The organism is Alteromonas lipotrueae, from assembly GCF_019249215.1.
Taxonomy (GTDB): Bacteria; Pseudomonadota; Gammaproteobacteria; order Enterobacterales; family Alteromonadaceae; genus Alteromonas; species Alteromonas lipotrueae.
In genome coordinates, this window is sequence record NZ_JAESDI010000004.1 from 288,357 (window position 1) to 346,027 (window position 57,671).

The following is a 57,671-nucleotide window of genomic DNA, read 5'->3' on the forward strand; positions in this document are numbered from 1 at the left end:
TATCACTCCCTGAGTAAACTGGGCTTAGGGCGGGTTTACATGAAGGCTTAGAATACAGGCGGAATACAGGCGGAAATACAGGTGGGAATAGAGATATAAAAAAGCCCCAACCGAGGTTGAGGCTCTATATGCTAATTGCTATTTAACGTAAGGTTAAATGGCGTTTTAGCTAACTGTTTTAACAGCAACGCTTGGCTCGAACTTAGCTTTAACGCTTAAGTCTTCTGCAGGCGGCGCGAAGTCAGTAAGGTTAATACCCTCAACCGCAGCTTTGTACTCTTCCATAGTAGGGAAGCGACCTAGCACAGCAGACAGCACTACTAATGGTGTTGAACCAAGAAGTGACTCACCTTTCTTCTCGTTAGAATCGGCAACAACACGACCTTGGAACAAGCGCGTAGAGGTAGCAATTACGGTATCACCAGGTTCTGCTTTTTCTTGGTTACCCATACAAAGGTTACATCCTGGACGCTCTAGGTACATGATGTTGTCGTACTTGGTACGCGCAGATTCTTTTGGCTTGTCGTCGTTAAACTCGAAACCTGCGTACTTAGTAAGAATGTCCCAATCGCCTTCCGCTTTTAGTTCATCAACAATGTTGTATGTTGGTGGTGCAACAACAAGTGGTACGTTAAACGACACGCTGCCATTTTGCTTTTCTAAATTACGAAGCATTTGAGCGATAATCTGCATGTCACCTTTGTGAACCATACAAGAACCAACAAAGGCTAAATCAACGGTTTTGCCGTCGTAGAAAGAAACTGGACGAATAACGTCATGGGTATAACGCTTAGAAACGTCATCGTTATTTACGTCTGGGTCAGCTATCATTGGCTCGTCGATTTGGTCTAAATCAACAACCACTTCTGCGTAGTATTTTGCGCTGTCATCTGGTGCAAGCGCTGGCTCTTCGCCAGACTCGATTTCAGCAATACGCTTATCAGCAAGGTCAATCAAACCTTGAAGCATGTTGGCATCGTTTTCCATGCCCTTGTCGATCATTATCTGAATGCGGCTCTTCGCCACTTCTAGCGACTTGATCATAGTCTCGTCGTTAGAAATACAGATTGAGGCTTTCGCCTTCATTTCTGCTGTCCAGTCGGTAAAGGTAAACGCTTGGTCAGCAAGCAAAGTACCGATTTGCACTTCAATAACACGACCTTGGAACACATTCTCACCGCCAAATTGCTTCAGCATTTGAGCTTGAGTAGCATGAACAACGTCACGGAAGTCCATGTGGCTCTTCATGTGGCCTTTAAAGGTCACTTTCACCGACTCTGGAATTGGCATCGCCGCTTCACCTGTCGCAAGCGCTACCGCTACCGTACCCGAGTCAGCACCGAACGCGACGCCTTTAGACATACGAGTATGTGAGTCACCACCAATGATAATAGCGCGATCGTCAACGGTAATATCGTTCAGTACTTTGTGAATAACGTCAGTCATTGCATGGTAAACCCCTTTAGGGTCACGTGCCGTGATTACGCCAAAGTTATTCATGAAAGACATAAGCTTAGGAATATTAGCTTGGGCTTTCTTATCCCATACCGACGCTGTGTGACAGCCCGACTGGTATGCACCGTCAACAAGCGGAGAAATAGTTGATGCTGCCATCGACTCTAGCTCTTGGCATGTCATCGGGCCGGTTGTATCTTGTGAGCCTACAATGTTTACTTTAACGCGAACGTCTGAGCCAGCGTGAAGCGGAGTCTCAGACTTAACGCCTACCGCATTGCGGTTAAAGATTTTTTCAACAGCTGTTAGACCTTGGTTCGCTACAGATACTTCTTTCGAACGTGCATAAACTTCAGGTACGTCTGTACCTAACACTTTTGCAGCAAAAGTTTGTAACTGCTTACCAAACGTTACCGCGTAAGAACCACCCGCTTTCATAAACTCCATTTTTTGCGGAGTGAAAGCGCTTGATATATCTGCAAGTTCTTCTGAGCCGTTAAACAGTTTCTTCGCTTTAGTGTCGATGGTAAGCACGGTGCCTGTAGCAACAGAATATGCTTCTTCTAACACTGGGTCGCCGTTAGCATCGCGAACCACTTCACCGTTGGCATCCGTCTTTTTAACCCAGTTTTTAAGGTCTAAACCAATACCGCCAGTAACGTCTACGGTCGTTAAGAAGATAGGTGCGATACCGTTAGTACCTGCAACCACTGGCGCTTTGTTCACAAATGGAATGTAAGGGCTTGCTGCCTCACCGGCCCAAAGTGCAACGTTATTCACACCAGACATGCGCGAAGAACCTACGCCCATGGTGCCTTTTTCAGCAATAAGCATTACTTTAGCGTTAGGGTGCTTTTTACCTAGCTCAACAATTTCTTGCTGTGCTTCAGGCGTGATCATGCACTGACCGTGTAGCTCGCGATCTGCACGAGAGTGAGCTTGGTTACCAGGAGAAAGTAAATCAGTAGAGATATCACCTTCTGCAGCAATATAAGTTACTACATCAATTTTTTCTGGTACGTCAGGCAATTTAGTAAAGAACTCTGCTTTTGCGTAGCTCTCAAGAATGTCTTTTGCTATCACATTACCTGCGTTGTACGACGCTTCTAAACGCTCTGTATCAGCCTCGTATAAGTAAACCTGTGTTTTTACTACTTCAGCAGCTGTCTTAGCGACCGCTTCATTGTCTGAAAGTGCCAAATCTAGAAGCACTTCAACAGACGGGCCACCTTTCATGTGTGAAAGCAGTTCTAACGCAAACTCAGGTGTGATTTCAGCAACAACTGACTCACCTAGTACGATTTCTTTAAGGAATGCAGCTTTTACACCTGCCGCACTTGTTGTACCTGGCAGTGTGTTGTAGATGAAGAAGTTAAGAGAATCTTCACGGTGCTCGTTATTCGTATCTTTAATTTGAGCAATAATTTCTGACAGCAAATCGGCACTGTCGATAGGCTTAGGGTGTAAACCAAGTTCCGCTTTACGGGTCTCGATTTCGGCCATGTATTCTGAATACAAACTCATATAATTCTCTCGGTCTTGGTTATACGTAGGTATTTTTTATACGCAGGGGTTAATTATACGTCGGTCTTAGCTATACGCATGAAATTATAGTGGTTATTTTAACTGATTTTTACGCATCAGGTAATCATTAGAAAATGGCAGAATGGCGCAAAGCCCCATTTACACTTTTCATTAACTTCTGCATATTTATATTTTGCTTATTAGGCAGATAAAAACCAATTTATTAAAATAAAAAATAATCACTAATTATCATTGAGTTAGAAAAAACGTCTAGCATTAAGCTCATTCTATACTGCATTTTGAGGCAATATTAAAAGCAAGCTATACAAAGTACGACTTATCTTAGGTATTTTTCGTATTTATGGTCGAACCAGATGAAATAATAAACAATAATGTTGTAAATTTACAATATTTTCTAGTTCTTGGCTTGAATGCACTTAATTTGAGCCTGTTACAGTGGCAAACGACTCAGGTGATAGTAACTGTATTAGCTCAGCACTTTCCCCATCAGTCAGCGCATAAACACCGCCATCTTGCCCCACTGCCACATCGCGAACCCGTTGATTTATTGTAGAAAAAACTCTTCGATACTGAAAGGGTTGGCTTGATAAGTCTACCGCGTAAAGTGCCTTCGCTTTTAAGGCAGAAACAAGCAAGTGATTAGAGAGTGTGGGGAAAGCATTGTGGTTGTATACCGCCATAGACGATGGCGCTATAGATGGCGACCAATCCACGAGTGGATCCACCATGCCCTCATAGTGATTAAACGGGGAAATCGTTGCCCCCGAATAATCTTTACCTAGCGTGACCACCGGCCAACCATAGTTCATTCCAGGCTTGAGCTTGTTTAGCTCATCACCGCCATCCGGGCCGTGCTCATGCAGGTAGACATCACCATTTTGCAATTTCACTAACCCTTGTGGGTTCCTGTGCCCTAAGGTGTAAACAAACCGCGCATTGTTAAACGGAACATTTGAGGCGGGCTTTCCATCTACAGTAAAACGAAGCACTTTCCCTAACTGTGAACTTAATACTTGGGCCTGCTCCCGATAATCGAAACCGTCACCTGTGGTCACCAACCAAGTGCCATCTTTCATGGCGACAAGCTTGCCACCAAAATGCACTGGTGTAGCCTTGCTGTCTTTTATTTCCAATACGGGTGTTAACGCTTTAATTTGCCCATCATCGGCCAAAACACCCCGCATCACGGCCAAACGATTCGCTTTGTCAGTGCCCTTCGAGTAGGAAAAGAGAATGACTTTCGAGGTGCTAAAATCGGGAGAAAGCGCCATGTGCAGTAGCCCGCCCTGCCCTTTTTGATAAAGCTGTGGAAGTGGCAATACCTGTTGAGGCAAGGAGTTTCGTGCCGATGCTTTTGCCAAGCGGGTTTGTTGGAATAGAGCAGGCTTGTCTGAACTAATCACAATAGAGGGCACGGTGACAATCGTGCCGTCTCGTTCGGCTACTAACCAATGACTATTGGGCAATTGCAAAAGTGCTTTGGGATAATGCAGTTCATCGGCAATTACCGTGGTTATTGCTGCGTCAGAAATTTGTACCTCAAGAGCACCTTTACCAGACGTATTTGCTGACACACAGAATGTTGATAATAAATTCAAGCACGTGAGCATTATTAAGGTTAGATTTCGAGTAGGTCGTGGTGCTTGGTTTTTTATACTACCAGGCATTTCCAACCCGCTTTGGCTAAACATAATTTCCTTCCCCCTATTTATTAAGCTAGCTTAGCATGCAATAGTATTTTGATTGTTATAGCACCTTAAAATAACGTAAAGAGCGGTTATGTGGTCTTTTATCAAAAGTTTTGTTCCTGCCTGGTTAGCAACCTTTTTAGTAGCTAGCAGTTTGCACACGTTCCAAGTACTAAAAGCACTGTCCAGCCTTGGGGTAGAAATATCATTCCCTGAGTGGTTATCAACTGCTTGGAAGGATATTGTAGGCTTGCTCCCAACTTATGGCATTATTATCGCTATTGCACTGTTACTTGCGTTCAGTGTTGTCACTATCATTCGTAAATACGCCATGAAGCATAAGGTTACAAAACCTCGCTTTATCACATTAACGAGCGTAGCGGGCGCCACTAGCATCGCTGTTGCGCTGCTTGCCATGCAGCCTATTCTCAACGTTACGCTGATTGCGGGAGCTCGCGGGTACGATGGCTTTTTATTTCAATGTTTCGCGGGTTTATTGGGCGGTTTTATTTATGGCTTACTACGAGTAACTATTACATCGCGCCCACTATCAAATAGCTAACAGTTCCGTACTCCCAAGCGCTAATGCCACGCTCAAGTCAATGCCTTCTGAACCTATTCAATGCTATTCAATGCTATTCAAGTCGCCGGCAATCATCACTTAGGTGAATATTTAGCTATAATGTAATAGGTATGTAAATAAAAATGAACATTTGTTACTGTATCCGCACAGTCATCTTTCATTGAAACCTCTCATTCAGGATAAAGCATTATGTTAACGTACCCAGAAAACGTTACTTGCCTGGCCGACAATATTGAAGCCGTTCTTACTAAGCATGCTGACAAGCCTGCGTATACCGCATTAGGTCAAACCCTTACCTTCAAAGAGATAGACGAAAAATCAGCTGCCTTAGCGCGCTACTTCGCTCATGAAGCCAAGCTAGAAGCTGGCGATAGAATAGCTATCCAGCTGCCTAACTTAATCCAAAACCCTATTGCCGTTTATGCTGCCCTGCGCGCAGGCTTGATTGTTGTTAACACTAACCCGCTTTACACCGAGCGGGAAATGAAGCATCAATTTACGGATAGCGGCGCGACAGCGTTAGTGATTTTAAGTGATTTACTGCCTAAGTTTGATGCCATTAAAAGTGAAACTCAAATTAAAACCGTTGTTGCTACTTCAGCGACTGAATTATTAGATGCTGCTACGGCTCCGGCTATAGCGGGCACAGTGTCATTAACCGATGCGATGAAAGCTGGTGCAGATTTGCCTGGTGTAGTCAGACCCAAAACAGAGTTTGAAGCCCTTGCCATGTTGCAATATACGGGAGGCACTACTGGTGTGTCTAAAGGCGCAGCCCTTAGCCATAAAAACGTGATGAGCAACAGCGTTCAAATGCTCGATCACCTAGGCGGCTTTTTCAAAGAAGGTGAGGAAGTGGTTGTTTGCCCCCTTCCGTTGTATCACATTTATGCTTTTACCGTTTGTATGATGGCGCTGTTCGCGAAGGGCAGTCATATTGTGCTTATTCCCAACCCTCGTGATATAGACGGTTTTATTCAAACCTTAAAACCGCACAAAATTACGGCGTTTGCAGGTATTAATACCTTATTCGTTGGTTTGGGTCGTCACCCAGAATTTGCCAAACTCGACTTTTCAAAACTACATTTGACCATGTCTGGTGGTACGGCGCTTACCCAAGGGGCGGTGTCTATATGGAAACAAGTAACGGGTAATACGATTACTGAAGGTTACGGATTATCAGAAACCGCGCCAGTGGTTTCTTTCAACCTTCCTGGCAAAGAAGAAATTGGAACCGTTGGTAAACCACTGCAAGATACTGAAGTCGCTTTACTAGATAGCTACGATAACCCGATAGGCGAAGGCGAGTCAGGGCAAATTGCGGTTCGTGGGCCGCAAGTGATGCTTGGCTATTGGAACAGAGACGATGAGACCGCAAAAGTCATGACCAAAGATGGCTTTTTTAAAACCGGTGACATCGGGGTTTGGGTTGAATCAGGGGCACTTAAAATTGTCGACCGTTTGAAAGACATGATTATTGTTTCTGGCTTTAACGTTTACCCCAATGAAGTAGAAGATGTACTCACCGCTCACCCAGACATCATGGAAGCCGCTGTTGTTGGCAAGCCAGATGATAAGTCGGGTGAGCGAGTATGCGCGTTCATCACCGTCAGCAAGCCAGTGAGTAACGATGACATCATTGCCTTTTGCAAAGAAAGCTTAACCAACTATAAAGTCCCTAAGGAACTTACCGTTTTAGAAGAACTTCCTAAATCTACCGTTGGGAAAATTCTGCGTAGAGAGCTTCGTTCAGCCTAAATTGTCTTGGCGATAATTGCCGTTAATATGAATAAAATCAGGTTATTGCTACCAAAGAATAACCTGATTTGTTTGCTGCAATACCATTTTCATTCTATACATAATCTATGAAGCCTAACGTAAGTCTGCTCCCAACGCTGTGAACTCCCTTTTAATCAAGCAAATCAAAGCTGCTTTTTCTTGTGAAAACAACGAAGAAGGCGAACTTTGGTTAGACGATATACTTAATAAAACCTCTTTATTAGACAACCATGATGCATCCCGCCTTACCACGGGCCTTAGTGCATTGCTCGCCTCTATTGACAATACATACCGCCAACATGGTCTTGAAGCAGAAGGTAAGACAACAAGCGGCGGTTATGCACGTCAAAATAATATGGATAGGCCACCTATAGCTCAGGGGCAAACTTCGCCTCAAGAATTAGCAGCCATAACCGACAACCTTGTTCAGTCGGTAAATACATTATTAACAGCGCAAGCGCGCCCCGAAATTGATGACGATATTGCTAGCTTAACGTCGCTGTCTACCTTGGTATTAGACTTAATTACTGAGCAGCAACATAAAGAGAACGACATGCTGATCCAAAGGCGAGCTATGGATGAGCACAGCATTGTTGTAACTCTCGACCTAAACGGCACTATCTTAAGTGCTAATGATAAGTGTTGTCAGTTATCTGAATTTAGTCGAGACGAGCTTATTGGAAACAATGCAGATATGCTCAATGTTAAAAATGTTCCCCTGCCCACACGCCTAGCCATTCTTCAGTCCTTATTTAAAGGTGAGATATGGCACGGAGAGCTTCAAAGTATTACTAAATTCGGTACCCCTTGGTTTGTATTTTGTACCATTGTGCCTAACGTTAACGACCAAGGCCGTGTTGAAAACCTCGTGGTACTGTGTACAGATATTTCCAATCAGAAAAGGTTGGAAGAAAGATTAGAGTCCGGTAGACAGTTCTATCAGAGTATTACCAACAGCATTGGTGAAGGCGTATATGCCGTAGATGCAAAAGGCAAAACCCAATTTCTTAACCCTGAAGCATCTCGCTTGTTAGGCTGGGAATTAGAAGATTTACAAAGCCACAGGTTCCACAATGCTGTTCATTATCAAAAAGAAGATGGCACACTTTTATCTCGAGATGAATGCCCCGTAAATCATGCGATTTGTGAGGGAAAAACCTACAACTCTGATGAAGACTTCTTTACCGATAAGCGAGGACGCATCTTTCCGATTTCAATTGTTGCCGTTCCCCTTGAAGACATTCAGGGCGAACCCAACGGGCACGTAGGTGTGTTTAGAGATATAAGTGGCCGCAAAGGGTTAGAGCGACAGCTGCAACATGCCTACAAAGAAGCCGCTAATGCCAACAAAGCCAAGGGTGATTTTTTAGCCACAATGAGCCACGAAATTCGCACTCCAATGAATGCCATCATTGGCTTAACCCATTTAGCACTTGAAACCGACAATTACACGCAGCAGCAAAGTTACATGACCAAGGTAAAAGGCAGCGCCACCTCGTTGCTAACGCTAATAAACGGCATTTTGGATTTTTCCAAAGTTGAAGCCCAACAAGTTGAATTACACCATGCTGATTTCAATCTTGCCGATATGATGAACAAGCTCGCACAAGTGTTTCAACATAAAGCGCGCCAAAAGCACTTGCAGTTACTTTTCGATATGCGCTTAGACATAGACGTTACCTGTAAAGGTGATAGCGACAAGATTTATCAGGTATTGGTTAATTTATTGGGAAATGCAATCAAGTTCACTCGTCACGGATTCGTTAAATTAACTGTCAACCAAAAAGCTGAAGCTCTGTCCTTTTGTGTAAGCGATACAGGTATTGGTATTAATGACGACAACAAAGAAAAACTGTTTAACGCCTTCGTACAAGCCGATGCATCTATTTCAAGGGAATATGGTGGTACTGGGTTGGGCCTGGCGATTAGTAAGCGCTTAGTCGAGCTAATGCATGGTGAACTTGAATTTACCAGTGAGCTTGGCAAGGGAACTCGATTTTGTTTTACCCTCCCGGGTATGGTTCATGAAAAGCGTCATGGAAAGGTTAGTGAAATAGACACTAAAAATTTGAAGCAAGCCATGCCCATACGGGAATTGAATCACCCATTATTGTGTGTGAATACGAGCCATGATATGGATGAAGCAAATAATATTTTAGCACACACACTGTCGCGACTAGCCATACCCTGTAAATTTATTAAGCCAAATGCAGGCGCTTTCCCAGTCACGCCTCACGACGCAATTGTGATACTTCCGGCTCAGGTTGCAGCATGGCAAACCTTCGTTAACCACGTAAAACTTGGTGAATATGAAAATCTGAACCTTGTGTGTATTGTAACGCCTATCGACACTGAAGAAGCCAAGCGACGATTACAACCTATTAAACTCAACACGCTTAATATTATAGAGTTACCCTTTACTGACGTTCACATCTTACGAGAGTTATTCCCTACCTCTAGCTCCACTTCGCCAACTCACGCTGATGGACTGGAAAGCAAGATATGGCGTAAGCGACGATTAGCTGGAAAGCACGCCTTGTTGGTTGATGATGACAGTATAAGTCTTGAAATTGCGCAACAAATTTTACTTGATGCAGGGTTGAAAGTAACCACAGCAACCTCTGGAGAGCAAGCCTTAGCACTGGGTAAGAGCAACGATTTCGACGTAGTTCTGCTCGATTGCATTCTTCCAAATATGAGCGGATTCACTGTTGCTGAGGAACTAAATAATTTAAATGGCTGGCACTGCCCTATTATCGCACTTAGTGCGGATGATAGTCGCGAGAACAAACAAGAAGCATCTAGCGTTGGTATGTGTGCGCACTTGTTAAAGCCCGCAACCGCGGCTGAAATATTACATGTCATAGACATCAATATTCACACTTCTGCCAATTTAAATAACATGCATGACAGTAACGACCCCTACCTCACTTCCCTCGGTGAATTTTACTCTAATTACGGAAATGCAGAGTTACTCGCGCAGCTTATTAACATTATGATTGAGAATGACTCAAAGCATGATGCTATTAACTCGCTATTGGAGGATGCTAGAAAAATAGGTGCTAATACCTTGGTTTCCGCGTTAGAAGGGCTGCCAAACAGCTTTGAAAAAAACACCAATTATGCGCATAAAATATCCAACATATCTTTCACTTTAGACGCCACTCTTCGACTTATTGCGCATACGCTTTCATTGCCAATAGAGTATGATGAAAACGAAGTAGAAGAGACATTATCTATCTCAGATTTGTCAGCGGTGATCACAAGCCTTGAATCTTACGATGCCGAGGCGGTGTCTATGCTATCAGCGCTTTACAATAAACATGCATCATCAGCATCGGCACATACGTTAAACCATGCAAGGCAACTTGTCAGTGTTTACGATTACGGCCGAGCGCTAGAAGAACTTTTACGTTTAAGGGATACACTGCTAAATGGCTGATAACCAAAAGTCGAAAAAAACGGAATTCAGCGTGCTAGTCGTTGACGACGAGCCAGCAAATATCGATTTATTGCAGGGAATTTTGTCGCCCTATTATCAAGTAAAAGTAGCGCCCACTGGGCATATCGCATTGAAAGTCGTAGAGCAATTCACCCCAGACCTTATCTTACTCGATATTATGATGCCGGGTATTGATGGTCATGAGGTATGCAAACAAATTAAGACTTCCCCCGAGCTTGCCCCAAGACTCGCTAAGGTGCCTATCATTTTTGTTACGGCTTTAGGTCAAGGTCAAGATGAAGAGAAAGGATTTGCATTAGGTGCAGTGGATTATATTACAAAGCCTATCTCACCTGCGTTGGTGCTTGCTAGAGTAAAAACTCACATCTCGTTAGCACATCAAGTGAGAGTAACTGAACAAGAAGTTAAAATCAGAACCCAAGAGCTGCTTCTCAGTCAGCAAAGCGCTATTAGCATGTTGGCCGCAGCAGGGCATTACAACGATAATGACACCGGTCATCACATCTGGCGCATGGCCGCTTATTGTCAATGCTTAGCGTTAGCCTCTGGTTGGTCCCCCGAAAAAGCCTCTTTATTGGCACAAGCCGCGCCAATGCACGACACCGGGAAAATCGGTATCCCTGATAGCATTTTAAAAGCCCCTAGGCGACTTACCTTTGAAGAAATGGAAGTGATGCGTACGCATGCGGCAATAGGGTATGAAATATTAACTCGCAGTAATTCCCCTTTATTTAGCTTAGCGGCAGAAATTGCGCGCTATCATCATGAGAAATGGGATGGCAGTGGATACCCTTATTCATTGAAGAGTGAACAAATTCCATTAAGCGCGCGCATTGTGGCAATTGCAGATGTGTTTGATGCCCTGACGATGAAGCGCCCTTATAAAAAAGCCTGGTCGGATGAAGAAGCATTTACCTACATCGAAGGTGAATCAGGCAATCACTTCGACCCAGAATTAGTGTCCACTTTTTTGTCTATCAAAGAAGAAGTGTTGAAAACAAAAGTTTATTGGAATGAACTTGAAACTAGAAATGAACTCCCGTCAATAGAAGCCTTCCTCCCCAAAACGTTATAAAGGCGGCCCTATTAAGAGAAAGCCGTTATTTGCGAAGAAGTTTACGGTAAAACCGCGAATTTTAGCGTTCATGTGTTAGTTTAATTTACGCTAACTTATCAGAATAAAATTGTTATATTTAATCGATTAAAACACGTCTTTTTTTAGAATTGGGTTACCCGTGTTCTTCCCTCATATAGGGCGTTGGAGGAACACACTATGACTAACACACACATCGTTACACTTACGGCATTACTCGCACTATTACTTACCCCACTTTCTGCTAGTAGCAGCGAGAGCCAATCGACTAGCCTATGGCCCACGCAAACACAAAGCGCCCATGGCTATGCTATCGACTTTATACGCGGGGAAGGCGCTGTAAATGGCATCAAATTAGCTTATCAATATAATATCGACCAGCCTTTAAACGTAAGTTGGCCTATGACTTTAACCATGGAAACCAGCGCAAACTTTTGGGAGTATGGCGACGATAACCAGTACGACTCAAATGTCGTACTCGCCCTTTCACCTATCTTACGGTTTCCACTGACCACGGTGTTTAATAAACCTATCGATTTAGAACTTGGGATTGGGGTGTCGTTGCTAGACGATACACAATTTGCGGGTAAAGACGTGTCTACCCATTATCAGTTTGAAGATAGAATTGGATTTTCAACGACGTTTGGACAATACCAAGAGTACCGCGTGTCGTTGCGATATTTTCATTACTCGAACGCGGGGTTTAAGAAGCCTAATCCTGGATTAGATTTTGTTTCATTATCTTTTAGCCAACGTCTTTAAGGGGGAGAGCTCAGCTAAATGAGCTATTAATTACGTTGGCACAAACAAAAACGCCGCAGGCTCGTTTAACTAAGCTTGCAGCGTTCTCTCAACACGCATTAGGTCACGTGTTACATCAAATTTAACGGCTAATAGCTAGCACTTAAAATACGTTTAAACGTGCTAGCTATTTAAGCAGCGACTGTGTTTATAGATAATGTTTAGCTATTACCAAGTTCAGTTTCAATGATTTCAGCTTGTCTCTTTTCAGATTGAACAAACTGTTTCCACTGCTGCGCCATAGCACGGCTTTTCTGATGCTTTTCAGCTTCAGCAAGTTGATTAAGTGCAAGTGCGTACTGCTTTTGATTGTAAAGGGCCATGCCTTTAATCAAATACACCAAGCCAGGGTTACGCATCTCACCTTTTTCAACGGCGCGATCTGCCGCTGCAATAGCGTCGTCCCAGCGTTGTTCATTAAGTAAGATTTGCGCTAACTGAGCGTCTAACTCACCATCTTCTGATAATTTTGCTGCTTGCATCATCACCGGAATCGCTTTGTCTTGCTCTTTGGCTAGCGTCCAGCTTTGGCCTAAAAACTTAAGGTTTCGAAGGTTTTCTTCCAGCACGCCCTCTTTCATGGCTTGTTCCATCAACAATGCACCTTTATAAGGAGCACGGTGATAGTAATACAATTGAGCCATGTTAAAGATATCAGCAGGCGATGCTATAAAACCCTGCTGGTAAGCCGTTTCCATAATCGCAAGCTGCTTACGCTCTTCGCCTAACTCGCCGTACATACCAGCCAGTTGTATCCAATATTTTGGTTCGCTGTAAAGCTTTACTAGCTTGATCAAAACATCTTTTACTTTAGCAGGCTGCTTAAGTTCATAGAACACCGCGCGTTGAAGAATAAGCCATGCTTCATCGGGCAACATGCCTTCTGCTTCATGTTCCTGAATGGCTTGTGTTATCCAATCAGCTGCATCATCGTAACGCTTGTTCTGGTAATACGCCTGTGCTTTTAACACCTTATTTTTAGGTGGAATAACACCGTCGTTTAATACTTCCCAGCGTTCGATAAACTCAATCGTTTTATCGTAGTTACCTTGCATCAAATGCAACTGCGCTAAGCTGAAAAGTGTCGACATTTCGAACTTCTCAGGAATAGGTTGCTGGTTTACCACGTTTTCAAACGATTCCAACGCTTTGTCGTAGTTTTCATCGTTGTAGTAAATAAAGCCGAAAAAGTTATACATCATGGCTTTTTCGTAGCTATTCATCGAGTCAGATTTATCTTCTACCTCTTTAAGAATAGCAACAGCTTCTTCTACATTCCCCGCATCGTCGGCGGCTGATTGTGCTCGCGCTAACTGCTCGTAAACCTTTCCGCGAAGTGTAGGTACACGACGGGTTTTCTTATCACTGGCTTTTTGTTCCTGGGCAACTGCATCACCGGCAACCAACATAGTAGGGACAGACACAGTTGCACAAACAACTGCAAACGCCAGTGCACTAAGCAATGTATTCGTTTGTTTTTTTCTCATGTCATTATCCGTCTATCTGGAAGGTAATACGGTTTTGAATACCAGACACTTCCGTGGCTTCGCCATTGACCACTCGAGGCTTATATTTAAACTTCATTGCGGCATCCATTGCTGCTTGTTCAAATATGCCTTCAGGGTTGGCTTCTATCACGATAGGGTCTCGTACTGCGCCTTGCTTAGTTACCGTAAACTCAACAATAACAAAGCCTTCAATTCCACGTTGTAAAGCACGTCTTGGATAGACCGGCGCAACCTTAACAATGGGTAAATACTCGCCATCACCAGACTCAAGGGCTAACCCACCGTCTAATGAAATATCATCACCAACATCTGCACCGAAGTCCATGGACGTCCCTTCAGCATCCGGAGTAGGTGAATCCATTTGAGGCTGTTCCATTTGTGGTGGCGGCTGATCTGGCGTAGGTGGCTTCTTAGGCTTACGATCTTTTTTCTCGACCTGTTCGTCCTGCTTAACCCTAACAAAGTCAAGTACACTACCCTTTGGCGGTTCCGTTAACGCACTGCCACCCATCTTGATGAGTGATTGCATCAAGAAGAACAGACCCAACGTGATCGCAAGGGATATAACAAATGCGATTATATATCGTGGCATGATTTATGGCTCTTGAGCTGCAATCGAAACATCAAAAACACCTGCCGCACGGGAGGCATCCATAACTTTAATAAGAGTTTCAGTCGTCGATTCTTTATCTGCTTGAATCACAACGGTACCCTGCGGATTTTCAGCGTGAAGACGCTCGATGTTCGCCTGTACTGCACGCTCATCAATGCGACGCTTATTGATCCAAATTTCGCCTTTATCAGAGATAGCGATAAGAATGTTAGCCCGGTCTTTTTTAACAGCAGTGGCTGCTTCAGGACGGTTAACATCAATACCCGCTTCTTTTACGAAGGATGCGGTTACGATAAAGAAAATCAACATGATAAATACAACGTCCAGCATGGGCGTCATATCGATGGCTGCTTCTTCTTCATCAACTAGGTTTTGAAAATGTTGCTTCATAATTTTTACCTTACCTTAATGCCGTAGCATTAACGTTGAATAGTCAATGCATCCTCAAGATGCGTGCGTTCAGATTTCACCATACGGTTAAGCCACGTAGAGGCGAATACGCCTGAAAGTGCACCAACCATGCCCGCCATAGTGGGGATAGTGGCTTTCGATACGCCTGATGCCATAGAGCGGGCATTACCCGAACCAGCAATAGCCATTACATCGAACACTTCAATCATACCGGTTACCGTTCCCATCAAGCCAAGTAGCGGACAAAGCGCTACCAAAGACTGAATAATCGGGATGCTACCGTTAAGACGCATAGTTAACTGTGAAATCGTTTTCTGACGAACTTGTTGTGCAATCCAAGAAGCGCGGTCATGACGTGCAGTCCACATCGACACCGCCTCTTTCTTAGCTTGTTTATGCCAAACCATCAGATACATGGCACGCTCGAGGATCAAAAGCCACATAACGAATATCAGCAGACCGATGACCAGGAGAACCTGGCCACCTGTTTCTGTGAAATCGCGAATTGCTTCTAGAAACTCGATCATGATTAGCTCCGCTCTGCGCGCTCTGCAATAACGCCAGACGCTTGTTCTTGAAGAATGTATACAATGTTCTTAGAACGTGTATTTAGCATGGCGTATAGCAGGGTCATCGGAATAGCTACTACCAGGCCAAGAACCGTTGTGACTAGTGCTGTTGAAATACCACCCGCCATTAGTTTCGGGTCGCCTGTGCCAAACAAGGTAATTGCTTGGAAAGTATTAATCATACCGGTTACGGTACCTAATAGACCCATCAGTGGAGCCACTACTGAAATAATCTTGATGATAGTAAGGTTACGCCCTAACTTAGGCACTTCGCCCAAGATAGCTTCAGTAAGGTGAAGCTCTAATGCTTCAACGTCAGCGTTTGGATACTCGTCACGTACTTTAAGTACACGGCCAAGTGGGTTGTTAGCTTTAACTTCTTTGCTCTTAAGCTGCTTGTTCACTTTCATGCGAATAAGCGACAAGGTAATCAAACGCTCAATGGCTAGTAGCAAACCGAACGCACCAACGATAAGGATGATGTACCCTACTACGCCGCCCTGTTCAACACGCTCTTTAAGGTTTGGCGCTTGTACAAGCAGACCTAGAATTGAACCACCTGTTGGGTCTATACCAAACTGAACTAACTCACCGCCAGTCGACTCTTGAAGCTCTGCAGCAGAGCTATTGTAACGGTCAGCAGGCTGACGGATAAGTTCTGAAACCGTACCAGTCACACCGTTGTATTCAAGGTATTTACCGTCAGCAACTAATGCGAAAGGCCCTACGCGTACCACTTCTTTTGATACTTTCTGGCCACCAGCTTCAACAACATCGGTTGTGAACTTAGTGACTTTACCTGACTCAGTCATTTCACGTTGCATTTCAAACCATACACGCTCAATTTCTTCGATAGAGGCAAGCTTTGAGCTAGAGCCCATGTCTTGTGCCATTTTATCCAAAAAGTCTGAACGACCTGAGATTTGAGCTGAAATCATTGAGTTATAAAATTTGTTTTTCGTGTCGCCAGCAATCTGCTGAAGAACACCAAACAATTCTTTTAATGAACCTAAGCGAGTGTCCAATGCACCGTTAAGGTCTGCCAATTTGAATTCATTTTCTTCGAATTGCGTTTCAAGCTGTTCTGATTGGGCCAACATCTGGTCGCGACGAGCGCGGGTGTCACGCAATACTTGATCTTGCTCAGCACGTTGAGCAACGAAATCGCGCTCACGTTGTTTGTTTTGCTCAGACTGGGCAAATTGACCTTCTTCTAGCTGCTTAAGCAGTGCATCAAGGTCCATTGCGCGGTCGTTCTGCGCTACTGCACCAGCGCTTAAGCTAAGGGCTACTAGGCCAAAAGCGATACGTTTTACTGAATTAAACATTCTCATCAACCTCTTAGTCTGTGATAGCCACTGGTAGCATTAATAAGTCTGGGGCAAGTTGCTTCTTCGCCATGCGCAGACCTTTGGTAATTTGTGTGCGGTAGCTGCTGTCTAGCTCTTCCCACTGGCGAGTTTGCTTGTTCCAAACACCTTGTGAACTAGCATCACGAGTTTGATAAATAAGCGCTGTGCGACCTAGGCGTAAAAACTCAACGTCACGCTCTTGGCCATTAATAGTATGCAAACCACTGTAAGCTTCCATGGTGCGACCGTAGTCCATCTCAACTTGGTACGCTTCCATTACACGACGGAATTTTTCAGATGCGGCAACATCTGCACGGTCCATCATGGCTTTTAAATCCATTACGCGGTTTTTACGTTCTTCAGGAAGAAAAGGTACGTCTAGGGCAATGAACTGCTCCATGCCGTCAATCATTCGCATCATAAGCGGGGTAATTTGACGCTCAACAACCGATACTTCATCGATAGCGGCGTTCAAATCATCCATTTCTTGTTCTTGGCTACTAATTTGCTTACGAAGTTGGGTGTTATAAACTTCCAAACCTTCTATTTCTTTCATCAATGTTTTGAATTGCTGAAGTTTGCTGTCAATCTGATCGGTAATACCGTTGATTTTTTCCTGCGACTTCGCAGCAGATTCATTAATTTTCGCCGCCTCATCGATAACGGGATTTAGTACTTCATCGTCTTGTGCTAGTACAGGTGTCGCCACAAGCGCGCCTGCTATAAGCAAAGAATTGATAAGCTTCATACATTCAAACCTTTAAAGTTAAAAGAAATCGGGATTACCGACTATAAAATTCTGGGCGTAGGATAGGAGTTTTCCATGACAGTTTTATTACATAACCGTCATATTCAGTAGACAAACACACAATAAAAAGCCCGGAGAATTCCGGGCTTTCTAAATTAGAAGTCGTACTTCACGCTAGCGCTAATGCCTGTGCCGACTGATTCACGGCGCAACAGTAGCCCCTCCTGTTCAATTTCTTTATCCTCATTGAGGATATTTTGAAACTTTAATTTTACGGTGGTATTAAAGTCAGGGTAGTAGGTGTAAACAAAATCTAAAGAATGGAAAGGGTTTTCAATACCATCTTCAAATCCGCGAACACCTGGCGCAATAATACGTTCACCAAACGAGTTATACACCAATGAAGCCGAGTGCTCTCCATTGTCTGAATCCCAACCTAATTGAAGGTTAGCAACCCACTCTGAATGGCCCACTAAACGACGCTGGTCGTTAGTAATGGTTGCCGTAATAGTACCGCCATAAGCTTCACGTGCTTGCTGTGAGAACAAAGAGTCTTGATCACCGCTGCCAATAGTCACTTCTGAATCCGATACTGTCATGTTACCGGATATGAAGAAGTTGCTCATTGAATCGCTAACGAAGCTAAGGTCGTGTAAAAATTCGACTTCAAGCCCGTACAACTCACCTTCTTCACCGTTAGCGGTAAGCAACTGAGGTACACCCTCACCACCATCGAACTGAACCATCTCGATAGGGTTTTCCATGTCTTTATAGAATAAAGCGACAGATACGTTATTCCCCTGAGACATGTACCATTCCCAGCGAACGTCAATATTCATTAGCTCTGTTTCTACCAAAGATGGTGAGCCACGAACAAGGAATTCGGTAAGCGGATCGATAAAGAATGTGGTGCTGATATCACGTAAATCAGGACGAATTAACGTTTGGCTGATGTTGAAACGATACTGCATTTCATCATCAGCAATATACGTCAACGCGAATGAAGGTAGGATGTCATCTTCGTTGTAAATACTATCAACAATTTCATCTGTCTCTGCTGCAAACTCATTCGAGTGTTCAACATAAGGCACTGAAATTTGCTGGAACTCTTCCCAACGTGCACCACCACTTAGACGCCATTTCTTATCGATAAAGGCATCTACCATCAAGTAACCGGCAGTCAGCTTACTTGCTGCAGAATACTTATCACCTTCACCGGTATTGTCTTGGAATAACGAGCTACCGGTTGAGCTTGCGTAGAAGTCTGGGTTATTAATATTTTCTTCTGAGAAAATATCATACAGACGGTTACCCACTTTAAACTCATCATTGATACCAAAATGACGGATCGCTAAATCGATATTAACGGCATCACGAGTTTTCTCGTAATAGTCGAAACCCGCCTTAATTTCAATATCATACCCGTCTCCATAGAAGGGGGTAGAGACATTAAAACCATAAGTATCAGATTCATCTTGAAGGCTTTGATATTGACGGTTTAAGTTAGTCCCTGAAGTATCATCAATACGTTCAAGCTCTAACGCACCTGCGTCGTCATAAAATAACTGGTAAGTGACTTCCATAATATCTGGCGCTTCACGTGAGGCACGACTCGTACCTGCATACCAATCAAAGAATACGCCGTTAGCAATATCAAGGAAGTTGTGAGTTCCTTTCAACTGAGACGATACCATTTCACGTTCTTCGAAAATGATATCCATACGACTGAATTCTTCAACGCCCACCGTTGTTTCACTGTCGTCGAAGTATTCGCCGTCGCGCAGGCGGTCGCGCATGTCATGCAGCATCATATTAACAAGTTCAATTTTGTGGTTGCTATTTAACTCATAACCCACGTTGAACATGCCGCTCCAACGAACATTTTGTTCGGTAGAAATCATGTCACGATATTTAGTAAAGCGGGGGTTATCTTGTCCGCCACCAATATCATTACCCAATTGCTCTTCGGTTATTGACCATTCGTTACTGTAAGAAACCGTCGCAAGAAAACCCAATACACTGTCATCGTCAAACGTGTAACGATTACCCAAGGTGGCGCCAAAATTGAAGTCTGGTTCGGCAGACTTACTTTCAGGGCCAATATCCCAATTGAATGAATTTAGGATTTCTTGTGTTTGCGCTAACGTGCGTGAAGAATCACCTTCAAACCCGTCTGAACCAGAGGCCGCTAGGTTCGATGCTATGATAGACGGTAAGGCACGTGTGCCATCATCTCGTCCAGTCCAATCGTCGCTGCCACCGTCGTAGAAAAAACCATCGTTACTGTTTTCTGAATTCCAACCTGCCCCACCGGACACACTGAAAACAAATTCAGTAGGAATAGATTTAGTACGAATATTAACGTTACCACCACCAAAATGACCTGGCATATTGGGTGAAAACGATTTTTGAACGTTCAAGCTTTCAATGATGCTTGAAGGGAATAAATCTAGCGGAACCACCGAACGCGTTGGGTCAGGGCTCGGTACTGTCATACCATTTAATTGTGTGCTTGAGTAACGTTCACCCAAACCACGAACGTAGATGAACTTGCCATCTACCAATGTCAATCCAGTTACACGACGAAGTGCCGCCGCAGCATCACCATCACCGGTACGTGCAATTTGATCTGCACCCATGATATCGGCAACAAACGCTTGGTTTTGACGTTCTTGCATTACCGCTGTTGCTGTTCCTTTTAATCGGGTACCTGTAGCAACAACTTCTTCAATCACTTCATCTTCTGATTGTTGCGCTATTGCCGTGGTAGACAATAAGCTTGAACCCAGAATAGTAGAAATGGCAAGCGTCAGACTACCTAACTTGAATATTGACGATTGATTATTTTTCATTATGGAAACTCCTATGGGACTGTAGTTAGGAAGACCTTTCATCACAAAAGCTAAGGCGCGCAAGCGCCTTAGCTTCAATGAATGACGAAAGTGAATTAGTCTTCAAGACCTACAGTTACCCAGCCTAGTGTCCAGTTAGCTTCGCCATCGAATGCACCTTTATAATCGGTGCTATCGAAGAAGCTATCTAGCGTAGACGCATCAAAACCAGAACCAAGTAACGCTGAATCACTGCTTGGAACATAACCGGTTGCATCATCGAAACTTAGCGCGTCAATATCTGCAACAACGGTGTTACCGTCTTGTGCTTCAAACCATTCTTGGGTTGTTGCCGTACCAATTACGTCAGAACCAAATGCGCTTGTAGACTCACAAGCCACTGTAGAGTGGGTAACGGTAAGTGAAGCATCTGCTGCGTTTGCAATTGATTCATCACCATTAACGCGTAGACAGTTTTTGTAATCAACGCCGCCAGTTACTACTAAGTTCTTAATGGTTCCTGCTGTACCGTTGCGAAGACGTACGCCGTTGGTTTCTGTAGAACCAATGATGGTTACGTTAGAAACAGTAGGCGTTGTTAGTGGTGTCCAAGTAGGGTTATCTTCGTTATTGTCAGCTTCAAATGCGTTGTCGCCGCCGTTAAGGCCCTGCTTGATAAGTACGTACTGTGCTTTACCCGTCCAACCGAAAGACCAATCTAGTGAGTCATCACCAATGGCAGTTAGAACTAGGTGACTAACGTTTACCGAGCCACCAAAGAACTCAACACCATCGTCTAAGTTTTCGTGCACTTGGATGAAGTCTACTTCTGTACCACTACCAACACCTGCAAATGAGATACCGTTTAGTTCATCACCAGCAGCAAGTGCTTTACCTGCATGCTTAACAATAACGTAGCGGAAAGTACCAGAGCTATCTTCTGCATCAGCGCCGCCGTATAGACCAGCATCACCTTCAGCAGATACACCACATGATGCTAATTCCGCATCTGAGGTTGCGTCGTCGTCGCCTGTGTTACACAAGTTAGTAGGTGCATTACCTAAGATAACTAGACCACCCCATTGACCGATAGTGGTTTCGCCACCCGTCATATCTTCAGATGAAGTGAAAGTGATAGGCAATGTTGCAGTACCAGACGCTTCCATTTTCGAACCGCGGCGTACTACTAAGAAATCGTCGCCATCTTCACCAAATACGGTAGTACCGCGTTGGATATAAAGCGTAGCGTTATCAGCGTTATCGTTACCTACAGCTGTGCGGCCTTTAATCAACCAATGAGCATCGTTGGTTAAAGAAACGTCTGCGGTAAAGATAGTATCAGCAGCTAGCTGATACACTGGCTTATCAGTAATCGCGGCAAAGCTGCCTGAAACGTCAGTGGCCAATCCTTGCTCAAATGCGTTAGTCACATCAGAAGGAATTGAGTCGTTTACTGCAACAGTCCAACCGTCCATCCAGTTGTTTTCGCCGTCAAATGCACCGATGTAGTCAGTTGATGTGAAGAAATCACTCTCTGCAGACATATCAACGCCAGCGCCAAGCAATGGAGAACCAGAACGAGGTGTGAAGCCATCGGTAGAAAGCATCAGTGCGTCAGCCGTTTGTACACTGTTTCCAGTTTGGCCAGTAAACCATGCTTGTGTCGTTTCGCCACCAATTTCGTCAGAACCGAAATTGTTAGCGGTTTCACACGCAACCATTGAGTTTTCTACTGAAAGCGCACCCGATTCTGCGTTGGCGATAGACTCAGCACCGTTAACTCGTAAGCAGTTTTTATAGTCTACGCCGCCAGTGACGACTAAGTTACGTACTGCACCTGCGGTACCGTTACGTAGACGCACACCGTTTGTATCATCGGCACCAACAATAGTTACGTTCGAGATAGTTGGGCTAGTAAGCGGCAACCACGCAGGGTTATCTTCGTTGTTATCCGCTTCGATAGCGTTGTCGCCACCTGCAGCCGATTGCTGGATATAAACATTTTGTGCGTTACCAGTCCAACCAAATGACCAGTCAAGTGAGTCATCGCCAATATCAGTCAACACAATGTTACGAACGCTTACTGTACCACCGAAGAATTCAACGCCGTCATCAAGGTTTTGGTGAACTTGAATAAATTCAACTTCAGTACCAGAACCAATACCTGCAAATGAAATACCGTTTAATTCATCTCCTGCCGCTAATGCGCGACCTGCGTGCTTAACGACAATATAGCGAAGCGTACCTGAGTTATCTTCAGCATCTGCACCACCGTAAAGCCCTGCATCACCTTCCGCTGCTACACCACATGCTGCTAATTCAGCGTCAGAAGTATCTGAATCGTCACCCGTGTTACATAGGTTAGTAGGTGCATTACCAAGAAGTACCAAACCACCCCATTGACCAATAGACGTTTCTTGACCTGTTAAGTCTTGAACCGACGTAAAGGTAATTGGCGCGTTGGCCGTACCTGCAGCTTCAATTTGAGAGCCACGACGCACTACTAAGAAGTCATCGCCTTCTTCACCGAAAACGGTTGTGCCTTGTTCAATGTAAAGTACCGCGTTGTCTGCGTTATCGTTACCAACAGCTAAACGACCTTTAATTAACCAGTAAGCATCGTTAGTTAACGTTACATCACTGGTTAGTGTTGTATCTTCAGCAAGTTCATAAACTGGCTTGTCAGTTAATTCTGGGAAGTTAGCTGAAACATCTGTCGCAAGACCTTGCTCGAAAGCAGTCTGAATATCAGTTGGGAATCCACCGTTTACACCAACCGTCCAGCCTGTAGTCCAGTCTTCACCAGCAGGGTCAAATGCGCCAATGTAGTTTCCACTGTTTGCTAAAGGCGAAGCTGACGTAGGGAAATACCCGTTATCTTCAAAAAGAAGTTCAGAAGGTGTTAGTACACTATTGCCGGTTTGGCCTTCGAACCACGCTTGCGTAGAATCGCCACCAATTTCATCTGAACCGAAGTTGTTTGCTGGGGTTTCACAAGCAACTACAGAGTTAGTGATTGAAAGCTCACCAGACTCTGCATTCGCAATAGACTCGTCGCCATTTACGCGCAGACAGTTAGCCGCTAATGTAGAGCCGGTAACGACTACATTAGATAGCACCCCTGCTGTACCGTTACGTAACCGCACACCGTTAGTCTTGTCAGCACTTACAATCGTGACGTTAGAAACAGTCGGTTTGGTAAGTGGTAACCAAGAAGGGTTATCTTCGTTGTTATCCGCTTCAATGGCATTGTCGCCACTGTCTGCAGATTGCTGAATGTAAACGTTGGTTGCACTACCCGTCCAGCCAAAAGACCAATCTAGAGAATCGTCACCAATGTCAGTTAGCACTACATTGCTTACGCTAACCGTACCACCGAAAAACTCGATACCGTCATCAAGGTTTTGGTGAACTTGAATGTGATTAACTGTCGTTTCAGAACCGATACCAGCAAATGAAATACCGTTTAGTTCATCACCAGACGCCAAGGCTTTACCAGCATGCTTAACAACCACATATTCTAGTGTACCAGAATCATCTTCTGCGTCGTTTCCGCCGTATAGGCCAGCATCACCTTCCGCAGACACACCACAAGACGCTAGTTCGTCGTCAGACGTCTGGTCATCGTCACCTGTGTTACAAAGGTTAGTGGGTGCATTACCTAGTAATACCACACCACCCCATTGACCAATTGATGTTTCTTCACCAGTAACGTCTTGGATAGATGTCATTACAATTGGCGCTGAAGATGAACCAGACGCTTCAATTTGTGAACCACGGCGTACTACTAAGAAGTCGTCACCGTCTTCACCGATAACTGTTGTACCTTCTTCAATGGTAAGTACTGTTGAATCCGCGTTGTCGTTACCAACTGCCGTACGACCCTTAATGATCCAGTGTGCATCATTCGTTAACGTCATGTCTTGCGTTAACACTAAGTCGTCGTTTAAGCGATAAACAGGCTTGTCAGTAATTGTAGAGAATTCGCTTGATGCATCAGTCGCCAAGCCTAATGAAAATGGCGTATCAACATCAGGGGTAGTTGGCGTAGTTGGGGTAGTCGGCGTGGTAGGAGTCGTTGGCGCTGCAACAACTTCGTCACCTTCATTAATATTTATATCGCCACCGCAACCTGCAAGAATAAGTGCTGTCGTGATTGCACTGATCTTAAAAACATTACGAATTTCCATTAAATTCTCCAGTTAGATCTTAGATTGAATTTCAAAGTCCGGTAGAGATTAAATGAGAAGGGTGACATTTTTGTTACAAATGTACATTAAGGTGGAAATATTTGGAACTTTTGTAAGTCGCCTTTTATGGCTTATAGATTGTGTTGCTTTTTAATGGGTTAGAGTGAAGTTTGAGTGTTACAGCAACTGATTTATATTGTTAGAAGGACTAGTTTCTATCTCGAAACCACTTAGTTATGACGTTTTTATTACCCGCGGTCACCGGTTCGGCATAATGCATAGTATTAAAATTAGGCGTGCCTGTTTGGGTCAAATTATTCCATATCAGTGCTGCGCCTCGGCAGGGCTTTACCGACACGCCGATTTTTGTAAAGTGAGTATGCCCCCCCTCCAAGCTATCGTCTAAATAAATCATGCAAGTCCATGTCCGCTGGCCCCTTTTTTTTGCATGTTCTAGATACTGTGGAGTGCCTGGTGGGAAGAAATCAAAATGCGGTTTAAAATATTGCCCCTCCTCATAATGTTGCGCTTGAATCACCTCTTTTTCTCCTATGCCCAAACCTAAGAAGCTGACAATGCGGCTATCTATAGAGGTAACTAATGCACTATCCATGAAAGCGAGTTCGCAGGTTGAAGAAGTTCTGATCCCCTTAGCGGAAGGTGCACCAGTCAGTTTTGAAGGAGTAAGCTTACTTGAGGAAAGACTAATGACATCCTGGCACTCCTGCGCAGATAAAAAGTTATCAACGCGATAAAGCTGAACTACCTTTTCATCGTACAAACAGGCCACATTGTTAATTGAAGGCTGATGTAAAAAAGTGGGATATGCGAGCTTGCGATAAAATTCTACATCCCGATCAAAAACATAGTTTGCTGGTAAATTACTGGCTAAAAGCGTGCGAATTGTTTCTGCATCAAACCCATTTAGGGTCAACTGTTCAGCAATCACAGGCGGTGCCGTGCCAGCTAAAAGGTTTTTTACTACCCATGTTTTCCAGCGTGATGAAACGTGCTCCACAATTATACACCTGCTTTTGCGCTAACTAATCAACCAACCTACGCTGTCGTAGCAGCATATCTTCCCGAATAGGAAAGTACCCATCACGGGATACTTGTTCTTGCCCTTGTTCAGATAAAATATATCGCAAGAACTCCCTTTCAAGCGTAGGCAGCGGCTCACCAGGCTTTTTGTTTATCACCAAATACAAGAAGCGAGAGAACGGATAAGACTCACTGCGTACGTTATCTATGGTAAGTGGCACTAACGAATCTTTAGTTTCACCTAACGGCAGCGCCCGCACCCCTGCGGTTTTATAACCATAGGCCGCATAACCCATGGCGCCTTTGCCTGACGCAACAGAAAGTACCACTGAAGCCGACCCTGGCTGCTCGTTTACCGTATTTCTAAAATCACCGTCACACATGGCTATAATTTTAAATAGCCCATAGGTTCCTGATACCGAGTTTCGCCCGTACAAGCGAATTGGGGCGCGATATCCATTAGCATCAATGCCTAACTCCGACCATTTATTGATTGGTCCATCCCCACCACAAAATTGTGTTTGGGAGAAAATAGAATCAACTTGATTTAGGGTAAGCCCTTGCAATGGGTTTCTGCGTTCCACAAAAATAGCGATGGCATCCATCGCGACCTTAAGGACTAAAGGCGGATAACCGTGCTTGCGGGTAAAATCTCGAATTTCACTAGGCTTTAATTCTCGGCTCATTGGACCGATAGTGGCTGTACCTTCAATAAGCGCAGGGGGCGCAGTAGAAGACCCCGAAGCTTGAATTTGGAAACCCACCTGCGGATAGAGAGCTTTGAACTCTTGCGACCAAAAAGTCATTAAATTCGCGAGGGTGTCTGAACCTACCGAAGTGATCTTTCCTGCCACCCCAGGTTGGCGTTCGTATTCTAGCTCATGGGCAGTTTCAGCCCTCACCGAGCCTGATACAAGAAGCAATACAGCCACATTGCACAAGGCGATGAATTGCTTTATTCGCATTTAACTTTGCTCCGCAATTAACTCTTTATCCAGCACAAAGGAAAACTGGCTGCCGTCACCTAATGTGCTCGCAATGTCTAAACGTGAATTGTGATGGCTAAGTACGTGCTTCACTATCGACAACCCTAACCCGGAACCACCGGTCTTGCGAGACCGTGCTTTATCGACACGGTAAAAACGCTCGGTAAGTCGATTCAGGTGATTAGATTCAATACCGTCACCATTATCGTGCACCGCGAACTTTGCGCCTTCCTCATCCTGCCGCCAATATACATGAATTTCACCACCAGGTGGAGTGTAGTGCACGGCATTAAATACTAAGTTAGAACAAGCACTTCGCAGCTCGGTTTCAACCCCAAAAACTTTAAGGTCAGTATCAATATGAAACTCAATGTGATGCTGTTTTTCTTTATTCAGCGCCTGCGCTTCTCGCTCTATCTGAGAAAGTACCGTGGGAATATTAACCACATTTTCGTAAATGCGTTCAGAGCTGGCTTCAATGCGAGACAACACCAATAAATCTTCAATCAAATTTTGCATACGATGAGTTTGCGCCGTCATTTCCTTCATGGCTTTTTGCATAAAAGGATCGGCAGTCTCATCCACCGGCAAAATTTCTAAATACCCATTAATTACCGTAAGGGGTGTTCTTAATTCATGTGACACATTGGCGACAAAATCTTTACGCATGGCCTCTAACTGAGAAACACGGGTAATATCACGCGCAATTAACAACAGGTGTTCGTCACCATAAGGCATAACCCGATATTCAAAGGTTTTATGCGGGTTGGTGGGTGATGGTACTTCAATAGGATATTTGAAATTTCCAGCATGGAAGTACTGAATAAACTCTGGGTGACGTAGTAAATTATCGAGCCTTCTGCCCGCATCCTGTGGCCACTTCAAGCCCAAATCCAGCCGAGCTAAGCGGTTACACCAAATAATACATGCTTTTGAATCCACCACTACCGCGGCATCGGGTAAGGCTTCAGAGCCCTCACGAAATCGCTTCACGAGTTCACCTAGCTCTTTACGCTTATTTCTGTTTCTGCGCTGTAGGTAATAAATGCCTTCGTAAATATGTTCCCACACACCACGCACGGTGGGCGGTGACATTTTACGACTATGCCACAACCAGCGATTAAGCTTGTATAAATGCCAATAGTTGAAGATAAGCAGCAAGGTGGCGCCAATGGCTACAGCAAATAACATGTCATTCATATACCAACCGATTAGCGCGAATACCAAAAGGTATAGCACTAGTCGAAGGGTACTTCTCAGCCATGAGAACGGGTAGTACATAGTGAATGCGCCCTGAAACAGTGAAACGCGGAGAGCGAAGAGACGCTATCGGCGTCTCTTATCCGCTGGGAATTTAGAGTTTGGTAGAGAAACGGTAACCGGCTCCACGCACGGTTTGAATCATAGCATCATGCCCATGACGAGAGATAGCTTTGCGTAAACGTCTGATATGCACATCAACCGTTCTATCTTCCACATATACATTCGTCCCCCAGACATTGTCGAGTAATAGCTCACGGCTATAAACGCGCTCTGGATGGGTCATGAAGAAGTGTAGAAGTTTAAACTCGGTTGGACCCATGTCTAACGGATCTTCGTTGGCCATAACGCGATGAGACACAGGCTCAAGTTTCAAGCCGTTAAATTCAATAGGCTCTTCATTTGACGTAGGCGTTACTCGTCGCATCACCGCTTTTATTCGAGCAATAAGCTCTTTAGGTGAGAACGGTTTAGTGACGTAATCGTCAGCACCCGCATCAAGACCGCGAATTTTATCTTCTTCTTCGCCTCTTGCGGTAAGCATGATCACTGGGATATCACGAGTGAACTCATGTTGCTTTAAACTCTTGGCCAATTGAACGCCGCTTCCACCGGGTAGCATCCAATCGAGTAAGATTAAATCTGGGTAAGGTTCACATATTTTTTCTTGTGCTATGTCGTAATCTTCGGCTTCAATAATATTAAAACCAGATTGCTCTAACACAAACTTAAGCATTTCACGGATGGGCGCTTCGTCCTCAACCACCAAAACTGTACGAGACATTATTATTTTCCTGCTCATCACAAAACGCCGCTATTATTAATGTGCACTGTGACACTTTTATTAAAACGATTACATTAATGTGTCAAGTTTTCTACAAAGATAGGTTATATTTTCTTCATAGAGGTTGCTTGTTTATTCATACATTTACGCATATTCTTGGCAATAAAGGTCAAGTAAATTGTAGACAGAGGAATGTTGTTCAATGGCGGCGGTAAAAACTGGGTTATCAAGAAAACTGCTGACACGAGTGCTCTCTGTATACTTCATTCTTACGCTTATTGTTACCGTTGGACAGATTTTCACTGAGTATTTAAGCACCAAAGATCATGTTGAAGACGAATTACAAACTTTAAAAAACACCTTCTCAACCAGCTTAACCCGCGCCCTGTGGGAATTGAACACCGAACAAGCAAGCTCAATAGCAGAGGGGCTATTAGAGCTTCCTATTGTTGAAGGTGTGCAAGTTAGAGATGAAAATGGCAATCAAATTGCCGACTACGGATTAAGTATTCAGCGTGCTCGTTCCCCCATTGAAGAAGAACTTATAGAAGACCACCGAGGTGGTATTTTTAGCTATAGCTTTCCATTAATATTTAAATTTTCAGGCAGGGAATCAACCGTAGGCGATGTCACGCTATACTCAAGTTTCGATACTATTTTTGGCCGCATCGAAATTGGGATCTTTTTTCTTATTGGTAATGCGTTAATAAAAACGACCTTCTTGGTATTTCTTTTTATGACCGCGTTTCGCACCATGCTGTCGGAACCCTTGGCTGAAATTACCCATCAAATGGAAGGGTTCGACCCGCTTCATCCGGAAGAAAGTAAGCTTTCAGTAAAAATAAGTGACGATAATGAATTACTGCAACTTAAAGAATCGTACAACAATGTTATCGACGATTTAATTGTATCTAATAACAAGTTAACTAGTGCACAAAATCAGCTGTCACATGCCAATAAAAAGCTAGACGATCAGAACCTTATTCTAGAGCAAGAAGTTGCCAAGAAAACATCTTCGCTCTCTCAAATTATGCTTAGCCTCGAACAGCAAAAAGACGAACTTATCGCAAACCAAAGAGAGCTTCGACAAGAGAACGAAAACAGGCAATACATAGAAGACGAGCTTCGCAAAAGAAATACGGAATTAGCGAACTCAATGGGAAATTTACAACTCGCCAAAGACCAATTGGTAGAGTCTGAGCGCATGGCCTCTCTTGGCGGTTTGGTCGCGGGGATTACCCATGATGTGAATACGCCACTGGGTGTTGGTGTCACCGCAGCCAGTTTTTTACAAGAGCGACTCGATAACTTAAAAACTGGTTTTGAAGAAAAAAGCCTGACGACTAAAAACATGGAAAACTTCATTAATGAAGCAGAACAAACAGCGAATCTCCTCTTAACTAACTTAAATAGAGCGTCTGAGCTTATCGCTAGCTTCAAACAAGTCGCGGTGGATCAAACCAGCGAAACTGAGCGAGAGATAAACCTTAACGATTATATTCGTGACATCATTAAATCGCTTAAACCAAGCTTCAAGCATAGTAATCATGACATTGTGGTACATTGTCCTGAAGATCTTTATATTCGCTGTGCACCAGGAGCCATTGCCCAAATTGTAACAAACATGATTGTAAATTCGTTGGTCCATGGTTTTGAAGACACTAACGATGGCAAAATTACGCTAGATGTGAGTGCTGATAACAACACCATAGAAATGCGTTACGGTGACAACGGAAAAGGCTTGTCCAATGATGACTTAGACAAGTTGTTTGACGCATTCTTTACCACTAAACGGGGAGAAGGGGGCAGCGGACTTGGCACACACATTATGTACAATCTTGTTACTCAATCTTTGTCTGGCCACATTGAAGCGCAGAGCAAACCTGGCGAGGGCCTTCAATACACCATTCGCTTTCCGATGAAGAGTAAACCTGCTTAACAAAAAATCTCTTTAGCTCCCGTACTATATCCGTTGCACCGCATTCGCTAGCTTGGTACGCTTGCCCACCATTTTTAAAAGAGATAGCCTCAAATGTGGTTTAAAAATATAAAAGCCTACCAATTTACACAGCCACTTTCCCTTGACGATGGCGATCTGGAGCGCGTGCTAAGCGAACAAGCTTTTCGCCCTTGTAAGAGTCAAGACTTAGCCACTATGGGCTTTGCCTCCCCTTTCTCTCAAGCTGGCAAACAAGGCACCATGTTTCAGCGCGTTGGACAACGTTACTGGCTTACCGTTAAGAAACAAGAAAAACTACTGCCTGCCGCGGTGATTAATGCCGAACTGGACGATATGGTTGCCAAAATTGAAATGGAAACCGGTTCGCCTGTGGGGAAAAAGGCGAAAGCCGATCTTAAGCAGGAAATTCAAACTCGCTTGTTACCTCAAGCGTTTACTAAAAACACTTATACCCATGGGTTTATATCGTTAGAAGATAACCTTGTGGCTGTTGATGCATCTGCCGATGGCAAAGCTGAAGCCTTTTTAGCATTGGTAAGAAAAGCCATTGGCTCACTGCCTGTTGTGCCTTTAGCACGACACAGTTTGCAGTCTGAACTTACTCACTGGCTTACTGATGCTGCGCCAGATGGCATAGCACTACTTGAAGAAGCTGAGTTCAAGTCGACAGATGATGCTGGCAGCATTATTCGCTGCAAAAACCAGCCTCTTGATAGTGATGAAATCACGATTCATTTGGATGCAGGAAAGCTGGTACAAAAAGTGGCTTTTGAATACCAAGATACCCTAACGGCTGTTATTGCTGAAGACGGTTCGCTAAAGCGTATTAAGTTTACCGATAGATTAAAAGAAGAGACTGAAGACATTCCTAAAGACCAAGTTGAAGCGCGCTTAGATGCGGAATTTGCGTTGATGTCTGCAGAGCTTTGTACTTTGCTAAACTTCTTGCGAGAAACGCTCAACTTGAATGACGCTAACACGTAATATCATTTTCAACTAGCGCATAACTAATACGTGTTGAGCAGTGCCTCATAGGCACCGCTTAACACTTTATTTATCTTACCCTCCAGCTTTGCATCTAACCATTTGCCTGTCATCTGCCTCTACAGCACCGGATAGTGGATAATATTAATAAACCGAGTTTCCCCACTTTCGTCTTTATAGCCATGTACTTGATCGGCCTTTATTAAATACTGCTCGCCTGCCGTGATGGTTTTACTCTCATCGCCTTGCCTCAAGGTTAACCTGCCCTCAATACAATGAATATGCTCTGTCACCCCACTTTGATGGGCGGTTGAACACTGCTCATGAAAATGCGTTAAGGTAATCTCAAAGACCTCAAAACCTTTGTTTACATCAAAAGGAAAAAGGGTTTTCACTTGCATGTTTGGATCGTGAATAAAGCCGTGATTAACGTCGAATTCAGACTGTGCGTTTGACGCTATAAAGGAGGAAAACGACGCGTTTAACCCTGTCGCAATCTTCCACAAGGTAGCGATAGTAGGGCTTGATTCTTGCCGCTCTATTTGGCCTAACATAGCTTTAGACACACCGGTTAGCGTGGCGGTTTTATCAAGAGACAAGCCCATATCATTACGTAATTGCTTCAAACGCGTAGAAATACTTAACGAAAAATCCCCCGCATGTAGTGCATCGCTGTTGTTATTCATATGTCACTGCTACTTATCGAATACCCACAAATAGAATCGATTGAGTATTTTAAAAACAAAATACCTTGTGCGTTATAACGCACAAGTGTAAAGTAAGTTAAACTTGTACGTTATAACGCACAGAGTATGAAGTAATTTTGAAACGGGTTCAAATCATTGAGGCAAAGATGAAATCAAAATGGCAGATTAGCCACATTTCTTCAGGGTTAACCGCAGTCACCGTTGGCTATAGCAGCGCCGTTGTTATTGTTATCGATGTTGCCCGTAAAGCGGGGGCGAGCCCAGATATGGTCATAAGCTGGCTTCTCGCATTAGGCTTAGGAATGGGCATTTCCTGTATCTTCTATTCTTGGCTAATGAAAATGCCAGTGGTCACCGCCTGGTCTACCCCTGGTGCGGCCTTTTTATTAGGTAGCGTTGAACAGTACAGCCTTCCTGAAAGTATTGGCGCCTTTATCATCTGCGCAGTACTTTCCCTAGTTACCGCGCAAAGTCGCAGTTTGCTCAATCAAATAAGCCGAATTCCTGCAAGTATCTCATCAGCGCTTCTGGCAGGTATTTTACTGCCTATCTGCATATCAATATTCACTGATGTAGAACAATACCCTTATATCGTTGCCGGTTTTCTGGCAATCTATCTTATTGGAAGCCGCTTTTTCCCTCGCTACCTTATGTTGTGTTTACTGGCCGTTTCTATCGCTACAAGTAGCTGGTTAAACCAAGCGCTCGCGTTAACGCTCGCACTACCAACCCTCGTATGGGTAAGCCCTGAATTTTCAGTAACCGCCTCTATAGGGCTTGCCGTTCCCCTGTATATTATCACTACCCTTTCTCAGAATTTACCTGGCATTGCGATACATCATGCCCACGGTTATCACCCCGACCATAAAAAAGTGCTAAGCGGCATTGCAATATTGCAGGGTGTGCTGGCGCCGTTTGGCGGGTTCACGTTTAATCTTGCGGCAATAACCGCAGCTTTGTGTATGGGGGAAGAAGCAGACAAAGATAAAACCCAGCGCTACAAAGCGGCCATTGCCGCAGGCATTGGCTACCTATTTATGGGTCTGCTCGCGTCTGTTGTGGTGGTTCTATTCGTTTCAATGCCTCCTATTGTGGTGCACTTACTGGCAGGGCTTGCGCTACTGGCTACCTTACAAGCCGCCTTGGTTAAAACGGTAGAAAGTGACAAGTACCGTCACGCAGCCTTGGTCACCTTTTTATGTACGGCGTCAGGCTTCAGTCTTTTCTCCATCACGTCAGCGGTGTGGGGCCTATTACTGGGCTTATTACTCATGTTGGTTGAAAGCAACAAACAAAAAAGCCGAGCATAAGTTCGGCTTTAATTAGTCATGCTTTACTCGCATTATTGTAGCAAAGCGTTAGGCAAATATTTGCTTCGCTGCACTGGCAAGGTCGGTAAATTCATCGGAGTGAAGTACCGCCACATCATCAATAACATCACGCTGTATGGCTAAGTTCAAAACAGCGTCTTTTTGACTGTCCATTGCGCCAGAAACGGCCGCACCAACACGAACGAAATCTATGTAGGTAACCTGTTCAGGTATATAGCTCAAATCTTTCCAGCATTTGGCTACATTCACAAACTCTTCACCGAAGCCCCATTCTCGCATGATGCTAGCGCCAATTTGACCCGCTAGTTTGTCGATGGCCACTTCTAAAAAGGTTGGATTCGCAAACACTTCAGGGTGTCTTTCGGCTTCGGTCAGAATAGGTAATACGCCAATGTTATGGGTTAACGCTGTTAGCGTCATAATATCCATACTCATTTCACGCTTTTTCGTACGAGTAATATAGAGCTGCATTACCGCCATTGAATTGGCCACGATATTAACCGTATTCGCCCACTCTTTTTGTAGATAAGCGCTCACTACGTCGTTTTTAGAAACGAACAGCTGTTCCATGGCAAGCGCGGTTGAAATGTTTTTGATTTGGCGTAAACCAATACGGGTTACCGCTTGGCTGATAGAATTTACTTTGATACTGCGGCCCATATAAGCACTGTTCGCAATTTTAATCATTCTTGCGCTTAGCGAGGGGTCTTGACCGATAACATCCCCCATAGCACTTAGATTGATATTAGGATCATCCGCTGACTTTCTCACTTTTAAAGCAATAGCCGGTAACGTAGGAAGTACGAGTGTGTCGTTTGTTATTTTTTCAACAAGAATTGTTGAGAGCGCATTTTGTGTAGACATATACCTACCCTTAGATATGTTTCAAATAGCCACTAAAAGGCAATGAATTTAAGATACCCGCGGTTACACTGTAATCCTTGTTTGCGAGTAAATGACCAAGTTGCAGTTGCTCAGAGACTTATTATCCCACTATACGCTACGCATATGAAAAGCATAGCTTTATGATAGCAGGAAATCACATTCCCCATATGTTATAACCGTTATTGAGCTTAAATAATATTGAACCTTTTACTAACTCAATATTGAATAGTATTATTACGCGTTATGAACAGTGTAGTACATATGCCTTTACATGAAACCTTGATACACATCAAAACGCCGCTCGCTAACGTGTTACTTTATTGTATATTCTTATCCTGCTAATAAATCTAAAACAGAAAACGTTATGATAAAATTTTCACCTAAACATTACTCTACTCTTGCCGTGGCGGTTGCCACAAGTTTATTTATGAGCGCCTGCTCCAAGGCCCCCCAAGAAGCCGTATCAAAGGCCCCCCCTTCTGTAGAGGCTTCGCACACCGCATCACCAGATAGTACGCTTCTTGTGGATGAGTCTCGGTTATCTATTTATCATCCCGTTGAACTGACCAGTGACTTATCCCATTTAAGCGACAACCAACAAAAGATGATAGGTTTGCTTATTGATGCGTCTAAAATAATGGACGACTTATTTTGGAAACAAGCTTTCTTCGGCGATAAAAATGCGTTTTTAAATAGTATTGAAAGCGACGACGTTAAACACTTTGCTTCAATCAACTATGGCCCATGGGACAGATTGAACGGCGATAACGCGTTTCTAGCGGGCTATGAAGAGAAAGCCCTAGGTGCTGAATTTTATCCTCACAACATGACAAAGGCTGACTTCGCGACCGCCACGTTCGATGACAAACAAGGCTTATACTCGTTGGTGAAGCAAGATGAAGCTGGCAACCTTTACTCTATCCCCTATTCGCATGCGTACAAAAGTGAATTAACCGCTGCATCAAAGATTCTAAAAGAGGCAGCTGAACTTGCCGAAGATCCAAGCTTTAAAGCCTACTTAACCCTGCGTGCACAAGCATTACTTACCGACGATTACTTAGCCTCGGATATGGCGTGGATGGACATGAAGACCAACCCTGTAGAGTTGGTAATTGGTCCGATCGAAAGCTATGAAGACCAGCTATTTGGTTATCGCGCTGCCTTTGAAGCCTACGTTTTGGTAAAAGATTTAGCGTGGAGTGAAAAACTCGCAAAATACGCCGCTTTTCTTCCAGAGCTACAAAAAGGTTTACCTGTACCTGCCCAGTACAAAGCGGAAGTACCTGGCTCCGATGCCGACTTAAACGCCTATGACGTGGTGTATTACGCGGGGCATTCAAATGCTGGCAGTAAAACCATTGCGATTAACTTACCTAATGATGAGCGTGTACAGCTTGAAAAAGGCACCCGTCGTTTGCAACTGAAAAACGCGATGCGTGCCAAATTCGACAATATTCTTATTCCTATTGCCGATATGCTCATTGCGCCAGAGCAACGTGATCATATTACGTTTGATGCGTTTTTTGCTAACACCATGTTTCATGAAGTGGCGCATGGCTTAGGTATAAAAAACACCCTTGATGGTAGCGATACAGTAAGAGGCTCACTTAAAGAACACGCCTCTGCATTAGAAGAAGGTAAAGCTGACATTTTGGGTCTTTACATGATTCAAAGCTTACTTGAAAAAGGCGAAATTTCAGAGGGTACACTTGAAGATTACTACGTCACCTTTATGGCCGGCATTTTCCGCTCAGTACGTTTTGGGGCGTCTAGTGCCCACGGTAAAGCGAATATGATCCGCTTTAATTTCTTTGCACAAGAAGGCGCTTTTGAGCAAACTGAAGAAGGTGTTTATCGCGTTAATGTTGAGAAGATGGGCGCAGCAATCGCCGCATTATCTGAGCTTATTTTAACCCTGCAAGGTGATGGCGACTACGATGGTGTTGCAGAGCTTGTAGCCAGTATGGGCGTGATTAAACCACAGCTAGCGGCAGATTTAGCGCGCTTAGAAGCGGCAAACATTCCTGTCGATATTCACTTCGAACAAGGTAAAAAGGTACTTGGTTTGAACTAACCACTATTTATCGATAACTGGCTCAGTAAAGACTAAGCCAGTCAGTTGCCTATCTATGTCAAGCAACTGACTGGCTATTTAACTCACTATTCTACCTTGAAAGGTTTTTCAGAACGTTTTTCAATTCAAGGGCTTTTACTCCAAGCGCTATCTATTCTAAGCGCTTTGCGGTATCAGTATATGGCGGCCAGCCCATAATTTTACCGGCTAGCACATGTAAATGTATGTGGTACACCGTTTGCCCACCAAATTCATTACAGTTCATTACCGTGCGGTAACCCTGCTCGTCTACGCCTAGGTCAGCTGCAACTTTTGCGGCGACGTACGACAAGTGTCCGACTACCTCTCTATCTTCTTTCGTGATGTCATTGATAGTCGGGATCGCTTTTTTCGGGATCACTAAAAAATGGACCGGCGCTTGCGGGTTAATGTCTCTAAACGCCAACGAGATATCATCTTCATAAAGGATATCTGCTGGTATTTCTTTATTGATAATCTTCGTAAAAATAGTGTCTAACATTGCGTACTCCCTACATCAATTATAGTAACCATACTGCATTGCATAACGCTTCAAAAGAGGCGCGCTCCCTAGAAAGAATTCGCCCCGTTATTACGCTAACACAGTCTTTTGTGAACCCGAGCTTATGCGAACAGCGTGTGCGAACCGCTTATACAAAAACGAACCAAAGCAAAATGACGCCTAATAGTAAACGGTAAATCACAAATGGAAGCATACCAATTCGAGATATCCAGCTAAGGAAAAGGTAAATACATAAGTAAGCACTCACAAATGAAAACGCAGCGCCATAAAGCAACGCAGACCAATCGACCGCTTCGTTAGCTTGCAATAAATCGAGGGTGGCGAGCAAACCTGCGCCCAAAATAACGGGAATAGAAAGTAAGAACGAAAAGCGCGCACAACTCTCTCTATTTAACCCCAACATCAAACCTGCGGTCATGGTAATACCCGAGCGTGAAGTACCAGGAATAAGTGCCAGCACTTGCGCTAACCCAATCAACAATGCTTGTTTCCAATTAAGCGATGTTAATTCTTGGGTGCGTTTCGCAGTGGCGTCGGCATACCATAGGGCAAGGCCAAAAATAATGGTGGTAGCGGCAATAACAAGGGCGGTTCTGGCGTTAAGTTCTATCCAGTCTTTCATTACAAAGCCAATAATCACAGCAGGTATAGTCGCGATAATCACATACCATGCTAACTTACTGTCGGTGTTTTGCTCTTTTGTAAAACCCTTAGTTACCCAAGCCACTGTCATTTGTGCAATTTCTTGGCGAAAATAAATCATTACCGCCAGTAAGCTTCCCACGTGAACAGCAACATCAAACGCTAACCCCTGACTTACCCAGCCAAATAATTCTGCGGGCAGTAAAAGATGCCCAGAACTGCTGATAGGTAAAAATTCGGTAACGCCCTGAATAATAGCCAATATGATTATTTCGAACAGTGTCATTCCGTTGCTTAGCTCCAAGTAAAATTGATGGGCGAGAGTGTTTGTTTTTCTTTATCAAATGCCTGCCAAAGTGCCTCGTAGGTTTTGCCTTCAACAGGGTGGATTTCATTAGGAACCAATTCAGCTAACGGCCATAATACAAAGGCGTTATACAGAATCTCTTCCCGAGGTAGCACAACGGGTTCATGGGTAATTTGGTCGTCGTACGTGAGTAAATCTAAGTCCAGTGTACGGGAACAAAATTTCTTTTCCCCGTGTTTACGGCCGTTGTCACTTTCAATCTGACGAAAGGTATCTCGCACTTCAATAATACTCATAGAAGTAACGGCTTTCGCCACTAGGTTATAAAAGGCACTGCCATCGAAGCCGACTGACTCACTCTCATATACCGACGAGTAACTAACGTCATCGAAATGCAGTTTAAGCGCTTTAATACTTTCTCGTATGTAGTGTTCTTTGTCGATATTGGAACCCACACTGATTAAAATGGTATGACGCCCCACTAGGACTTTTCCTGATACATAGCCACTGCCACCGTTTGGGCATTAGGTAGAATATTCGGCTTCACAATTTTAAGGCTGATGGCATGGGCCGGAAACGTGGCTAATACCTTGTTCATTACCGCGCCGCCAAATGCTTCTAACAGCATAAAACGACTGTTTTTTCCTACCTCGGTAATACAATCAGCCACGTCGGCATAGTTAATGGTATCGTCGACATTATCTGACTGCATTGCGGCATCTAGGTTAGCGTCGAGTTCAACATCGAGCAACAGCGTGGTTAAACGCTCCCGTTCCCAATCGTACACACCGATAAGGGTATCGACAGCCAGCCCTGTTATATATATTTTTCCCATAAACCTTTTCATTCTTATGACCATACTGGTCTTACTACCACGTTAACTTCTTCTCAAAAGGTGGTATATCACTTTTGAATGGAGTAGCTTTACGCTTTACGTTATTCGCCATGGGGCGATGGTGGCACAACTATACCGTTGTACTGCAAGTGGGGGCAACACGCACAATAGCATTCGCCCCATATTATTAGTGTAGATATACGTTTAGTGTACAAAGCAGCAGGTTAAAGTAGCAATAATGATACCGTTGGCCCTTTTAATGATTTGCGTAGCCTATTTGTTTGGCTCTTTATCGAGCGCGGTAGTTATCTGCAAAGCATTTTCTCTTCCCGATCCCCGCACTGCTGGTTCTAAGAACCCCGGCGCCACTAATGTATATCGAATTGGCGGCAGGATTCCGGCCTTGCTGGTGCTAGTAATGGATATTTTAAAAGGGACTATTCCGGTTTATTCCAGCTACTTTTTAGGCTTAGACCCCGTGCTTTTAGGCCTAGTCGCTATTGCCGCATGTTTGGGTCATATTTTCCCTTTATATTTTGGCTTCAAAGGGGGTAAAGCAGTAGCAACGGCCTTTGGTGCCATGTTACCCATTGGATTAGATTTAGCTGGCTTGCTTATTTTGAGCTGGGTTATAGTGGTGTTTCTTACCGGCTATTCCTCACTTGGCGCCTTGGTAGCAGTAAGCCTTGCCCCGCTTTTTACTTGGTTAATAAAACCCCTCTATACCGTTCCAGTCATCATGCTCTCTTTGCTGATTATCTTGCGACATCGCGACAACATCAAAAGATTAATAAGCCGCTCTGAAGGCAAAATTTGGGACAAAGGCAATACCAAAGAGTAAGTAAAATTACGTTAGCCTGCACGTTGAATTTCAGCTTGGGCGTATGCTAAAGCTTGCTAAGCGTCATTGTTCTTTTAAACCTTCGCGCAATACCTTAATTTCACCATCGATAGGGGAAAGTAGTGCTAAGCCCATAATTTCAGCAAGCGCGGGGTATATTTCTAGATTACTGAAGGCTGGAAGTACTTTACCTTGTTTAAACGAAGGCCCGGACGCCACGAATAGCCCGCCCATGTCAGGTAACGTATTGAGATAACCATGGCTACCCTTACTCACATGAGTATTTCCTTCGCTTTTAAACCGTGCAGGCGGAGCAACTTCCATAATAATATCACCGGTTCGCGCATTGTACTGTGAATGCCTGACGCCGCGCTCAACGGAGGTGAGCACGATGAATTTCCCTTCGGCCAATAACCGGAGTCGGTTTTTCTCATCTTCAATTTGCTCGTGTGTAACCTCTGGCTTAGCATATAGACGCACTTGCGCACCATTGTTAAGCACGGTGAAATAATCGGGAATATTTAATGACTCAACCATAATCTGATGGCTATCTTTGACGTTGGTCATACCGTGATCAGATACCACAACAAAATTAACGTCTATCGAAAGCGCATTTAATCGGTCGTACAATTGCCCGATTAGCCTATCTACCCTTGCAACAGCCTCTTTTGTTTTCTCGGACATAGGACCTTCGTCGTGCCCCACAGTGTCAGTCAATGAGAAGTAGCCTGAGACAAAAAGTGGCCTTGCAGCTTCCGGCAGACTTAACCATTGAACGATTTGATCTACCCGTTGTTGGTAATCTGCATGCTTCGAGTAGTGATAAAGATAAGTAGGCAGTGCTCCTGCTATTCTAGCGTCAGATTCAGGCCAGAAATAGGTTGCTGCTTTGTGCCCCTGAAACTCGGCCAAAAGCCAAAGGGGCATCGCAGTAATCCAGCTGCTGTCGCCTTGTGCCTTCCCCATAGAATATTGAGCATAGCGCCCCTCTTTACTGGGTCGCAACTTGTCATAAAAACGATTATCGACAATGCCGTGATGTATGGGTAGTAACCCAGTCACTATGGAAATATGGTTGGGGAAAGTATTGGCGGGATAGACAGGTATTAACGACGTGCTTCGAACACCGGCCTTAGCAATTCGTGCGAGATTTTTTGCATTATGCAGCTCGATGTAATCATGTCTAAACCCATCTAAAGATATAAGAACCACATGATTTTTGTGAATTTCAGCCGACTGACTCGAGGCCAGATTCTTATGGGTAACCGCATCCTTATTAATTATGGTGTTATTAATTGCATGCTTATTTACTGCATGGGCACTAAAGGCCGCTAGCGACAACCAACTAGCGGTAAGTAACGTGCCAATAAACTGTATTGTGAGCCAAGCGCTACCACGAAAAAACACCACTAGATTTCCTACATGCTAAAGAAACTTACTATTTAGCATGATAATACCCTGTGATGACAACATTATTATACTGGCGCTAACGTATCCAGCGGCCAGCGAGGTTTAGCTTGCGAAGAAAGCCCTAATACTTCACCAGCTTTCAAACGCTGCATCCCTGCATAAGCTATCATGGCGCCGTTGTCGGTACAGTACGCTAAGTTAGGGTAGAAAACCTCACCGCGTAAATCATCCATCAAGGTTTTCATTTGTGCTCGCAACATCGTATTCGCGCTTACGCCGCCAGCAATTACTAAGCGCTTCATACCCGTTTGTTTGAGTGCTCGCTTACACTTAATAATGAGTGTGTCGATTACCGCTTCTTGAAACGCGTATGCAATATTAGCTTTGGTTTGTTTGTTGTCATCGGCAGCGCGGATGGTATTAGCCGCAAAAGTTTTCAAACCGCTGAAGCTGAAATCTAAACCAGGGCGGTCTGTCATTGGCCTTGGGAATTTGTAGTGTCCTGGCTCGCCTTTTTCTGCCAGCTTGGCTAATAAGGGCCCTCCAGGGTAATCGAGCCCCAATAGTTTGGCCGTTTTATCAAAGGCTTCACCAGCTGCATCATCTATCGACTCACCGAGAACTTCGTAGCTGCCTATACCTTCTACTTTTACCAACATAGAGTGACCGCCCGATACTAACAATGCAATAAAAGGAAATTCAGGCGCGTTGTCTTCTAACATGGGGGCGAGTAAATGCCCCTCCATATGATGTACACCTACTGCGGGTACACCCCACGCGTAAGCTAAAGAACGCCCTACGGAAGAACCTACTAGTAAAGCACCTACAAGGCCTGGGCCTTGGGTGAAGGCTACGCCGTCTAATTCGTTAGGTTGGGTGTTAGCATCACTAAGCGCTTTTTCGATAAGCGGGATAATTTTTCTAACATGATCCCGTGACGCAAGTTCAGGCACTACACCACCGTAATCGGCGTGTAATTTAACTTGGCTGTATAATTCGTGTGACAATAATCCCGCAGTATCGTCATAAACGGCGATTCCCGTTTCATCACAAGAAGTTTCTATTCCTAATATACGCATACTATTCCTAATATTTGCATTGAGCCAAACCTTACTTTTACATCTTTAACATCAATGTTTACGGTACAACAAACACCAAAGGCTTACTTAGTTATCGAACCTGTCGAGCACAAGCTATAGCCGAATCGCAAGTATTGAGCATAATCAGCATCATTTACCCTGCAAGAGGATACTTGAGTTACCTCAGCACTTATTGCAACAAAGTTTATTGCAATAGATCAGCACCTGACCTGTTTGATCATCTGCGATCTGTGATATGATCCACTCAACCAATGCGGGATCGCGCTGAATTCTTCTTCTCACGTAGACAGATAAAAGGTATTACCTTGTCTCAGAGGGCGCAGAGTTTACCTTTATTCCGCATATCTTGGAATGGTGCTTCGTTTATTTGCGCAATATTGCCTATTTTTTGGCAATTCAGTCTTTACTTTCTGTTCGGAAATGATTAGAATTTCGCACCATTTTTAACCCGGGTGGCCTTTTTAGCGCTCAATTTCCCGGAATTATACAGCAAAAGTTTTGAGGTGAGTGTTTAAATGCCTATCGTTAAAGTTAGAGAAAACGAGCCGTTTGATGTAGCGCTGCGTCGTTTTAAGCGTTCTTGTGAAAAAGCAGGTGTATTGTCTGAAGTTCGTCGTCGTGAGTTCTTCGAAAAGCCTACTTGGGAACGCAAGCGTAAGAAAGCCGCTGCGAAAAAGCGTCATCTAAAGAAATTAGCTCGTGAAAACGCACGTCGCGTAAAACTCTACTAAAACAGGGTTAACTTACGAGTCTGAAAGGTGTTGCATTTGCAGCACCTTTCGCGTTTCTGGGGTACAGAAAACTTTCATTCGCGCTTGTTATTCTTTATTAACATCTAGCGCGGCGGTATTAACATCTAGCGCGGCGGTATTAACATCTAGCGCGGCGGTATTAACATGCAGTGCGTCGGTGAATATCAAGACCCTCTGATAGACTCTCGATTTTTAATACCCCACTGACTCGCCCGTTATCGATAGTGTATGCCTTTTTATGAGTATCCCTACATAGAATGTTTTTTTACTTTTACTGTTTTACTTTTTTCTTTTTATAACTTTTTTCTTTATACCTTTATAATGACTTTCCTTCTTTGTTGAAACTTTACTTAATTTGGGAGCATCATGGCTTTAATAGACGATTTAAAATCTGCACAAAAAGATGCAATGCGCGCTAAAGCGAAATTACGTCTAGGCACCATTCGCATGGCAATAGCAGCCATTAAACAACGTGAAATCGACGAGCAAATCACCCTTACTGATAGCGATATTCTTGCAGTACTAACCAAGATGGTTAAACAGCGTCAAGATGCCGCCTCTCAATTTGATGCCGCTGACCGTGATGACTTGGCCAGTAAAGAGCGTGAAGAGATTATCGTGTTGGAAGGTTTTCTTCCGCAGCCTTTAACCGAAGACGAACTTGCCACCTTAATTGATGAAGCTATGGTAAGTACCGGTGCTCAAGGTATGCAAGATATGGGTAAAGTGATGGGTAGCCTAAAATCACAAGTACAAGGCCGCACAGATATGGGCGCACTAAGCGCTAAAATAAAAGCCCGTTTAAATGCCTAAATATCGATAAAAATCGAGTGGTAGAAATAGAACTAGCCAGGTTTGTGTAATCGCAAACCTGGTATTTTCATTATTTACCTTCCCTGTTAAAGTACTTTTTTGTGCTACCCTAATTACCGTTATAAGCATTAGTGTCTCCCCATGGCCGGAAAAATACCTCGCGATTTTATTGATGATCTTCTCTCACGCACCGATGTTGTAGACATTGTTGATAGTAGGGTGAAGTTAAAAAAAGCGGGCAAAAATTATCAAGCTTGCTGCCCTTTTCATAATGAGAAAAGCCCTTCTTTTACCGTAAGCCAAGAAAAGCAGTTCTATCATTGCTTTGGTTGTGGTGCCCACGGCAACGCGATTTCCTTTTTGATGGAGTTCGACCGCCTTGAGTTTGTTGAGGCTATTGAAGAACTCGCCAAACTCTACGGATTAGAAGTACCGAGAGAAAAAGGCCACTTGCCTGTGGTTAGCGAAGAGAAAAAGCAACAGCAGCAAGACGACTACTCACTAATGGAACAAGTTGTTCGCTTTTTTCAACACCAACTTAAACAAGATGAAAATAGCGGCAAAGCCATAGATTATTTAAAAAGCCGTGGGCTTAGTGGCGATATCGTTAAGCAATGGGAAATAGGCTATGCACCAGACAGTTGGGATGCGTTGCTAAAAACCTTTGGCAAAGACCAAGCCCGAGTAAAACAGCTTATCGACTTAAAATTGGTTAATCAAAACGACCAAGGCAGACGCTACGATTTTTTTCGCGACCGAATCATGTTCCCCATTCGGGACAAACGAGGCCGCGTAGTCGGTTTTGGTGGCCGCGTATTAGAAGACGGCGGCCCAAAATACTTAAACTCCCCTGAAACCCGTATTTTTCATAAAGGCAGCGAGCTCTTTGGTTTTTACCAAGCTCGTCAACAGAACCGTCAGCTCGACGCAGTACTCATAGTTGAAGGTTATATGGATGTGGTGGCGTTAAGTCAATTTGGTATTAACCAAGCAACGGCTGCACTTGGCACCGCCACCACGGCTGAACATATGCAAATGTTAGTGCGCGCAACCCCGCATATTGTTTGTTGTTATGATGGCGACCGTGCAGGTCGAGAAGCGGCGTGGCGCGCATTAGAAAATGCCCTGCCCGCGTTAAAAGACGGTGTCAGACTGTCTTTCTTATTCTTACCTGACGGCGAAGACCCAGATACTATGGTAAGAAAAATTGGTAAAGATGCCTTCATGGAAATGCTTGATAATGCTATGCCATTGTCACGCTTCTTCTTCGAAAACCAATTGAAAACACATAAAGTGGGTACACCGGAAGGTAAAATAGCGCTTCGCAAAGCAGCCATGCCATTAATTGAGAGTGTGCAGGGTGACGACCAAAAGCAAATGCTATTAGAAGAGCTTGCTAAACACACCGGTGAATACGATAGATTTAAATTGCAGCAGGATATATCCAAAGCGAACCATGCCAGTAGCAAGCCCGCATATTCAGCGAATAGAAACCAAGTAGGTAAAGCTCGCTTGTCACCGCTACGCATGCTGATTAGGTTACTGCTAGACTCTCCCTCGTTAGCCACACGTTGTGATGACGTGCAACCTTCCGTATTTGAAGGGAGTGACGCAACCGGAATGGATCTTTTATTGGATATTCATCGCTATTGCGCGCAATATCCCCAAGCAACCACTGCACAGCTGGTTGAAAACTTCCGTAATCATCCCCATTCTTCTACTATCGCGAAATTATTGTTACAAGAACATCTTGTTAAAGACGAGGATGCTGAGCGTGTTTACAGCGACAGTTTTGCTCGATTACTCGATTGGCATTTCGATAGCCGCATAGAAACTTTAATTTCCCGCTCTCGGGTTCAGCCACTCACTCAAGTGGAAAAAGAGGAACTGAACTTGTTAATGAAGGAGCGCCAGAAAAGCTGACCATAAGGTCGAGGCTAATAACTGGCTAAAAAAACAGCCGTCAATCTGGTAAAACCATTAGTAATTCTGCTATACTGGCTAATTCGCTGCACGCACGCTTATAAGCATAAATGTGAACAAATTTGCAGCAATGTCAGTAGCAATTATAAAGCCGAACAAAACGGGCAGAACCAAACCCGGGCAGGTGTGCACCGTTTAATATGACGTGACACCGAGCGGAAGCGGCATTGATACAACAGTAGTACTACAGAGAAATAATGTACATACCTCTTTGGTATGGGTATTTCTATTGCAAACTAATTGAATGTGAGAAGTGTAGGTTATATGGCGCAAAGCAAGCAGTCTCAGATTAAACTCCTGATTGCAAAAGGTAAAGAGCAAGGTTACTTAACCTTTGCAGAAGTTAACGACCACCTGCCGCAAGATATTGTCGATTCTGATCAAATTGAAGATATTATTCGCATGATCAACGACATGGGAATTCAAGTTTCTGAATCTGCTCCAGATTCAGATGAACTTCTCATGCAAGAAGCAACCGCCGATGAAGACGCAGCTGAAGCTGCTGCTCAAGCGCTTGCTACCGTAGAAAGCGAAATTGGGCGTACCACCGACCCTGTGCGTATGTATATGCGTGAAATGGGTACGGTTGAGCTTCTTACTCGTGAAGGCGAAATTGAAATTGCCAAGCGTATAGAAGATGGAATTAATCAGGTTCAGTGCTCTGTTGCTGAATACCCTGAAGCCATCACCTATTTGCTCGATCAATGGGACTTGTACGAAGCAGAAGAAATTCGCATCAGCGACATTATTTCTGGTTTTGTTGACCCGAATGATGATCAAGATCTTGCTCCTACGGCCACACACATCGGCTCTGAGCTTTCAGAAGAAGAACTGGAAGATGAAGATGACGACGATGACGAAGAAGACGAAGATGAAGGCGGTGTAGATCCTGAATTAGCCCGCGCTAAGTTTGGTGCCCTTCGTGATCAATACATCAAAGCACGTGACGTTATCGAGAAGAAAGGCCGCTCTCATGCTGCCGCTCGTGAACAAATCAATGCATTGAGTGAAGTCTTCAAAGAATTCCGTCTAGTGCCTAAGCAATTTGATCGTATGGTTAAAAACATGCGTTCAATGATGGACAAAGTGCGTATCCAAGAACGTCTTGTTATGAAGTTCTGTGTTGTTAACGCTAAAATGCCTAAGAAAGATTTCATCAAGGCATTTGCAGGAAACGAAACGTCTTCTGCTTGGTTAACAAAAGCGATTAAAGCTAACGCAGCTTATTCTGACGCATTAGCCGTTAATAAAGAAGAAATTGAACGCTGTATTAGCAAGATGAACCAGGTTGAACAAGAAACTGGTTTGGTTATTGCTGATATCAAAGACATCAACCGTCGTATGTCAATTGGTGAAGCAAAGGCTCGCCGTGCGAAGAAAGAGATGGTTGAAGCTAACTTACGTTTGGTTATTTCAATTGCTAAGAAATACACCAACCGTGGTTTGCAATTCCTTGACCTTATTCAGGAAGGTAACATCGGCCTGATGAAGGCGGTAGATAAGTTTGAATATCGCCGTGGTTATAAGTTCTCAACTTATGCTACCTGGTGGATTCGTCAGGCAATTACCCGTTCTATTGCCGACCAAGCGCGTACTATCCGTATTCCTGTGCATATGATAGAAACGATTAACAAACTTAATCGTATCTCTCGTCAAATGCTACAAGAAATGGGTCGTGAGCCAACACCTGAAGAGTTGTCTGAACGCATGCTTATGCCAGAAGACAAAATTCGCAAAGTGTTGAAAATAGCTAAAGAGCCAATCTCAATGGAAACGCCAATTGGCGATGATGAAGATTCGCATCTAGGTGATTTTATCGAGGACAGCACCATTATACAGCCCCTCGATTCTGCGACCGGCGGTAGCCTTAAAGACGCAACACAAGAAGTGTTGGCAGGGCTTACAGCACGTGAAGCGAAGGTACTTCGCATGCGTTTCGGTATCGACATGAATACTGACCATACACTTGAAGAAGTGGGTAAGCAGTTTGACGTTACCCGTGAGCGTATTCGTCAAATTGAAGCGAAGGCATTGCGTAAGCTACGTCATCCTAGCCGCTCTGAGCAGCTACGAAGCTTCTTAGACGAGTAGAATATTCACAAGTATTAGAACAATTAAAAATCCCCTGCTTTGTCAGGGGATTTTTTTTAACTGAATTAGCGCTAAGCTGTGGTACAACATGGTCACTTGCCAAAGTAATTACGTTCCATTTGCGGCGCTAATTATTCAGTAGCTCCGCGATTTGTACTGGCCGATAGCAACTTAATGCCAGATACAAAAACGCCCTCAATGTTGAGGGCGTTTTTATATTTAGTTAGCGGTTATACGCGGAACTGCTTTGCTATCAATTCTAAATGCTGTGCTAAATCGGCAAGTTCGTTACACATAACACCTAATTCGCCCGAACGACTAGAAGTTTCCTCTGTACGTTGGTGAATTTCTTCAACGTGCTTCACAATGTCTACCGCCACTGAACGTTGATCTTCAGTGTTGTGCGCAATCTGTTCGTTCATTTGATTAATGCGACCGATTGTACTGGTTATTGTTTCTAAACTAACACCCGCTTTATTAGCTGTTTCAACACTATTGGTTGCTTGCTCGGTGCCGCGAGACATTACTTCCACTGCTGAATGCGCTGCGCTCTGTAGCTGCTCAATAGTGCTCTGAATCTCTTCAGTCGATTGTTGAGTACGTGATGCAAGGGTACGAACTTCATCAGCAACAACAGCGAAACCACGCCCTTGCTCACCCGCCCTAGCAGCTTCAATGGCGGCATTAAGCGCCAGTAAGTTAGTTTGCTCGGCAATGCCTTTAATCACATCGAGTACCGAGCCAACTTTGTTCGAATCTGACTCAAGACGCCCAATCACATCAGCGGTTTCACGCACGTTTTCGGCTAACTGCTGAATACTGGAAACGGTTTGTTGTACAATTTGACGGCCTTCGCCAGCGGCGCTAGTCGCTTCGTTAGCATCACCTGCAGCTTGTGCGGCACTGTGTGCTACGCCGTCTACTGAACCACTCATTGTATCAACCGCGAGTTTGGCGTTTTGTGCAGACTGCTGTTGAATATCAATAGTACGCTGGGTTTCCTCCGTTAGGCCGCGAAGGTTTTGCGCCAAGTTAGATAACGGTAAACTCGCCTCAACTACGTCTTTCACTACGCCTTGCAGTTTGTCCATAAACTGATTAAACCAATACACCAACTCGCCAATTTCATCTTCACTTTTCGTTGCGATACGAACGGTCAAATCACCGTTTTCTTGGGCAATATCTTTAAGCGAGCGCACTACGTCATCGATGCTTTTCTTAATACCTTGGACGATGGGCACCGCGGTAGCAAACAACAACAAGGTGACGACAATAGTCATTATCACACCGGTACTGATTAACGAAATATTTGCCGCGTCGGTTTTCGCAAAAGAAGCATCAAATGCAGATTGCTGCTCATCTCTAAAATTTGTCATTGAAGCAATAACAGCATCGTACGAACCGTTCATCTGCTTAGATAGTTGACCTAAGCGGCTAAAGTCAGCCGTTCCATCAACCATTGACTGAGAAACGTCGTACGCCACTTCAAAATAATCATCGAACCCAGCAGAAATCTTTGATATCGCGGGGCGAAACTCAGGGCTGATTGCACTTATCTCGTCTAGCCCAGCTTTTGCATCTGTGGCCAATTCACTCGCAGCGCTCAATGTATCTTGGTCGCCTGTGGTTACCGCACTACTTAGCGTGTCCCTGACTTTTTGCATATCTACCAAGGTAGAGGCAGACAATTGAAGTGCGGGAAACTGAACGTTTTCAACTTTCTCGAGGGTGTCGTCATTGTTAAGTGCAACGTAAACCGTAATTAAGAGGTAAATAATAAAGCTTAGTGCAGCAATTCCCGGTATCAGAAAAATCTTTGTTGCGATGGGCATTTTTTTTAGAAAACTCATTTTTATCTCACCAGTTACGTCACGTTACTTTAAGCACGGCCACAGATCATGGCTTTATAATTCTATATCTTCACATTCTTAAAAAACTTTAGAAATATCTTAGCCCCCCTCATTACTGAGCGGGGCCTAAACTTTGCTATAAACGAAGACTAGAAAGTGTAGTTAACACCCACTCTCAATAGCGTCGCATCATTCGCGTCGTTTGCATCATCTTCGAACCAAGTGACTTCACCTTTAACCGCGAAACCAGGCTCAACATCGTATCGTAAACCTGCTGTTAATGCAGAAGTATCTTCCAAAGTCGATGCAGCTACAGCTGCAAAGCCTTGATACAACGATGACCATGTTCCGTCAGTAACGGCATCGCCAGTAGATATAGTAGAAGGAACATCGTTTAAGTAAGTTGCAACATCATCAGGATCTGACTCTTTATGTTCATAAGTAATGTGTGGAGTGAACTTACCGAAACGCATTCCCGCGGTAATATACCAAGCATCATCATTTGCGATAGGAGCTTCATCAAATGAAATGTGGGTATATTCTGCACCTACAAACCAATCGTATTTATCTATATTCACGGCAAGTTCGAAGAAACCAACGGTATCATCTTCAATTAAGAAGTTTTTTGAAAACTCAGTGACAGTAGGAACGATCGGAGAAAATTGATTAATGCTATTAGTTAAAAATTCTAGATCTTCATTTGGACTATTAAATTTAGCTTGCGCATAAATAGTACGAATATTGAACCAATCACGAGTGGCCTCAAAAGAAATACCAGTAAGGTTATCCGCCTCTAATGTACCGGATTCTGAACGTCCTGCAAAAAGTTGTGCTCCATATTCCCAGTCACCCGCGTAGTTGCTGTAATCGTAACGAACACCATCAATATTATTGATAAGTACGCCGTAAACCGATTGTGGCGGTGTTAGCCAGTGGTACGAATAACCCACATCCAAAGAAGCAGAATATTTGAATAATGGCAGGCGAACTCTTCCAGCACTGATACTCGAGTTATTTGAAAGTGCATAAGTCATATATGCCCATTCGAAACTTGCATCGTAATCGTCACTTCCACGACCAACAAGCTGCGCTGTTGCAGAAAGCTTCTCACTAACATCACCACGCACTTGAAGTCCGAAAACACTCGCAGGCTCGAAATTAAAATCGCTGTCGTAACCGTATACCGCTTCGTCATCATCTAGTGTCATACCACCGATAAGGTTGGCGAACCCATTGATTTTTATGTCTGCAACCGCTGGCATGGCGATTAAGCTAGCAACTGATAAAAGGGCAAGTTTGGTTTTCATGTTAAATCCTTAAAAATTCTTAAACTGTGTAATCAAAAAGTGGCAACTACGCGAACGCTTCCGTCTACGGAGCCAGCATCTACATAGCCAATTGCACCTGGGTCTGCAGCAACAGCTGAAACCACCTCGGCGTCGCTACCTAATGCTTTAGGAGGCTGACCTTTCCCAGTAAAAACTAATTTAGACCAAAAAGCGGTAAGCTGAGACGCTGATTTATTCAAAACTTTACCGTTGAATTCGTCTGTAGCGGCCTGCCCTTCAGCAAGTGCTAGCGGTACTACCTTCGTGCCGTTTGGAAAAGCTTTCATTTTGTTAAGGAAGAGTCGGCTGATTGAATCTTTGTCTAATGCATCGCCGTTAGACGGGTGAACTATCACTGCTACATCTGCAAAAGCCATGCTGCTGCACAAACTTGCTGCTAGTATCCACTGTTTCATTACATGTCCTCTAAGTCGTATTTGTTTCGGTAGCGCAATTAAAAGAACGTTAACCTTTAATCTACCTATACCGATGTGCTTATTTTTTATTCTTACTCATACAAATATCTTCTGTGCTTCAAGATTAAGATAAGTATTAGCAAGGATTAGAAAAACTGCCAACTGAGATACAAAAAATTTGCTTTAAATTTCGTTGTGTTCAGCATAGCCCTAATACAGTTGGCGCAGTTTAGGGTAGAGAGGCGTAGAAGCAACTATACAAAAGGATAAAGGTATTGGCAGAACTTATAACTTCATACGTAAAAATAGCAGAGATGTGAAAAACAATTAAATATAGTTGTTAAAATTCAGTTAGATAAAAAATCTCCAGAGTTCTATTTAGGAGTGGCGAACGATATTATTGTATAAAAACATATACCTTAATACCGCCCGACTTTTTGAACTTTTCCGTACTTATTGGTTAAGCACTGAGCAGAATCATAGTAAATGAGTGTCTAAAAACACGATCTTACCCTAGATGTGAGGGCTTAATTTTCTTCGCCTTTACGGTAGGGAATTTCAACTTCTAAGCGTTCTATTTCAACGGTTCTTTGCTGGGGGGAACCTGTGTTTCGAGCAAGCCAACTGTAAGCCGTCGGTACCACATACAATGTCATAAAGGCAGAAACCAGAACACCCGCAGCGATAACCATACCAATTACCATGCGACTTTCTGCGCCAGGACCAGACGCAAACACTAAGGGCAAAGAGCTAAATACCGTAGTAAACCCGGTCATAACGATAGGGCGAAGTCGCTGAGCAGCTGCCCGTCGTAGTGCGTCTTCGAAGTTCATACCTGCATCTCGAAGTTGATTAGCAAACTCCACAATCAAAATACCGTTTTTCGCCGCAAGACCAATCAGCATAACCAGCCCTATTTGGCTATAAATGTTAAGTGTCATACCGGCAAAATAGAGTCCGATAAAAGCGCCCACCAGCGCAAGAGGTACAGTTAACATTATAACTAGCGGGTGTACCCAACTTTCAAATTGCGCAGCGAGAATTAGGTATGTGACCGCAAGCGCCAACAAGAACACATAGATAAACGAATTTCCTTGTTCTTGATAAAGCTGTGACTCGCCTTTGTAGTCGATAGACACATTGTCAGGTAGCTCTGTGCGTACGATATTCTCGAGGTAAGCTAAGCCCTCTCCTAACGTATAGTCGCCGGCTAAGTTCGCTGAAATGGTGACAGCACGCATGCGATTATAACGATTTAAGCGTGAGGAAGTCGCCTGCTCTTCGAAAGTAAGCAAGTTGTCCATGGGAATAAGCTCGCCGCTTCTTGAAGAACGAACATAAAGATTATCGATACTATTTGGGCTTCTAAAATCAGCCTCTATACCCTCGATTATAACATCGTACTCTTCGCCCCTATCTAAAAATGTAGAGACCGTACGTTGCCCTAACATGACTTCTAAGGTACGGCCAATATCACTTATAGACACCCCCAAATCAGCCGCCCTATCTCTGTCTATATTGACCAGAAGCTGAGGTGATGTTTCTTTATAATCAGAGTCGATACGAACTAAGTTTCGATTTTCTGAGGCCTTTTCGATTAGGATGTCACGCCACTCAACTAAGTTCTCGTAGGTATCACCTTGCAATACAAATTGTACGGGCCTACCAAAACCTGCGCCTGAAATACCACTTCGCATAATGGCGAAGGCTCTCACATCAGGCACGGCATCAAGCTTCGCACTTATTTCATCCATCAATGTGAAGGTGCTAAAATCACGCTCATCCCAATCGGCAGAGCCAACAATGGCGATCCCGGCATTGTTGCCAAACCCTGGAGTACGTACCAGTAACCTACCTATTTTACCGCTTTCACGGTAAGGCATTAGGATGTCTTCGATAAGTTTAAGGTTAGCGGCATTACTTTCGAAACTCGCGCCTTCTTGGGCATTCATTAATATGTAAAAGTTTCCCCGATCTTCTTTAGGCACGAATTCACTAGGTAACTTTTCTGAGATTTGTACTAGTGCCACCACTGAAACAATTAGCAATAGCACCATGATAAACGGCTGGTGAATAGTACTTCCCAAGCTTTTAAAGTAGCGGTTTTCGAGGGCATGAAAACGCTTATCCATCCACGCACCAAATCCTACTGAACGCGTCCTTTTTTTAAGAGTTTTCGAGGCCATCATAGGCGAGAGGGTTAATGCGGTGAAACTAGAAAACGCCACAGCAGCAGCAATAGCCAGGGCAAACTCAGTAAACAAACGCCCTACATTCCCTTCAAGAAACACTAAAGGCACAAATACAGAAATCAGTACCAAGGTAGTTGCAATAACCGCAAAGCCAACCTCTCTAGCGCCTCGATAAGCGGCTAATATGGGAGGTTCACCCATTTCTATTCGCCGGGAAATATTCTCAAGCACCACGATGGCATCATCTACCACCAGCCCAATCGCTAACACCATAGCAAGTAAGGTAAGTAGGTTGATAGAGAAGCCTAACGCGTACATCACAATAAATGCTGCCACTAGAGACACGGGTACAGTGACTGCAGGAATAAGTGTGGCGCGCACATTTCCCAAGAAGAGGTAAATAACAATTACCACCATAAGCATGGCTATGGCGAGGGTTTCATAAACTTCATTAATCGATGCCTCAATAAATACTGAGGAGTCATAGCTAGGCACAATGAAAATATTGTCTGGCAAGGTTTCTTCAATTTTTCTGATTTGCGCTTTTGCTGAGCGAGCAACATCTAAAGTATTCGCTTTTGATTGCTTTATAATGCCCAAACCAATCATGTTAACGCCGTCGCCTCTAAACTCGGTTTCGTCGTCTTCAGCCGCCAACTCTACATTCGCAATTTCCCCTAAGCGAACGAGGTATCCATCGTCCCCTACTGCTACGGTTAACGCCGCAAAATCTTCTGGCGATAAGAACGTACGCGCTACACGTACTTCAAAGTTTCTATCGAGCGACTCAACTTCACCAGCGGGAAGTTCAACGTTTTCAGAACTAATGACACTTTCAACATCGCTTACGGTAATACCACGGGCAGCCATAGCGTTTCTATCAAGAAATACTTTCATGGCATAGCGACGACCACCACCAATTTGAACCCGTGCAACCCCATCGGCTACCGATAGGCGGTCCACTAGGAAGCGCTCTGCGTAGTCGGTAAGCTCCATGGTATTAAGGTTTGTACTACGCAGGTTGTACCACACAATGGCACTTTGATCGGAATCGGCCTTTGAAACTTCTGGAGGATCGGCCTGATCAGGCAAATTATTCAGTGCCCGACTCACTCGCTCTCGCACATCATTAGCGGCAGCGTCGATATCTCTGGATAATTTAAATTCTATGGTGATATCAGAACGTCCATTGGTCGACGTTGAAGTAATATTTTTAATCCCTTCAATACCCGAAATTCTGTCCTCGAGTAGTTGAGTAATGCGGGTTTCAACAATATTCGCCGATGCGCCTGTGTATTTGGTTGAAACCGATACAATGGGCGGGTCGATGTCTGGGTACTCACGAAGGGCCAACATGGAAATGGCGACCACGCCAAATATAATCAACAGTAGGTTGATAACCGTGGCAAATACCGGCCTTTTTACTGAAATGTCAGATAACAACATGGCTTAACCCTCGTTGTTACGGTTAAGAACGTTAACAGCAGATTGATCGCGTACTCTAAGCGTGCCTTCCGTAATCACTTCGTCACCGGCTTTAAGTCCAGAGACAATTTGAACGATACCAGGTCGGCGTTCGCCAATAACCACCTCGCGTTGATGGGCAACATCGCCTTCTACCACATACACATATTGAATATCTTGCACTGGCACTAAAGCTTTCTCAGGAAGGATAAGCGTATCAAGCACACGTTTTTCAACCACGATGGTAAGTAGCATGCCCGGCCTTAATCGTTGGTCTTTATTGTCGATAATTGCGCGTACGCTAATAGCGCGGCTGATGGGGTCTAATCGGGTATCAATATGCGTGATTTCACCACTGAACATTTCACCTGGATAAGCCACCGATGTCGCCGAAACCTTCTGGCCTTTTGCTACACTCGCCAATTGGTTCTCGGCAATGCTAAAATCAACTTTTACTACGCTAATATCATCAAGGGTGGTAATAACACCAGCGGGCTGCACCAATGAACCAATACTGACTTGTCGTGCACCAAGCACACCAGAAAATGGCGCGCGAATTTGCAAGTCATCAACCTGCGCTTCAGCGATGTCTAATTGCGCTTCTAATCCTTTTACACGCGCTTGTTGTTCATCAAGTAACTGTTCTGAAGCCGCGCTAGACTCACGTAAGTTAAAAATACGGGTGTATTGGCGCTTTGCTTCATCAATATTGGCGCGCAATTCAGCAACCCGAGCCAGTTCTTCATTATTGTTTAGCTGAATAAGCACTTGGCCAGCCTTCACACTATCGCCATCTTCGAAGTTAACTGAGCGCACGGTTTCGGTAACTTGCGCAGTGACTGCTATCGATTCATTCGCTCTGGCAGTACCGAGGGCTTCAATGGTTATCGCCATTGCGCCTTGCTCTACCAATATGGTTTTCACTGTTGTCGCCAGAGAGCCGCCTTTTTTCACCTGTTCTTCTGCAGGCAAGTTTACATAGACAACCACAGCCGCTAGCAATAAAGCACCTATTAATAATGGAGATAGTAATTTGCGTGAAGACATAACCTTTCCTATTGGTAAATATGCACCACGTGATAAAGTAACCAAGTTGGTGCATTAACGAGATTCAGGGTCGCGTTCAAACCAAATCCTTTATCTACGTTTTTATTATTATTAACTTTTTCTGAATAGTATTTTACCCAAACTAATGAGTATCAATTTTCGCTTATCATCCATTTTGGTAGTTTTAACGCTTTTTGGATGTACAAAGAAGGTGCCTGAAGCACCTTTTTGCCGAAGCACGAATAACGAGGAGCATACTCAAAATGCCGCCGCATGCATCATTAAAGTGCAAAACAAAGCGCTTTTGATCAAACATCGCCTTTCAAACCGTTTAGATTTCCCCGGTGGCGGAAAAAAAGAGGGCGAATCATTAGTTTGCGCAGCCCACCGAGAAACATGGGAAGAAACAGGTTTCAATGTCGAGGTAGGTGAAAAATTGGCCGTTACACAAAATGGTCTCGCGCTATTTGAGTGTACATTAAATGCTGGGGTAGAACACTTGCCAGATGTGTTTGATGCGCCGCCATGGGCAAAACTAGAAGTGATTGAATTGGTAAAGGCCGACCCCTTTTTGCTCACCCATGTTCAACTTCGCTTTCCTGATGATCTAATTGCGTTTCGCGATAGCTTTAATAAAATTAAAGCAAGCCAATCTCAGCAAGAATAACGTGTGTTTGGTTGTGCCAATGCCCTTGCTTTGGTAATTTGATTACCCGCTGTTATTAGAAGGGGTTAAGCCATCATTATCTTCAAGTTTAGCCTGCTATATTTAGGAGACAGGCCATGTATTCATTAGCTCCTCTTAGCCTTAAAGGCAAAGTGTCTGAAATAGAATGGCAAACGCGCGTCGATTTAGCCGCATGCTATCGACTGGTTGCTGATATGCGTTGGGGCGACCTTATCTATACGCATATTTCGGCTAAAGTCCCCGGCACAGACCATTACTTAGTTAACGCCTTTGGGTTAGGATTTGACGAAGTAACCGCGTCTAACCTTGTAAAAGTTGATCTTGAAGGTAATATCCTTGATGACTCGCCTTACCAAATAAACCCCGCCGGATTTACTATCCATAGTGCCATTCATGAGGTTCGTCACGATGCAATGTGCGTTATTCACTTGCACACACTCGCCACCATTTCTGTGGCATCGGTAAAAGGCGGATTAAAGCCTTGGAGCCAGTATTCTTTATTTTCACTTCCCTCGCTGTCGTACCATAGTTATGAAGGTTTGGCAGTAAACGACAGTGAAAAGAAAAGCCTTCAAGATGATTTAGGCGATACCAACCATATGCTGCTGCCTAATCACGGAGGGTTAACTGTCGGCCCCACCGTAGGCGATGCTTTCATGCGCTTTTATGATTTACAAAGAGCCTGTGAAATTCAGCTGGCGCTCATGCAGTCGAACGAAGAAGTTATTGA

The 57,671-nt window shown here is 44.0% G+C and carries 43 protein-coding genes (1 of these 43 only partly in view); 16 read left to right on the forward strand and 27 right to left on the reverse strand.

The window, feature by feature from the left end; all coding sequences use genetic code 11:
- Window positions 1–165: 165 nt before the first annotated feature.
- Both JKP82_RS06210 and JKP82_RS06215 read right to left on the reverse strand, forming a co-directional pair.
- Window positions 166–2,979 carry a bifunctional aconitate hydratase 2/2-methylisocitrate dehydratase gene (locus JKP82_RS06210; protein ID WP_159528766.1) on the reverse strand — a complete coding sequence of 938 codons (2,814 nt, stop codon included), beginning with the start codon at window positions 2,977–2,979 and terminating at the stop codon, window positions 166–168.
- A gap of 437 nt (window positions 2,980–3,416) precedes the next feature.
- The gene (locus tag JKP82_RS06215) at window positions 3,417–4,691 is read right to left on the reverse strand and encodes a PQQ-dependent sugar dehydrogenase (RefSeq protein ID WP_218396244.1); all 1,275 of its coding nucleotides are present in this window, start codon (window positions 4,689–4,691) and stop codon (window positions 3,417–3,419) included.
- 88 nt (window positions 4,692–4,779) lie between these two features.
- On the opposite strand from JKP82_RS06215, the gene JKP82_RS06220 reads away from it, so the two are divergent.
- The 5 genes from JKP82_RS06220 (at window position 4,780) to JKP82_RS06240 (ending at window position 12,368) form a co-directional block, all read left to right on the forward strand.
- Complete coding sequence (locus JKP82_RS06220) at window positions 4,780–5,250, forward strand: hypothetical protein (RefSeq protein ID WP_218396246.1); 471 nt, start codon at window positions 4,780–4,782, stop codon at window positions 5,248–5,250.
- A 210-nt stretch (window positions 5,251–5,460) separates the two neighbouring features.
- Entirely contained in the window at window positions 5,461–7,029 is a 1,569-nt protein-coding gene (locus JKP82_RS06225; protein WP_159528760.1) for an AMP-binding protein, read from the forward strand.
- Between the two features lie 139 nt (window positions 7,030–7,168).
- Window positions 7,169–10,492, forward strand: coding sequence for a hybrid sensor histidine kinase/response regulator (locus tag JKP82_RS06230; RefSeq protein WP_309475316.1), 3,324 nt, complete (start codon window positions 7,169–7,171; stop codon window positions 10,490–10,492).
- Window positions 10,485–11,588 carry a response regulator gene (locus JKP82_RS06235; RefSeq protein ID WP_218396248.1) on the forward strand — a complete coding sequence of 368 codons (1,104 nt, stop codon included), beginning with the start codon at window positions 10,485–10,487 and terminating at the stop codon, window positions 11,586–11,588. The genes JKP82_RS06230 and JKP82_RS06235 overlap by 8 nt, the downstream gene beginning before the upstream one ends.
- A 198-nt stretch (window positions 11,589–11,786) precedes the next feature.
- On the forward strand, window positions 11,787–12,368 hold the full coding sequence (locus tag JKP82_RS06240; protein ID WP_159528756.1) for an acyloxyacyl hydrolase: 582 nt from the start codon (window positions 11,787–11,789) through the stop codon (window positions 12,366–12,368).
- A 200-nt stretch (window positions 12,369–12,568) separates the two neighbouring features.
- Here JKP82_RS06240 and JKP82_RS06245 read toward each other — a convergent pair whose 3' ends face one another.
- The 12 genes from JKP82_RS06245 to phoB all read right to left on the reverse strand — a co-directional run bounded on the left by JKP82_RS06245 (window position 12,569) and on the right by phoB (window position 28,700).
- The gene (locus tag JKP82_RS06245; protein ID WP_218396250.1) at window positions 12,569–13,894 is read right to left on the reverse strand and encodes a tetratricopeptide repeat protein; all 1,326 of its coding nucleotides are present in this window, start codon (window positions 13,892–13,894) and stop codon (window positions 12,569–12,571) included.
- Window positions 13,895–13,898: 4 nt separating this feature from the next.
- Complete coding sequence (locus JKP82_RS06250) at window positions 13,899–14,507, reverse strand: energy transducer TonB (protein ID WP_159528752.1); 609 nt, start codon at window positions 14,505–14,507, stop codon at window positions 13,899–13,901.
- A 3-nt stretch (window positions 14,508–14,510) separates the two neighbouring features.
- Window positions 14,511–14,918, reverse strand: a complete 408-nt coding sequence (locus JKP82_RS06255) for an ExbD/TolR family protein (RefSeq protein WP_013785412.1) — start codon at window positions 14,916–14,918, stop codon at window positions 14,511–14,513.
- A 29-nt stretch (window positions 14,919–14,947) separates the two neighbouring features.
- Entirely contained in the window at window positions 14,948–15,466 is a 519-nt protein-coding gene (locus tag JKP82_RS06260) for a MotA/TolQ/ExbB proton channel family protein (RefSeq protein ID WP_159528750.1), read from the reverse strand.
- Window positions 15,467–15,468: 2 nt separating this feature from the next.
- On the reverse strand, window positions 15,469–16,836 hold the full coding sequence (locus JKP82_RS06265) for a MotA/TolQ/ExbB proton channel family protein (protein ID WP_159528748.1): 1,368 nt from the start codon (window positions 16,834–16,836) through the stop codon (window positions 15,469–15,471).
- A gap of 13 nt (window positions 16,837–16,849) precedes the next feature.
- Window positions 16,850–17,608 carry a DUF3450 domain-containing protein gene (locus tag JKP82_RS06270; protein WP_057793840.1) on the reverse strand — a complete coding sequence of 253 codons (759 nt, stop codon included), beginning with the start codon at window positions 17,606–17,608 and terminating at the stop codon, window positions 16,850–16,852.
- A 155-nt stretch (window positions 17,609–17,763) separates the two neighbouring features.
- On the reverse strand, window positions 17,764–20,460 hold the full coding sequence (locus JKP82_RS06275; protein ID WP_218396252.1) for a TonB-dependent receptor domain-containing protein: 2,697 nt from the start codon (window positions 20,458–20,460) through the stop codon (window positions 17,764–17,766).
- A gap of 95 nt (window positions 20,461–20,555) precedes the next feature.
- Window positions 20,556–24,629 carry a beta-helix domain-containing protein gene (locus JKP82_RS06280; protein WP_218396254.1) on the reverse strand — a complete coding sequence of 1,358 codons (4,074 nt, stop codon included), beginning with the start codon at window positions 24,627–24,629 and terminating at the stop codon, window positions 20,556–20,558.
- 208 nt (window positions 24,630–24,837) lie between these two features.
- Entirely contained in the window at window positions 24,838–25,647 is an 810-nt protein-coding gene (locus tag JKP82_RS20995; protein ID WP_159528742.1) for a prolyl hydroxylase family protein, read from the reverse strand.
- A 25-nt stretch (window positions 25,648–25,672) separates the two neighbouring features.
- Window positions 25,673–26,635, reverse strand: coding sequence for a PstS family phosphate ABC transporter substrate-binding protein (locus JKP82_RS06290; protein WP_159528740.1), 963 nt, complete (start codon window positions 26,633–26,635; stop codon window positions 25,673–25,675).
- The gene (phoR, locus tag JKP82_RS06295) at window positions 26,636–27,937 is read right to left on the reverse strand and encodes a phosphate regulon sensor histidine kinase PhoR (protein WP_218396255.1); all 1,302 of its coding nucleotides are present in this window, start codon (window positions 27,935–27,937) and stop codon (window positions 26,636–26,638) included.
- Between the two features lie 73 nt (window positions 27,938–28,010).
- Complete coding sequence (gene phoB, locus JKP82_RS06300) at window positions 28,011–28,700, reverse strand: phosphate regulon transcriptional regulator PhoB (protein WP_013785421.1); 690 nt, start codon at window positions 28,698–28,700, stop codon at window positions 28,011–28,013.
- A gap of 202 nt (window positions 28,701–28,902) precedes the next feature.
- Here phoB and JKP82_RS06305 point away from each other — a divergent pair, with 202 nt between their 5' ends.
- Complete coding sequence (locus tag JKP82_RS06305; protein ID WP_159528736.1) at window positions 28,903–30,639, forward strand: sensor histidine kinase; 1,737 nt, start codon at window positions 28,903–28,905, stop codon at window positions 30,637–30,639.
- A gap of 93 nt (window positions 30,640–30,732) precedes the next feature.
- On the forward strand, window positions 30,733–31,644 hold the full coding sequence (gene rdgC / locus JKP82_RS06310) for a recombination-associated protein RdgC (protein ID WP_218396257.1): 912 nt from the start codon (window positions 30,733–30,735) through the stop codon (window positions 31,642–31,644).
- Window positions 31,645–31,763: 119 nt separating this feature from the next.
- On the opposite strand, the gene JKP82_RS06315 is transcribed toward rdgC, so the two are convergent.
- Window positions 31,764–32,330 (reverse strand): helix-turn-helix domain-containing protein, encoded by a 567-nt coding sequence (locus JKP82_RS06315; protein ID WP_218396258.1) that lies wholly within the window; start codon window positions 32,328–32,330, stop codon window positions 31,764–31,766.
- 167 nt (window positions 32,331–32,497) lie between these two features.
- Between JKP82_RS06315 and JKP82_RS06320 the strand changes: the two genes are divergently transcribed.
- Window positions 32,498–33,661, forward strand: a complete 1,164-nt coding sequence (locus JKP82_RS06320; protein WP_218396260.1) for a benzoate/H(+) symporter BenE family transporter — start codon at window positions 32,498–32,500, stop codon at window positions 33,659–33,661.
- A gap of 48 nt (window positions 33,662–33,709) precedes the next feature.
- Here JKP82_RS06320 and JKP82_RS06325 read toward each other — a convergent pair whose 3' ends face one another.
- Window positions 33,710–34,546 (reverse strand): HDOD domain-containing protein, encoded by an 837-nt coding sequence (locus JKP82_RS06325; protein ID WP_159528728.1) that lies wholly within the window; start codon window positions 34,544–34,546, stop codon window positions 33,710–33,712.
- 385 nt (window positions 34,547–34,931) lie between these two features.
- Here JKP82_RS06325 and JKP82_RS06330 point away from each other — a divergent pair, with 385 nt between their 5' ends.
- Entirely contained in the window at window positions 34,932–36,641 is a 1,710-nt protein-coding gene (locus JKP82_RS06330; protein WP_218396261.1) for a dipeptidyl-peptidase 3 family protein, read from the forward strand.
- A gap of 151 nt (window positions 36,642–36,792) precedes the next feature.
- Here JKP82_RS06330 and JKP82_RS06335 read toward each other — a convergent pair whose 3' ends face one another.
- The 4 genes from JKP82_RS06335 to folB form a co-directional block, all read right to left on the reverse strand.
- The gene (locus tag JKP82_RS06335) at window positions 36,793–37,161 is read right to left on the reverse strand and encodes a histidine triad nucleotide-binding protein (protein WP_159528724.1); all 369 of its coding nucleotides are present in this window, start codon (window positions 37,159–37,161) and stop codon (window positions 36,793–36,795) included.
- Window positions 37,162–37,309: 148 nt separating this feature from the next.
- Window positions 37,310–38,110 carry an undecaprenyl-diphosphate phosphatase gene (locus JKP82_RS06340; RefSeq protein ID WP_218396263.1) on the reverse strand — a complete coding sequence of 267 codons (801 nt, stop codon included), beginning with the start codon at window positions 38,108–38,110 and terminating at the stop codon, window positions 37,310–37,312.
- Window positions 38,111–38,118: 8 nt separating this feature from the next.
- Complete coding sequence (folK, locus tag JKP82_RS06345; RefSeq protein WP_013785430.1) at window positions 38,119–38,613, reverse strand: 2-amino-4-hydroxy-6-hydroxymethyldihydropteridine diphosphokinase; 495 nt, start codon at window positions 38,611–38,613, stop codon at window positions 38,119–38,121.
- A complete protein-coding gene (gene folB / locus JKP82_RS06350) occupies window positions 38,613–38,966 on the reverse strand; it encodes a dihydroneopterin aldolase (RefSeq protein WP_218396264.1) in 354 nt (117 codons plus the stop codon). The genes folK and folB overlap by 1 nt, the downstream gene beginning before the upstream one ends.
- Before the next feature lie 238 nt (window positions 38,967–39,204).
- On the opposite strand from folB, the gene plsY reads away from it, so the two are divergent.
- Window positions 39,205–39,807 (forward strand): glycerol-3-phosphate 1-O-acyltransferase PlsY, encoded by a 603-nt coding sequence (gene plsY / locus JKP82_RS06355; protein WP_218396266.1) that lies wholly within the window; start codon window positions 39,205–39,207, stop codon window positions 39,805–39,807.
- Between the two features lie 63 nt (window positions 39,808–39,870).
- On the opposite strand, the gene JKP82_RS06360 is transcribed toward plsY, so the two are convergent.
- Window positions 39,871–41,214 carry an alkaline phosphatase family protein gene (locus tag JKP82_RS06360; protein WP_218396291.1) on the reverse strand — a complete coding sequence of 448 codons (1,344 nt, stop codon included), beginning with the start codon at window positions 41,212–41,214 and terminating at the stop codon, window positions 39,871–39,873.
- A gap of 68 nt (window positions 41,215–41,282) precedes the next feature.
- The gene (tsaD, locus tag JKP82_RS06365) at window positions 41,283–42,296 is read right to left on the reverse strand and encodes a tRNA (adenosine(37)-N6)-threonylcarbamoyltransferase complex transferase subunit TsaD (RefSeq protein ID WP_218396267.1); all 1,014 of its coding nucleotides are present in this window, start codon (window positions 42,294–42,296) and stop codon (window positions 41,283–41,285) included.
- A gap of 536 nt (window positions 42,297–42,832) precedes the next feature.
- Between tsaD and rpsU the strand changes: the two genes are divergently transcribed.
- The 4 genes from rpsU to rpoD all read left to right on the forward strand — a co-directional run bounded on the left by rpsU (window position 42,833) and on the right by rpoD (window position 47,956).
- Window positions 42,833–43,048: a 30S ribosomal protein S21 gene (gene rpsU / locus JKP82_RS06370; RefSeq protein WP_012517258.1), complete on the forward strand. Its 216-nt coding sequence runs from the start codon at window positions 42,833–42,835 to the stop codon at window positions 43,046–43,048.
- Between the two features lie 387 nt (window positions 43,049–43,435).
- Entirely contained in the window at window positions 43,436–43,882 is a 447-nt protein-coding gene (locus JKP82_RS06375; protein ID WP_159528713.1) for a GatB/YqeY domain-containing protein, read from the forward strand.
- 141 nt (window positions 43,883–44,023) lie between these two features.
- The gene (dnaG, locus tag JKP82_RS06380) at window positions 44,024–45,805 is read left to right on the forward strand and encodes a DNA primase (RefSeq protein WP_159528711.1); all 1,782 of its coding nucleotides are present in this window, start codon (window positions 44,024–44,026) and stop codon (window positions 45,803–45,805) included.
- Window positions 45,806–46,129: 324 nt separating this feature from the next.
- Window positions 46,130–47,956, forward strand: coding sequence for an RNA polymerase sigma factor RpoD (gene rpoD / locus JKP82_RS06385; RefSeq protein ID WP_013785437.1), 1,827 nt, complete (start codon window positions 46,130–46,132; stop codon window positions 47,954–47,956).
- Window positions 47,957–48,186: 230 nt separating this feature from the next.
- Here rpoD and JKP82_RS06390 read toward each other — a convergent pair whose 3' ends face one another.
- The 5 genes from JKP82_RS06390 to JKP82_RS06410 all read right to left on the reverse strand — a co-directional run bounded on the left by JKP82_RS06390 (window position 48,187) and on the right by JKP82_RS06410 (window position 56,253).
- Window positions 48,187–49,806: a methyl-accepting chemotaxis protein gene (locus JKP82_RS06390; RefSeq protein ID WP_159528710.1), complete on the reverse strand. Its 1,620-nt coding sequence runs from the start codon at window positions 49,804–49,806 to the stop codon at window positions 48,187–48,189.
- Between the two features lie 149 nt (window positions 49,807–49,955).
- Entirely contained in the window at window positions 49,956–51,113 is a 1,158-nt protein-coding gene (locus tag JKP82_RS06395; RefSeq protein ID WP_159528708.1) for a topoisomerase IV, read from the reverse strand.
- Between the two features lie 32 nt (window positions 51,114–51,145).
- The gene (locus JKP82_RS06400) at window positions 51,146–51,550 is read right to left on the reverse strand and encodes a type 2 periplasmic-binding domain-containing protein (protein ID WP_159528706.1); all 405 of its coding nucleotides are present in this window, start codon (window positions 51,548–51,550) and stop codon (window positions 51,146–51,148) included.
- Window positions 51,551–52,077: 527 nt separating this feature from the next.
- Entirely contained in the window at window positions 52,078–55,188 is a 3,111-nt protein-coding gene (locus JKP82_RS06405) for an efflux RND transporter permease subunit (RefSeq protein WP_218396269.1), read from the reverse strand.
- A gap of 3 nt (window positions 55,189–55,191) precedes the next feature.
- Window positions 55,192–56,253 (reverse strand): efflux RND transporter periplasmic adaptor subunit, encoded by a 1,062-nt coding sequence (locus JKP82_RS06410; protein ID WP_218396271.1) that lies wholly within the window; start codon window positions 56,251–56,253, stop codon window positions 55,192–55,194.
- Window positions 56,254–56,464: 211 nt separating this feature from the next.
- On the opposite strand from JKP82_RS06410, the gene JKP82_RS06415 reads away from it, so the two are divergent.
- On the forward strand, window positions 56,465–56,920 hold the full coding sequence (locus JKP82_RS06415; protein WP_232370567.1) for an NUDIX hydrolase: 456 nt from the start codon (window positions 56,465–56,467) through the stop codon (window positions 56,918–56,920).
- Window positions 56,921–57,036: 116 nt separating this feature from the next.
- A protein-coding gene (locus JKP82_RS06420; protein WP_218396273.1) for a class II aldolase/adducin family protein crosses the window boundary here: on the forward strand, window positions 57,037–57,671 show its 5' portion. 133 nt of this gene lie beyond the right edge of the window; 635 of the gene's 768 nt are visible here — the first part of the coding sequence; the start codon lies at window positions 57,037–57,039; the stop codon falls past the right edge of the window.

Excerpts from the sequence above, each read along its gene's own strand:
- JKP82_RS06210 (WP_159528766.1), bottom strand. The coding sequence starts at position 2,979 with ATGAGTTTGTATTCAGAATACATGGCCGAAATCGAGACCCGTAAAGCG.
- JKP82_RS06215 (WP_218396244.1), bottom strand. The coding sequence starts at position 4,691 with ATGTTTAGCCAAAGCGGGTTGGAAATGCCTGGTAGTATAAAAAACCAA.
- JKP82_RS06220 (WP_218396246.1), top strand. The coding sequence starts at position 4,780 with ATGTGGTCTTTTATCAAAAGTTTTGTTCCTGCCTGGTTAGCAACCTTT.
- JKP82_RS06225 (WP_159528760.1), top strand. The coding sequence starts at position 5,461 with ATGTTAACGTACCCAGAAAACGTTACTTGCCTGGCCGACAATATTGAA.
- JKP82_RS06235 (WP_218396248.1), top strand. The coding sequence starts at position 10,485 with ATGGCTGATAACCAAAAGTCGAAAAAAACGGAATTCAGCGTGCTAGTC.
- JKP82_RS06240 (WP_159528756.1), top strand. The coding sequence starts at position 11,787 with ATGACTAACACACACATCGTTACACTTACGGCATTACTCGCACTATTA.
- JKP82_RS06245 (WP_218396250.1), bottom strand. The coding sequence starts at position 13,894 with ATGAGAAAAAAACAAACGAATACATTGCTTAGTGCACTGGCGTTTGCA.
- JKP82_RS06250 (WP_159528752.1), bottom strand. The coding sequence starts at position 14,507 with ATGCCACGATATATAATCGCATTTGTTATATCCCTTGCGATCACGTTG.
- JKP82_RS06255 (WP_013785412.1), bottom strand. The coding sequence starts at position 14,918 with ATGAAGCAACATTTTCAAAACCTAGTTGATGAAGAAGAAGCAGCCATC.
- JKP82_RS06260 (WP_159528750.1), bottom strand. The coding sequence starts at position 15,466 with ATGATCGAGTTTCTAGAAGCAATTCGCGATTTCACAGAAACAGGTGGC.
- JKP82_RS06265 (WP_159528748.1), bottom strand. The coding sequence starts at position 16,836 with ATGTTTAATTCAGTAAAACGTATCGCTTTTGGCCTAGTAGCCCTTAGC.
- JKP82_RS06270 (WP_057793840.1), bottom strand. The coding sequence starts at position 17,608 with ATGAAGCTTATCAATTCTTTGCTTATAGCAGGCGCGCTTGTGGCGACA.
- JKP82_RS06275 (WP_218396252.1), bottom strand. The coding sequence starts at position 20,460 with ATGAAAAATAATCAATCGTCAATATTCAAGTTAGGTAGTCTGACGCTT.
- JKP82_RS06280 (WP_218396254.1), bottom strand. The coding sequence starts at position 24,629 with ATGGAAATTCGTAATGTTTTTAAGATCAGTGCAATCACGACAGCACTT.
- JKP82_RS06290 (WP_159528740.1), bottom strand. The coding sequence starts at position 26,635 with ATGCGAATAAAGCAATTCATCGCCTTGTGCAATGTGGCTGTATTGCTT.
- phoR (WP_218396255.1), bottom strand. The coding sequence starts at position 27,937 with ATGTACTACCCGTTCTCATGGCTGAGAAGTACCCTTCGACTAGTGCTA.
- phoB (WP_013785421.1), bottom strand. The coding sequence starts at position 28,700 with ATGTCTCGTACAGTTTTGGTGGTTGAGGACGAAGCGCCCATCCGTGAA.
- JKP82_RS06305 (WP_159528736.1), top strand. The coding sequence starts at position 28,903 with ATGGCGGCGGTAAAAACTGGGTTATCAAGAAAACTGCTGACACGAGTG.
- rdgC (WP_218396257.1), top strand. The coding sequence starts at position 30,733 with ATGTGGTTTAAAAATATAAAAGCCTACCAATTTACACAGCCACTTTCC.
- JKP82_RS06315 (WP_218396258.1), bottom strand. The coding sequence starts at position 32,330 with ATGAATAACAACAGCGATGCACTACATGCGGGGGATTTTTCGTTAAGT.
- JKP82_RS06320 (WP_218396260.1), top strand. The coding sequence starts at position 32,498 with ATGAAATCAAAATGGCAGATTAGCCACATTTCTTCAGGGTTAACCGCA.
- JKP82_RS06325 (WP_159528728.1), bottom strand. The coding sequence starts at position 34,546 with ATGTCTACACAAAATGCGCTCTCAACAATTCTTGTTGAAAAAATAACA.
- JKP82_RS06330 (WP_218396261.1), top strand. The coding sequence starts at position 34,932 with ATGATAAAATTTTCACCTAAACATTACTCTACTCTTGCCGTGGCGGTT.
- JKP82_RS06335 (WP_159528724.1), bottom strand. The coding sequence starts at position 37,161 with ATGTTAGACACTATTTTTACGAAGATTATCAATAAAGAAATACCAGCA.
- JKP82_RS06340 (WP_218396263.1), bottom strand. The coding sequence starts at position 38,110 with ATGACACTGTTCGAAATAATCATATTGGCTATTATTCAGGGCGTTACC.
- folB (WP_218396264.1), bottom strand. The coding sequence starts at position 38,966 with ATGGGAAAAATATATATAACAGGGCTGGCTGTCGATACCCTTATCGGT.
- plsY (WP_218396266.1), top strand. The coding sequence starts at position 39,205 with ATGATACCGTTGGCCCTTTTAATGATTTGCGTAGCCTATTTGTTTGGC.
- tsaD (WP_218396267.1), bottom strand. The coding sequence starts at position 42,296 with ATGCGTATATTAGGAATAGAAACTTCTTGTGATGAAACGGGAATCGCC.
- rpsU (WP_012517258.1), top strand. The coding sequence starts at position 42,833 with ATGCCTATCGTTAAAGTTAGAGAAAACGAGCCGTTTGATGTAGCGCTG.
- JKP82_RS06375 (WP_159528713.1), top strand. The coding sequence starts at position 43,436 with ATGGCTTTAATAGACGATTTAAAATCTGCACAAAAAGATGCAATGCGC.
- dnaG (WP_159528711.1), top strand. The coding sequence starts at position 44,024 with ATGGCCGGAAAAATACCTCGCGATTTTATTGATGATCTTCTCTCACGC.
- rpoD (WP_013785437.1), top strand. The coding sequence starts at position 46,130 with ATGGCGCAAAGCAAGCAGTCTCAGATTAAACTCCTGATTGCAAAAGGT.
- JKP82_RS06390 (WP_159528710.1), bottom strand. The coding sequence starts at position 49,806 with ATGAGTTTTCTAAAAAAAATGCCCATCGCAACAAAGATTTTTCTGATA.
- JKP82_RS06395 (WP_159528708.1), bottom strand. The coding sequence starts at position 51,113 with ATGAAAACCAAACTTGCCCTTTTATCAGTTGCTAGCTTAATCGCCATG.
- JKP82_RS06400 (WP_159528706.1), bottom strand. The coding sequence starts at position 51,550 with ATGAAACAGTGGATACTAGCAGCAAGTTTGTGCAGCAGCATGGCTTTT.
- JKP82_RS06405 (WP_218396269.1), bottom strand. The coding sequence starts at position 55,188 with ATGTTGTTATCTGACATTTCAGTAAAAAGGCCGGTATTTGCCACGGTT.
- JKP82_RS06410 (WP_218396271.1), bottom strand. The coding sequence starts at position 56,253 with ATGTCTTCACGCAAATTACTATCTCCATTATTAATAGGTGCTTTATTG.